This is a genomic window from Streptomyces sp. NPDC046727 (assembly GCF_040645635.1).
GTDB lineage: Bacteria > Actinomycetota > Actinomycetes > Streptomycetales > Streptomycetaceae > Streptomyces.
The window spans coordinates 89711-139989 of sequence record NZ_JBEYYR010000024.1 but is presented as its reverse complement, the minus strand read 5'-3'; the positions used below and the strand labels follow the sequence as shown (position 1 = coordinate 139989).

Below are 50279 nucleotides of genomic sequence, written 5' to 3'. Positions count from 1 at the left end.
GGGAGCTGCCGGACGTGTCGATGCTGTACGTCACCCACGACCAGGTCGAGGCGCTGACGCTGGCCGACCGGATCGCCGTCATGGACAAGGCACCGCCGGCACCGGCATGCCGCTCCCCGCCGCCGTCACGCCGGCCGGCGGCGGGATGCCGATGCCGGCGGCAGCCCAGCCGCCGGCCCCACAGCCGGTGTACACCGCACCGCCCACCCCGGCGCCGGCTCCCGCACCGGTACCCGTGCCGGCCGCCACGCCGGTACCTGTGCCACCCACGCCCGTGCCCGCCCCGGCACCCATGCCCGTCGCCCCCACGCCGGTACCGGCCGCTCCCGCCGCCGCCCTCACCCCGCCCGGAGTCCCGGCCCGTGGCGGGCTCACCGCCGCTCAGGTGCGCGGGATGACGGCCCCGGCCCCCGCGCCCGGTCTGACCCCGGCGCCCGCTCCCGGTCTGACCCCGGCACCCGCGACGGGCTGGCCCAACGCCCAGAGCTGGCCGAACGCGGCGGGAACGGGCCAAGCCGCCGGTTGACGGCGGTACAGGCGCACGCCGGGCCCTTCCCCTCGTGGGGCCCGGTGCGCTTGGCAGAGAAGCCGACCCGGTGACCGAGGTCGCCCGGCCGGCCTTCACCTTGTACGTCGAGCTGGCGCCCTGGCTACTGCCGCCGTGGTACGAGACGCCCGGATCCATGTTCGACATGTCGAACTGCGGTCGTTACATCGAACGGACCGTGGAGTCGAATGGTCCGCGAGTCAACCGTCCTCCCACACGTGACGACTCGTCACCGGCTTCGCCTGGTTGAGGCGTGAACTGTCCGCTGCCGACAGGGATCCGGGATGCAGGACGGCCGAAGCAGGAGCAACATCGAGGGTAGGGAAATCGGTTCGACCGGGATCCGCCGACCGCGATCACCCGTCGAACGTTCCGATCACACGCCATGTCAGGACTGGCCTTTCAACGGTCAATCACTCCAGTCCCGGGCGTGCCCCGGGAATGCGGACTCAGCAGAAAGCGACGGGGTGTCTCGCTATGGCCAACAATCAACCGACCGGAACCCCGGCACCGCTCCAGAATTTCGAGCCGGGCATCGAGCTGATCCAGGAAGCCCCGGAGGAGCAGGCCCGGGACGGGCTCGACTCGACGGTCCACGAGGACGAGCGCACGGCGACCGGTGACGACTCGGCGGTGCCGCGGCCTCCCGTGGTGTCGGTGGACGACGTACCGCAGACCACGCTCGCGGAGCGGTGGCGCCAGCACGTAGAGGCGGCTCGGCAGCAGGGAGCATGACCATGCCGTACTTCCGCAACAACCACACCTCGACGATCCAGGTGACCGGAATGTACTGGGACCCGCAGGCATGCGGGCAGTACGGGAACTACCGGACCATGGGCTGGTGGCGCATCAAGCCCTATGACCGGATCCTCCTCGCGCCCAACAACCAGCAGTACTTCTACTGGTACGCCGAATCCGACGACGGACGCACGTGGTCCGGCCGCTACGGGCCCGTCTACACCTACCTCTACCCGTTCGACTCCTGCCTGGGCATCGGCTCGACCGGCGCATGGAAAACAGTGACGATGCGCGCGCACGACCAGTACACCTTCCCCGGCGGCGTGACCGTGTACGTGGAAAACCCCTAGCGCGAGCAGCGAGTCAGGAGCATCACCATGGCTGCTCAAGGGGAGAAGGACGCCCTGCGCTACTGCGCCCAGCCTCCGCGGAGAATTCCCGCGCTTGCCCCGGACCTCAGCCTTCCCCGCACCCGGGCGATACTGCTCAACGGGGCGAAGTGGATGAACGGCACACAGGTGCGGTACAGCTTCCTCGACGGCGCCGACGACGGCGTGTCGAAGGCATGGCTGACCGAGGTCCACAACGGTTTCGAGGAGTGGGAAGGCGTCGGGATAGGACTGACATTCCGGGCCGAGGACAATCCCGCGGAAGCGGAGATCCGGATCGCCTTCGCCGATGACGGATCCTGGTCGTACGTCGGCACGGACTGTCTCCACATCGGTGCCGGCCAGGCCACGATGAACTTCGGCTGGGACCCGACCTCACCGTACGGAAAGGCCACGGTCCGGCACGAGATCGGGCATTCGATCGGTTTCTGCCATGAGCACCAGAACCCGTTCGCCGGCATCGTGTGGGACGAGGCGGCGCTGTACGCGTACATGGGCGGCCCGCCCAACAACTGGCCACGGGAGACCACGTTCCAAAACATCGTCCGCAAACTCTCCACGGACGAGGTGACCGGTTCGACGTGGGACCCCACGTCCATCATGGAGTACGGATTCGGCCCGGGGCTGATCATCCGTCCGGAGGAATACCGGAACGGAATCGATTCCCCGCTCCAGCTGTCCGACACCGACAAGAAACTGGTGCGCGAGTGGTATCCGCCGCTGACGCCCCACATGGACACGCTGCAACCGTTCCAGTCGGCACCCCTCGACCTCGGCTCCGGCCAGCAGACCGACTACGAGGTCGTCCCGGAGAAAAGCCAGAAGTTCCAGTTCGGCACCTTCGGAGACGCCGACGCGCTGATGGTCCTCTTCGAGGAGGACGGGGAGAACCTGCGCTACCTCGCCGGCGAGGACGACAGCGGCCAGAACCGCAACGGCCACTTCGAGGTCAAGCTCCTCCAGGGCCGCCGGTACGTCCTGCGCGTCCGGATGTACTCCACGTGGGGTTCGGGGAACGCGTCGGTCATGTACTGGTGACCGGGAAGGAAGCCCCCGCCATGGCACCCAGGGGCCACGGCGGGGGCGAGCACTCAGAAGTTCACGCACTCAGGAGTTCGGGCACTCCTTCCACGCCAGGTGGTACACCGTGCTGATGTCCCCGTCCGTCGAGTCCATCGTCATGAAGCTGACCTTGTCCGGGGACGTGGTGCCCGCGTTCACGCGCAGCTCGGTGTTGATGTTGAAGTTGCGCAGGACTCCGCAGGGCGCCCACACCAGCTGGGCCCAGTCGGTGGAGTCGGTGGCCTGCCAGCCGTCGTTGTAGGGGCCGTTGAAGGGATGGTTCCTGGGCACGGTGTTCGGTGAGCCCTGGAAGTAGTACGACGCCTTCTGGGTGCCGGTGGCACCCTTCTGCAGCGAGGCGAAGCCGCGGTAGTCGGCGCTCGCTATCGCGTAGGTGAAGCCCTGGGGCACATGGACCACCAGGTTGAGCTGACAGTTCTTCCGGAAGGCCGTCGGGTCGGAGCTGCCGCCGGCCTGGGCGAGGTATTGGCTGTAGGTGACGGTGAAGGCCGTGTTGTCCGGGGACACGGCCACGGCCGCCGTGCCAGCGGGGCAGCCGGAGCCGTTCACCGTCGCCACATCGATGACGATCTTGTCCGGGGGCGGGTTGTCGAACACGGAGGAGGGGCTCTGGGCGGGTAGCGCGGTGGTGAGGAGAGCGGCTGCGGCGCCGCTCAGGAGGAGTCCACCAACCATGGTTTCTCCCGGTTGTCGAGTGGGGGGTGCGCCTCCCGCCAAGCCGTTCAAAGGTGAAGAAGTTGTGCGTCACCTGTGAACCGGGGATGGAGGCGTGGGCATCGTAGGAAGCCCGGACCCGGGCCGGGAGGGTGAACTCCGGCCATTCACACCCGGGGCTTTTCACGCCCTCCGGAAGCGCCGCTTCAGGGGTTCTCCCAGGCCGCCGGTTCCGCCGCCAGGGCGCGGACCGGTTCGGGGAGGGTGTCCGCGGCGAGGTCGGCGATCGTGACGCCCTCCAGGATGCGCCGGACGTTCGCCCGCAGGGCGATCCAGAGGGGCAGCAGGGGCCGGGCCGTGCCGGTGTAGGCGAGGCCCGTCGGGCGCTCGCCGCGTACCGACACGATCGGACCGTCCACCGCGCGGATGACGTCCGCCACGGTGATCGCGGACGCCTCCCGCGCCAGGCGGTAACCTCCGCCCCCGCCACGCCGGCTGTCGACGATCCCGGCCCGCCGCAGGTCGCCGAGGATCCCTTCCAGGAACTTGTGCGGGATGTCCTGCACGGCGGCGATTTCCTCTGCCTTCACCGGGCCGTTACCCTGCCGTACGGCCAGCTCCAGTACCGCCCGTACCGCGTAATCCGCCCGCGCCGAGATCCTCATGCGTCCATTGTGGGGCGTATCTCCGTGGAGAATGGCCGCACCCGCGCCCCGTAAGACCGCCGGGAGGATCCACCTTGGCGCTCAGCAGACGTACCTTCAGTGCCCTGGCCGGCTCGGCCGCGCTCGGGCTCGCCCTGGGCGGCAGCGGCGGCCCCGGGGCGCCCTCGGCGTACGCGGGCGGCAGCGCGCCGACCGGTCCGGCGCCGGTCCCGCCGAGCGCCGACGGCGCGCGGCACACGATCGGGTACGACCGTTACTCGCTGCTCGTGGACGGGCGGCGGCTGGTGGTGTGGTCCGGCGAGCTGCATCCGTTCCGGCTGCCGAGCCCGTCCCTGTGGCGGGACGTCCTGCAGAAGATGCGGGCGCACGGCTACAACGCCGTCAGCGTCTACGTGGCCTGGAACTACCACTCCCCCGCGCCGGGGCGGTACGACTTCAGCGGCGTGCGGGATCTCGACCTGTTCCTGCGGACGGCCGCCGAGACCGGGCTGTACGTCATCCTGCGGCCCGGCCCGTACATCAACGCAGAGGTCGACGGGGGCGGCTTCCCCGGCTGGCTGACGGCGACGAAGGGCACCGCCCGGACCGACGACCCGACCTATCTGTCGTACGTCGACGAGTGGCTCACCCAGGTGAACCGGATCGCCCGCCGGCATCTGTTCACACGGGGCACCGGCACGGTCCTGCTCTACCAGATCGAGAACGAGTACGACGCCCACGCGCAGGAGGCCGCCGGGCGGAACTACATGTCCCATCTGTACCAGAAGGTCCGGAGTGATGGGATCGACGTTCCGTTGTTCCACAACGACAAGGGCCGCAACGGGTACTGGATCCCCGGCTCCTTCGACACCGCCGGGGAGAAGGGCGGCTGGCTGTACGGGTTCGACGGGTACCCCTCGCCCTCGAAGACCCCGCCCGACTGGGGGCACTACGGCCCCGGCGGACCGAAGGGCGGGGCCACCGCCTCGCCGAGCACGCCCGGGTTCGTGCCCGAGTTCGGGGGCGGCTGGTTCGATCCGTGGGGCGGGGCCGAGTTCGACGGCAAGGGGTACGCCGAGTCGCGGCGCACCCGGGACGCCGCGTACGAGCGCCGGTTCTATCTGACCAACCTCGCCAACGGCCTCACCCTGCACAACGTGTACATGACGTTCGGGGGCACGTCGTGGGGCTGGCTGCCCGCACCCGTCGTCTACACGTCGTACGACTACGGGGCCGCCATCGACGAGGCGCGGAACGTCACGGACAAGATCGCCCCGATGCACCAGCTCGGGCATCTGCTCCAGCGCGTGCCCGACTTCGCCAAGCTGGACCGGGCACCGGACGTGACGGCCGAGGGGCTGAAGGTCTACCACCTGACCAACCAGGACACCGGCACGCATGTGTACGTCGCCCGCAACGACGGCACGGAGGCGGTCACCACCGACCTGCCGACCGACGCCGGCGAGCTGCGGATCACCGTGCCCGGCAAGGACGCCACGCTGCTGACCACCGGACTGCCGCTGGGCAAGCGGACCCTGAAGTACTCCACCGCCGCGCCCATGCTGTGCCTGACCGTGGGCCGGCAGGACATCGCCCTGTTCACGGGCCGCCGCGACGAGATGGCCGAGCTGGTGCTGGAGTGCCCGTCCGAGCCGTGGGTGCAGCGGCTGGACCCGGAGGCCGGCTGGGTCTACGACCGGGGCGAGCTGCATGTGAACGCGCCCCTCGGGCAGGGCGGGCTGACCCGGGTGCTGGTGCAGAAGGGCGAGACCGACACCCCGCTGCTGCTGCTCTTCGCCGACGACGCCACCTCCGTCCGCCTGTTCCCGTACGACACCCCGTCCGGCACCCTCCTGGTCTACGGCCCGGCGCTGCTGCGGCACGTCGAGCTGCACGGCTCGGAGGTCCACCTGACCGGTGACGTCACCGAGCGGACGACCCTGGAGGTGTGGGGCCCGCGCGGGATCGACACCCTGGTGTGGAACGGGCGGAAGGTGCCCACCCGGGTCACCCTCTCCGGCAGTCTGCAGACGACCGGGGAGCTGCCGGGCGCGCCCGAGGTGCGGCTGCCCGAGCTGGGCGGCTGGCGCATGCGGACGGAGAACCCGGAGGCGGGCCCGAGCTTCGACGACTCGTCGTGGAAGCGGGCCGACAAGGCCACGTCGTTCAGCACCACGGCGGTCCCCGCCGGGCAGCCGGTGCTGTTCGCGGACGACTACGGCTTCCACTACGGGGACGTCTGGTACCGGGGCACCCTCACGGACACGACCGGCGTCGAGGAGGTCTCGCTCGCCTACAGCACCGGCACGCAGGGCCTGCTGATGGCCTGGCTGGACGGCGAACCGCTGGGCACGCACCGGATGCCCGTGCCGGACAAGGACACGGTCAGGAAGGGCAGCTGGGCGGGGACGGCCGTCCTCCCGGTGCGCGAGTCGCTCCGCTCGCCCGGCCGGCATGTGCTGTCGGTGCTGGTCCGGCGCATGCAGCACGACCAGGACGGCAAGGGGCTGGACACCCACAAGGCGGCCCGCGGCCTGACGGCGGTCACCTTCCGGGGGGCGTCCCCGGAGGTGAGCTGGCGCATCCAGGGCGAGGGCCCCGCCGACCCGGTGCGCGGGCCGGTGAACAACGGCGGCCTGTACGGCGAACGGGAAGGCTGGCATCTGCCCGGCTTCCGGGACCGGGACTGGGAGGAGGTGACCTTCCCGCGCGCCGAGCGGCGGCAGGGCGTGACCTGGTACCGGACGACGTTCCGGCTGTCGGTGCCGGACGACGTCGACGCGTCGGTCGGCCTGACCCTGGACGACGACCCGTACCGGGCCTACCGCGCCCAGATCTTCCTCAACGGCTGGAACCTGGGCCAGTACATCAACAACGTCGGACCCCAGCACACCTTCGTCCTGCCGAACGGCATCCTGCGCACCCGGGGCACCAACACCCTCGCGCTGGCGGTCCTCTCGGAGTTCACCACGCTGTCGGGCCCCGGGTCGGTACGCCTGACCCTGCTCGGGAAGGCGGCGGGCGGGGTGCCGGTCAGGCCAGTCTGATCACGTTCCAGGACAGCGGCTCCAGTACGGCGGTGAGGGTGCCGTCCCGCAGGGCGGTGCCCTCCACCGGGTGCAGGGTGACGCGTTCCGGGTCGGCGAGGGTGTTGCGGGCGTCGGGGTCGGCGTCCGCGAGGGCGGTGTGCTCGGTGACGGACGTCAGCTCCAGACCGTTCAGGGTGACTTCGAGGGGCAGGGCGTCGGTCCGGCCGCGGTTGACCGCGAACACGGTGACCGTGCCGTCGTCCGCGCGCACGGCGGTGGCGTGCAGCAGGTCCGTCTCGCCGTACTTCTCCGTCCCGTACGTCGGCGAGTCCACGCGGACGTCCAGCACCTGGCCCCGGCCGTGGCGGGAGGCCTGCGCGAACGGGAAGAACGTCGTCTGCCGCCAGGCCGGGCCGCCCGGCTCGGTCATGATCGGGGCGATCACGTTGACGAGCTGGGCGAGGCAGGCGACGGTGACGCGGTCGGCGTGCCGGAGCAGGGCGATGAGCAGCGAGCCGAAGACGACCGCGTCGGTGACGCTGTAGTTGTCCTCCAGCAGCCGGGGAGCCTGAGGCCAGTCGGACTGGTCGAAGGTCTTGGCGTGCTCCACCCACTTCGAGAGGTACCAGACGTTCCACTCGTCGAAGGAGAGGTTGATCTTCTTCTTCGACTTGAGGCGGGCGCCCACGTGGTCGGCGGTGGCCACCACGTTCTCGATGAAGGACTCCATGTCGACGGCCGAGGCGAGGAAGGAGTCCAGGTCGCCGTCGACGGGCTCGTAGTAGGCGTGCAGCGAGATGTAGTCGACGAGTTCGTACGCCTCCTGGAGGACGGTCGCCTCCCATTCGGCGAAGGTGGGCATGGCCTGGCTGGAGGAGCCGCAGGCGACCAGCTCCACGGAGGGGTCCTGCTGGCGCATGGCCCGGGCGGTCTCGGCGGCGATCCGGCCGTACTCCTCGGCGGTCTTGTGGCCGGTCTGCCAGGGGCCGTCCATCTCGTTGCCCAGGCACCAGAGCCTGATGCCGAAGGGGTCCTTGTCGCCGTGGGCGGCACGGAGGTCGGAGAGGGCGGTGCCGGAGGGATGGTTGGCGTACTCCTGGAGTTCGAGGGCCTCGGCCACGCCTCTCGTCCCGAGGTTCACCGCCATCATGGGTTCGGCCTGGGGGCCGAGCTTCTTCAGGAAGGCGATGTACTCGGAGAGGCCGAAGCGGTTCGACTCCGTCGAGTGCCAGGCGAGGTCCAGCCTGCGGGGCCGGTCGTCCACCGGGCCGACGGAGTCCTCCCACCTGTAGCCGGAGACGAAGTTTCCGCCGGGGTAGCGGACGGCGGTGACGCCGAGTTCCCTCACCAGTTCGAGTACGTCCGTGCGGAGGCCCTCGGCGTCGGCCGCGGGGTGGTCCGGTTCGTAGATGCCGGTGTAGACGCAGCGGCCGAGGTGTTCCACGAAGGAGCCGAAGAGGCGGGGGCTCACTCGGCCGATGGTGAAAGCGGGGTCGAGGGTGAAGCGGGCGGGGTGCATGTTCGCCTTCCGGGGTGGGGTGCTTGCGTTTCGTCGGCGGGTGCGGGTGCGGGTGCGTCGTGGCCGGTCGCGCCCACGCGGCGGAGCCGCACATGGACACAGCCCCGCGCCCCTGGCGACCCCCATCGTTCGATATATCGGATAGCGCTCGCAACTTCGAACGGGACCGTAGATTCGAAGCGCTTCCGCGTCAATGGGTTGCACACAAGCTCATAGGTGGTTACCCGTTGAACAATGGTCGTCGGATCGCATGACGCGGACACACCGGGGCGCGTACGCTCGGACGAGCCGCAAACCGGCGGTGGGATGGGAGACAGATGGACTTCGGGGGCGCGCGGGAGCGGGCGGCACGCGTGGCCGCACGCCTGCGCCGCCCTCACTCGGGCTCGGCGATGCGCTCCCTGGCCGGCGACCTCGCCGCCGCCGTCCGCAGCCGTCCCGAACCGCCCGACGGGGTACGGGAGTTGTGCCGAGCGCTGTGCGAGGAGATGAGCGCGCTGCGCGACGGGCGGCCGGTGGAGCTGCGGTTCGAGCGGTTCCCGGACGAGATCGAAGTCACCGGCCTGTGGGTCGAGTTCGCCGACTTCGACCTGGTCATCGTGGAGGAGCGGGCCGAGGCCGTGCAGCAGCTGGTCATCCTCGGGCACGAGCTGTGGCATCTGCACGCCGGCCACCGGCACCACCAGCTGGCCGGGGCCGCCGCGGCCCGCGCCCTCGCCGCCGACGCGCCCGGCTGGCGGGACATGGCGCTCACGGTGGCCGCCCGCAACGGCTCGCGCGAGACCGACGAGGCCGAGGCCGACGACTTCGGGCACCGCCTGGCCACGCTGTTCCGCGGGCACCTCTCCGGAACCGGCCCCGCCCCGCCGGACCCGCTGCAACGCGCCCTCGGCTATCGCGGACGTGGAGAAACCGTGCGGTGAGCCGACCGGCGTCGGATCCGTCGGGGTTCCTCAGCGGGTTCTACATCTCCTTCTGGATCCCCACGGCCGTGCTCACCGCCGCCCTGGTGATCAAGCTGCCCAGCATCATCCGGTGGTGGCGGGACCCGCTGCTGCGCGCGGTCGGCGGACTGCTGCTGCTCGCCTGCGCGGTGTTCGTGTTCTGCACGCCGTCCACCATCGCCCGGGTCAACCGGCTGACCGGCGTGCCCAACATCTCGGCGCCCTGGTGCTATGCGCTCATCACCGCGTTCAGCGGCTCCTGCCTGCTGCTCGTCATCACCTGGCGCAACGGCCCCTCCGACCGCTCCGCCGCCACCCGCCGCGCGATGCGCCGGGTGATCTCGGCGTACTCGGGGGTGATCGTCGCCCTGTGGGTGCTGTTCCTGCTCGCCGGCCCCCACGAGGAGCGGCTGCGGGACCTGGACACCTACTACGCCACCACGCCGTTCCTGCGCGAGGAGATCCTGCTCTACGTCGTCGCGCACGGCGTGGCCTGCCTGATCACCTCCCGGCTCATCCGGGACTGGGTGCGCACCGAGGGCCTGGACGCCTGGCTGCGCCGCGGCCTGAAGCTGCTCGGCGCCGGCTACGCGCTGAACCTGGTCTTCGACGCGGTCAAGCTGACCGCCGTCGTCGCGCGCTGGTGCGGCCGGGACCTGGACTGGCTGAGCACCCATCTGGCCCCGCCCGTGGCGGCCCTCTCCGCCATCCTCATCGCCGCCGGCTTCATCCTTCCGCACGCCGGCCAGTATCTGCACGACCGCCGGCGGGTCCGGCTCGCCCACCGCGAACTGCGGCCCCTGTACCGGCTGCTGCGCGGCGCGAACGGCGAGGGCGTGCCGTTCGCGCTGCGCGCCACGCCCGAACTCCGGCTCACCCGGCGCGAGACGTTCATCCGGGACGGGCTGCTGCCGCTGGCCCGGCACATCGACCCCGGCCTCGGCACCCGCTCGTACGACGCCGCCCTCGGGCTCGGCCACCCGCCCGAGCGGGCCCGGGCGCTGGCCGCCGCGGTGAGCATTCTCGACGCGATCGAGAACAGGGCGGGTACGGCGGAGCCGGCCTCGTTGGCCGGCCCGCCCGACATCACGAGCCTCCTCCGGGAGATCGGCGCCGTCTCCCGCGCCCTGCGCCGGCCCGGGGACATCGCGGCGGTACGGGCGGGGGCGGCTGATCCCGTCGGCCGGCCGCGGGTGCGCGCCGGCTGGTCGCGCAGTTCCCCGCGCCCCTAGGGAACCGCAGCACCGTCGGCACCCCGCCAGCGCCGGTGAGCGACAGTCCTCCGGACCCCGGTCAGCCCTTGAACGCCGGTTGGGGCAGGCCCCTGCCCGCGCCCGGTACCACCAGCAGCGAGCCCGACAGGGGATCCGGCGCCGGCAGTCCGGTCCTGGCCGTCGTGATGTACAGGTCGGTCAGGTCGGGGCCGCCGAAGGCGCAGGCTGTTGTGCGGGGGGTGGGCAGGGTGAGGACGCGGTCCAGGTCGCCGGCGGGCGTGTAGCGGCGTACCGCTCCCCCGTCCCACAGCGCCACCCACACACAGCCCTCCGCGTCGACCGCCAGGCCGTCCGGGAAGCCCGCGCCCTCCTCGATCTCCAGCAGCGGGCGGCGGTTGTGGACGCCGCCGGAGCCGGAGTCGTAGTCGAAGACGTCCACGCGGCGGGTCGGGGTGTCGATGTAGTACATGAGGTGGCCGTCGGGGCTCCAGCCCGTGCCGTTGCTGACCGTGACGTCGGGCAGGACCGTCCGTACGGTGCCGTCCCCGGCCACACGGGACAGCGTGCCGCCGGCCGTCGCCTCGTCGTAGCGCATGGTGCCGGCCCAGAGGGAGCCGTCGGGGGCGACCGCCGCGTCGTTCGCGCGGCGGCCCGCCACCGGCTCGTGGTGCAGCCAGCGGAACGTGTCGTCGCCGTCCAGCAGGCCGACGCCGTCCCGCAGGTTCAGTACCAGGCCCCCGTCGGCGCGGGGCTTGGCCGCGCCGATGTGCTGCGGCGTCGTACGGACCGTGCGGCGGCCGGAGGAGGGGTCGTAGGTGTGCAGCCGCATGCCCAGGATGTCCAGCCAGATCAGGCGGCCCGTCGCCGGGTCCCAGGTGGGGCCCTCGCCGAGGGCCGCCTCCGCCCGGACCGCGACCTCGTACGCCGTCATGCCGCGCTCCGGTGGCCCAGCCGCTCCGACAGCTCCGCCGCGCCCTTCGCGGCCAGCTGCTCCAGCTCGGCCCGGCGCTCGTCGCTCCACCGGATCATCGGGACGGAGATGGACAGCGCGGCGACGACCTGGCCGGTGCGGTCGCGGACCGGCGCGGCCACGCAGGAGACGTCCGGGTTGGACTCGCGGTTCTCGACGGCGATCCCACGCTGCCGGATCTCCGCCAGGGCCTCGCGCAGGGCGGCGGGATCGGTGATGCTGTTGGGCGTCATCGCGGTCAGCTCGGTGCCGTCCGGGACCCGCGCGGCCAGTTCCTGCTCGGGCAGGGAGGCCAGCAGCATCTTGCCGACGGAGGTGCAGTGGGCGGGCAGCCGGCGGCCGGCCGCGGAGACCATGCGGACGGCGTGCGTGGAGTCGACCTTGGCGATGTAGATGACATCGGTGCCCTCCAGGATCGCCACGTGGACCGTCTCGTCGCAGGTCTCGGCGACCGAGCGGGCCACCTGCTGGCCCTCGGCGGCGAGGTCGAGCTGCTCGGCGTACCGGCTGCCGAGCTGGTACGGCCGTACGCCGAGCCGGTACCGTCCGGGCTGTCCGGGCACCTGCACGATGTACGACCGTGCGGCGAGCGTGGTGACCAGCTCGTGCACGGTGGTGCGCGGCAGCTGGAGCTTGCGCACGATGTCGGGGGCGGACAGCGTTCCGTCCCCGTCGAGGAACAGCTCAAGAATGTCGAGAGCCCGGGTCACGGCAGGCACGAGGCGTCCCACGTCCGGCCCCCTCCCTTGGGGTTCAGCGTCTGTGTTCGATATTTCAACAGACGATCGGCATGACGAACACAGGCTAGTCATGGAGGGTTGCGCGGGCAATGGCCGGGAACGAGCCGGGCACGATGGGTGCCATGCGACTCGACTTCCAGCTGGTGCTGCTGCGCCGCATGGCCGACCACAACCCGGACCTCGTCGAGGACGCCCGGCGGCGGCTCGGCGCGTCCGTCGCGGACATGCGGGAGGCCAACAGGCGGTGGCAGGCGATGGTCCGCTCGCCGCGGGCCCGCGGCGCTGCCGCCCGGTACCGGTCGGTTCTGGGCGAACCCGAGTCCGTCCTGCCCCGCCGTCTCGGCGACGTCGACTGCGAGGCCCGGCAATGGGCCCTGCCGCTCTGGCCCGATCTGCGTTTCGAGGTGCTCGTCGGGCCCGACGGCGGGGTCTGGAACGAGTGGCTGGTGCGGGCGCCGGACGCCCCGGCGCCCGCCCTGCGCACCCTGGAGGATCTCACCCCCTGGTCCTGCACGGTCGACGAGGCCGCCCGCGCCTTCGCCCCCGCCCGCCCCCTGGAGGGCACGGCACCGACCCGATGGGGCCTGACGTTCACGCTGCCGGACGGCCGGCAGGTGGTCGCCGAGTTCACCTGGGGGCTGCTGCAGCGGACGGCGGTCGTCGGCTGAACCCTGGCAGGCGCCCTCGGAGGCGTCCGGGCCCTAGGAGGCGTCGAACCCGGTCGCCCGGGTCCGCTTCTCCCACTCGGTGACCTCCTGGCGGACCTGGTCCAGGTGCGCCAGGACCGCGCTCACCCCGTCGTCGCCGAGCGGCAGCCGCAGCGGGGTCGGCTCCGCCTCCAGCGCGGCCAGGATCAGGGCCGCCGCCTTGGCCGGGTCGCCGGGCTGGGTGCCGTCGCCGCCGGACACGGCGGCCCGGGTCCCGCTCACCTTGGCGTACACCCCGCTGTCGGGGCTGGACCCGGCCCGGCCGGCGCCGAACAGGGAGGTCCGGAACGCGCCCGGCTCCACGATCAGCACCTTGATGCCGAACTCGGCCACCTCGTCCGCGAGCGCCTCGGAGATGCCCTCCAGCGCGAACTTCGTACCGCTGTACGCGCCGAAGCCGGCGAAGGACAGCTGCCCGCCCATGCTGCTCATCTGCACGATCGCGCCCGAGCGCCGCTCCCGCATGTGCGGCAGCACGGCCCGCACGAGCGCCATCGGCCCGAAGAAGTGCAGGTCGAACAGGTCGCGCAGGTCGGCGTCGGTGGTCTCCTCGACCGCGCCGACGTAGGTGCGGCCCGCGTTGTTCACCAGGACGTCGATCCGGCCGTGCCGGGCCACGACCTCGCGGACCGCCGAGTCGACCGCGGCCAGGTCGGTCACGTCCAGGCGCAGCGCCTCCACCCGGCCGGGGTGTGCGGCCACCAGGTCGTCCAGGGCCTCGGGGCGGCGGGCCGCGCCGACCACCACGTCACCGGCGGCGACGGCCGCCTCGGCGATCTCCCGCCCGAAGCCGCTGCTCGCCCCGGTCACCAGCCAAACCTTGTTCACAACGTCCCCCTGTCGTAATGGGCATGACGAACCGTCACGCGATCTTTACACAGATGCCTCGGCCGCCGTCAGGATCGCCTCCGTGACGCGCGGCAGCGAGTCCGGGTGCAGTCCCAGGAACAGGTTCGGCTCGACCAGTTCCAGCTCCATCAGGCGGGGCTCGCCGTCGTCGCCGTCCACCAGGTCCACGCGCGCGTACAGCAGCCCGTGGGGGCCGGGCACGGCCGCCAGCGCCTTCTCGGCGACGGCGAGTTCGGCGTCCGTGGGCTGCCAGCGCTCCAGGTCCGGATGGGGCACCTTGTCGGCGTCGTACGGCGTGCCGGGCGACAGGACGGCGCCCTTCCGGCTGGCGTGCAGCAGCCGGCCGCCGAAGAACTGCAGCGCCCGCTCCCCGCGCACGTCTATGCCCGGCATGTACGGCTGCACCATCGCGGTGAGGCCCTCCGCGTGCATGCGCGCGAGGTGCCGTACCGCCGTGTCGTGCTCGGCGGGCGTGTAGCGGGCGGCGAACCGGGCGCCCGCGCCCGAGGTCGGCTTGATCACGAAGTCGTGGCCGGCGGGCAGATCGGCCGGCTCACCGGGCGCCGTGTAGCGGGTGGGGACGGTGGGCACGCCGGCCGCCGCCAGCTCTCCGAGGTAGCGCTTGTCGGTGTTCCAGCGGACCACAAGGGCCGGGTTGGCCAGCCGGGTCAGCGTGCCGGTCCGCTCCGCCCAGGCGGTGAACTCGGCGGCGCGCCAGCTGTAGTCCCAGGTCGAGCGGATGACCACCAGGTCGTACCCGGCCCAGTCCACCGCCGGGTCGTCCCAGTGCCGGGCCTCCGCCGCGGCACCGGCCTCGGTGAGCGCCCGCACCAGCACGGGCAGGTCGGTGTCCTTGCTCGGCCCGGCTCCGGGGTCATAGGTGGCGAGGGCTATCCGGGGCACGGTGGGCTCCCTGTCGTACGACGGTTCGACGGTCGGTGCGGCTGCGAGGCTAACAAGCGCGGGGGAACCGGGACATCGCAATTGACGGCACCGCGCCTGTACGACGAGGCCGGCGCGGCGGATGGACCGGACAATGTGAGCTGTGTCCTGGCCGACGTCGTTCTGCCCACCGGCCCGCCCACCGTGGCCGGATAATCGGGCTGTCGTCCCCGACAGCCTTTCCGACAGCTTTTCCGACAGCCAAGGAGTGCGCCGCGTGTCCTCTCTCTTCCCCGCCCTGGCGGACGGCCCTGGCGACCGGGTCGCCCTGCGGTTCGGCGAACGGTCGTTGACGTACGGCGCGCTCGCGGGCGCCGCGGGTGCCCTCGCCGCCCGGCTCCGGGGCGCGGCCCGGGTCGCCGTGTGGGCGACGCCCGAGCTGGAGACCGCCGTCGCGGTGACCGGCACGCTGCTCGCCGGGGCCGCCGCGGTGCCGCTCAACCCGAAGTCGGGCGAGAAGGAGCTGGCGCACATCCTCTCCGACAGCGCGCCCTCCCTGGTCCTCGCCGCGCCCGGCACGGAACTGCCGCCCGTCCTCGGCGAACTGCCCCGGATCGACGTCGACGCGTCCGCCGCCGGGCCGTTCCCCGAGGAGCGGGCGGCGGACGGCGACCCGGCGCTGATCGTCTACACGTCCGGCACCACCGGCCCGCCCAAGGGCGCGGTCCTCCCCCGCCGCGCCCTCGCCACCACCCTGGACGCGCTCGCCGACGCCTGGCAGTGGACCGGGGACGACGTCCTGGTGCACGGGCTGCCCCTGTTCCATGTACACGGGCTGGTGCTCGGCGTCCTCGGACCGCTGCGCCGCGGCGGCTCGGTGCGGCACCTGGGACGGTTCTCCCCCGAGGGCGTGGCCCGCGAGCTGACCGACGGCGCGACCATGCTGTTCGGCGTGCCGACGATGTACCACCGCATCGCCGAGGCCCTGCCGGACGACCCGGAGCTGGCCAAGGCGCTCGGCCGGGCCCGGCTGCTGGTCTCCGGCTCGGCCGCGCTGCCGGTCCACGACCACGAGCGGATCGCGGCGGCGACCGGCCGGCGCGTGATCGAGCGGTACGGCATGACGGAGACGCTGATGAACACCAGCGTCCGCGCCGACGGGGAGGCCCGGGCGGGCACGGTCGGGGTGCCGCTGCCGGGCGTGGAGCTGCGGCTGGTGGAGGAGGACGGCACGGAGATCGGCGCGTACGACGGGGAGACCGTCGGCGAGATCCAGGTGCGCGGTCCGAACCTGTTCACCGAGTACCTGAACCGGCCCGACGCGACCGCCGCCGCGTTCACCGACGACGGCTGGTTCCGCACCGGCGACATGGCCGTGCGGGAGCCCGACGGCTATGTCCGCATCGTCGGCCGCAAGGCCACCGACCTGATCAAGAGCGGCGGTTACAAGATCGGGGCCGGGGAGATCGAGAACGCGCTGCTGGAGCACCCGGGGGTGCGGGAGGCGGCGGTCACCGGGGAGCCGGACGCCGACCTGGGCGAGCGGATCGTGGCCTGGATCGTCCCGGCGGACCCGCAGGCCCCGCCCGGCGCCGCCGAGCTGGCCGACCACGTGGCCCGGCGGCTCGCCCCGCACAAGCGCCCGCGGGTCGTCCGCTACCTGGAGGCGCTCCCCCGCAACGACATGGGGAAGATCATGAAGCGGGCCCTGGCCGATGCCTGAGCGGCTCTCGGCGCGGGACATACTGGCGCTGGTCACAGACCCGGGCAGCTTCCGTGAACTCCCCGCACCGGCACGGCAGTCGCCGCCGGACGGCCCGCTCGGCTGGCAGGGCTACGACGCCTCCCACGCCCGTGCCGCCGCCCGCACCGGCGAGCAGGAGTCGGTCGTCTGCGGCACCGCGGGCGTCGAGGGAACCCGAGCCGTGCTGATCGCCTTCGAGTTCGGTTTCCTGGGCGGCTCGCTGGGCGAACGCACCGGGGACCGGCTGGAGGCGGCGTACGCCCACGCCCGCGCACACCGCCTCCCGGTCGTGCCGTTGATCGCGACCGGCGGCAGCCGCATGCAGGAGGGCATGCTCGCGCTGACCCAGCTCCAGCGGGTGGCCCGGCAGTCCGCGCTCACCAGGGAGGCCGGCCTGCCCCAGATCGCGGTCCTGCGGGACCCGACGACCGGCGGCGGCTGGGCCACGCTCGGCGCGGGCGCGGACGTCGTCCTGGCCCTGCCCGGCGCCCAGGTGGGCTTCGCCGGCTCCCGGGTCCGCCCACCCGACGCCGACCCGGCCGCGTACACGGCCGAGGCCCAGGTGAGGGCGGGTTCGGCGGACGCGGTGGTGCACGCGGCGGAGCTGAAGGGGGTGCTGGGGACCTGGCTGCGGCTGCTGACGGCACCGGCCGCCGAGGCGGCCCCGCCACCGGCCCTGGGCGGGGCCGGGCTGCCCGGCACCGGATGGGACGCCGTGGTCCGGGCCCGGGATCCCGAACGGCCGCGGGCGCGGGCGTACCTGGACGCCTGCTTCGGCGAACGGGTGCTGATCAGCGGTGACCGGTGCGGCGGCAGCGATCCCGACGGAGTGCTCTGCGGGTTCGGTGAGCGGGACGGCCGTACGGTGGCCTACGCGGCGCAGACCGGGGCGGCGACCCGGCCCGCCGGGTACCGCACCGCCGCCCGGCTGATCCGGCTCGCGGACCGGCTCGGCATCCCCGTGCTGACGCTGGTGGACACGCCGGGTGCCGCGAACGACGCGGAGGCGGAGCGGCAGGGCGCCGGCGCGGCGATCGCCGAGGTGTTCGGCGCGGTGGCCGCCGCCCGGGTGCCGATCACCACGCTCGTCATCGGCGAGGGCGGCTCCGGCGGCGCCCTCGCGCTGGCCGCGCCCGGCAACACCTGGGCCACCCCGGACAGCTACTTCTCGGTGATCGCCCCGGAGCTTGCGGCGGCCATCCTGAAACGCCCGCCGCAGGAGGTGGAGGCGACCGCGGACCAGCTGCGCATCCGGCCGCAGGACCTGGTGGAGCTGGGGGTGGTCCGGGGCATCGTGGACCACCCCCGGGAGGTCACCTGACCGCCAGGGCCCGGATGATCTCCTGAGTCACCGAGCCGCCCTTGTCGTCGTGGGCCGAGGCCCGCAGGGAGACATGGGCGGCATCGCGGGGCACGTCCAGCGTGCCGTGGCCGGCCGTCAGGGGGACCGTTCGCCAGGTGGTGCCGTCGTCGTACGACACCTCCAGTTTCGCGCCGCCGAGGGTGCCGGTGCCGGACGCCTTCGCCACGTACTGCGCGCCGAGCCCGACCGGTACGCGCCGGCCGCCGCGGACCCGGCCGGCGAGGTCGGTGTCGACGTCGAACGCGAGGTTGATCAGCGGCAGGCAGGTCCAGTGGTCCTCCGGCGTCGCCGCCGAGCGGAACGTCCACTCGGCGTGGCCGGACGTGCCGAGCGGCCACCGGGTGGGGTCCAGGACGGTGTCGGTGACGACCTTGTAGGTGTGCTCGTCGGCGGGCGCGTCCCAGACGTAGGCGGCGGAGCCGGTCCGCCGGTCGACCGGCGTGCCGTCCAGGTGGACGGCGGTGGTCTGGCGCATGCCGCTGCCCTCGCTCCACACGTCGCCGAAGCCGGTGTGGTCGGGCCCGGAGTCGCCCCAGCCGGGGGTGTTCACCTGGATCTGGTTCCCGGCGCGTTGCTGGCCCCAGCCGAGCCCGGTGCCCAGCCACGGGTGCCACACCGGCCGGAACCAGTTCAGCACCGGCCGGGTGCCGCCGGCGTAGCGGACGAGCCCGCCGCGCTCCTCCAGCGCGCCGTCGGCGGCGGTGACGGACTCGTGCCACAGCCGCCCGGGACCGGTGGAGACGTAGTCGGTGCGCTCGGCGGGCAGCGCGACGCGCTCCTGGAAGCCGAGGCCGATCGGGAAGGTGTCGGTGATCGAGTAGCGGAACTCGCCGCCGCTCGCCGGCCGCGCCGCGTGGAACCTGACGTGCAGGGCGGCGAGATCACGGCCGCGGGGCGCGTACGTCAGGTCGCGGTCCGGGATCGCGCCCCGGTGACCCTCGGAAAGGTCGTACACGTACGGCGGGTTCACGGTGCCGGTCATGTCGGCCCGGCCCGCGGCGCGCAGGCGTGCCGCGTCCGCCCTGTCCACCGTGGCGATCGTCAGCGGCCGGTCGGTGTTGTCGTCGGTGCCCCACCAGGCCATCAGCCGGCCGGGCGCGTCGTCGGTGACGAACAGGGCCTTGGCGCCCGCGTCCTCGGCGGCCCGGGCGAGCGCGGCCGGGTCGGCGCCGTCGGCGAGGCGGGCGAGCACCGCCTTGCCGGACACCCCGGTGACGGGCCCGTCGCCGACGTCCACCAGCGGCAGCCTCACGCGGCCCGCGGCGAGCGTGCCGCCCGGCTGGACGGTGGCCTCGCGGACGCCCTTGACCTCCAGCATCGGCTTGGCCAGCCGCCACACGGTCCGGTACTCGAAGCTGCCCCGGGCGACCTTCGGGGTGGGTGCGGCGAAGACGCTGTCGTAGGTGAGGGGGACCTGGACCGCGCCGAACAGTTCGGCGCCGTTCGCCTTCCGGTCGTACTCCATGAGGAGCTGGTGGGTCTCGGTGCGCCGGTCCACGGCCGCGCTGATCTCCCGGAGCCTGCGGGCGTCCAGGGTGACCTCGTGGTCGCGGTCGAGGCTGATCTCCGGGGCCGCGAGGAAGCCGAGGCCGAGGGAGTCGGCGCCGTGGCTGCCGGGGACGTCGAGGAAGGAGGTCAGGCTGTACGTGCCGGGCCTCAGGCGGAGTTTCAGGGTGCCCGAGGCGCCGACCTGCGCGGGCTGGGCGTCCTCGTCGGCGGCGAGCCGCTGGACGGTGAGGCCGGCGGCCGTGGGCGCGCCCGTCCGGTCCTTGACGTGGACGGTGAGCGTGTACCGCTCCTCCTCCTTGACCAGCCCGAACGCGGTGTGCGCGACCGTGGCGCCGGCCGGGTCGGCGGCCACGATCTGCCCGCTGGTCCGGCCCACCGGTGCCTTCGAGCCGTCGCCGGTGACGGTGGTGGCGGCGGTGCCGTGGGCGGGGACGGTGAGGGTGTCCCGGCCGAGGGTGGCGACGCCGTCCGGCGCGCCCCGCACCGACAGCTTCAACTCGACCGGTTCGGCGGCGGAGTTGGTGTAGGTGACGGTCCGGGTGACCGGCTGGTTCGCGTCGTACGGCCAGCGGTGGAAGCCGAGGTCGGCGCTGCCGGTGGCGGTGACCGTGGCGTGGACCGCGTCCGGCACGCTGACCCGGCCCGCGCCCAGCGTGTAGGCGGAGGCGTCGAGTTGCGCGGAGCTGGACATCAGCGCGTCCTTCAGCCGCGCGCCGGTCCAGTCGGGGTGCTGCTCCGCGAGCAGCGCGGCGGTGCCCGCGACCTGTGGGGTCGCCATGGACGTGCCGCTCATGGAGGTGTAGGGGCCGGTGCCGGTGACGAGCCGGGAGCGGGCGGCGAGGATGTCGACGCCGGGGGCGGCGAGGTCCGGCTTGAGGGCGTTGTCGCCGTAGCGGGGTCCGGCGGAGGTGAAGTAGGCCGCCTGGTCGGCGGAGTCGACCGCGCCGACGGTGAGGGCGGCGTCGGCGGCGCCGGGCGAGCCGATGGAGGAGGGGGCGCCGGTGTTGCCGGCGGCGACGACGAACAGCGCGCCGGTCTCCTTCGAGAGGGTGTTCAGGGCCTCGGCCATCGGGTCGGTGCCGTCGCTCGGCTCCGTCGACCCGAGGCTCATCGAGACGATCCTGGCGTGCACGTCCCGTGCCGCCCACTCCATCCCGGCGATGATCTGGGACTCGCTGCCCGAGCCCTGGTCGCTGAGCACCTTGCCGACGGCGAGTGCCGCGCCGGGCGCCACCCCCTTCTCCCTGCCGTCGGAGGCGGCGCCGCTGCCGCCGACGGTGGAGGTGACGTGGGTGCCGTGTCCGTTGCGGTCGGCGACCTCCTGCCCGTCGACGAAGCTCCGGGTGGCGCTCACCCGGTCCGCGAGGTCGGGGTGGCCGAGGTCGGCGCCGGTGTCCAGGACGGCGACGGTGACGCCCTTGCCGGTGAGGCCCGCGTCCCAGGCCGCCGGTGTGCCGATCTGGGCGTTGCTCTCGGCCAGGTCCGCCGTGACCCGCCCGTCCAGCCAGACCTTGTCGATGCCGGACGCCCGGGTGAACGACCGCCAGAAGGTGCGGCCCCTGCCGGCCTCAACCGCGGCGCCGCGCAGGCTGGGCAGGGCGCGGGTCCGCTCGGCGCCGGCCGGGGTGGCGGTCCGCGCGCTCTTCCCGTAGGTCACGATCAGCGGCAGCGCGCCGGACTTCGCGTCGGTGAACCCCTGCCGGATCAGCCCGGTGACGTCGAACAGCCGCCGGTCCAGCGTCCCGGCGCGCAGATACGGCAGCGCCTCGTCGGGTACGACGGTGAGGTGACCGTCGCTGCGCTGCGTCCGTACGGCACCGGTGGCCCCGCGGGGCCGCTGCACGGTGACGGTCTGCTTCCCGTGCCCGAGGTCGGTGACGGTGACCTGGTCGCCGGTGACGAGGGTGACGGTCGTGCGGGGGGTGGCGGGGTCCGGGGGATACGCGGCGGGGGTGTCCCGGGCGGCTGCCGGGCCGGCCGGGAGCAGGGCGCTCACCAGCGCCGCCACCAGCAGTGCCGGCCCATGTCTGACTGGTTCTGTGCTCATCTCACGCCTCTTCTCGTGTGTGTTCGAGCGGGTCGCGTGCTGGGACGAGTGTGATGTGCCGCTTCTTCAGCGGAAGTTGATCGTTCCTGACGGAAAGTCGCCCTGGCGGGTTCTCGCCAACCTCGGTGACGCCGCTGCCACGCGCGTTCGACGATGTGACACCCGAAGCACCGTCCGTAACATGGGAGTTGTCAAGAGCCCAGGACGAGGGGGAGCAGCGACGCCATGGACGGGTTGGTGGACTTCAGGACCGAGGACGGCGCACTCGTCGTGGTCGAGGGCGTCGGCTCCCGGTCGGGCGCCCGGCTCGTCTCGCGCGGCGACGGAGCGGCGCAGGCCACGCGCACCTTCGAGGGGGCGCTGGAGGGGGTCCGCGCGGCGGCGGCCGCCGCGCTGCGGGTCTTCCGGGACGGCACCCCGCGCCCCGACACGATCGAGATCGAGTTCGGCGTGCGCATGTCCGCGGAGGCCGGTGCCGTCATCGCGAAGGGAACGGCGGAAGGGCATCTGGTCGTCAAGCTGAGCTGGTCCCCGGCACAGCAGGCGGCGCAGGCCGCGCAGGAACCCGCCGCCGTACCGGAGCTCACCGCGCCGGCGCCGGACGTGCCGAATCTGCCCCTGCCAGGCCAGACCGTGCCCGGCCCGGAGTCCGCCGACCGGTGATGCACAGCGCCGCCTGGCACGCCCGGATCGCCTGCGGCGGCGACGTGGGGGCCGGCTTCCTGGTCACCGGCCGCCGGGTGCTCACCTGCGCCCATGTCGTCCGGTGGAGCGACCGGGCAGCGGTGACCGTCTCCTTCCCGCACGCCAGGGAGCTGGGCGAGCTGTCCGCCTCGGTCGTCGCCCACGGCGGCTGGGCGGGTGAGGCCACCGACCCCGGCGATGTCGCCGTACTCGAACTGGAGCGGGACGTCCCGCTCGCCCCGGCCGGTTTCGCGCCGCCCGACACCGCGTACACCGAGCCGTACCCCAAGCTGATCGCCTACGGCTTCCCCGAGGGCTACGACGAGGGCACGCTCGCCGAGTACCAGGCCGTCTCCGGTCAGTTGATCGCCGGTGAGTGGCTGGAACTGGTGGCGTGGAACGGGCACGGACAGCCGCTCGTGGCCGGGTTCAGCGGGTCGGCGGTGACCCTGCCGGACGGCAGGGTGGCCGGCATGGTCACCGCGGCCTCGGGCTCTCCGGACGTCCGCAAGGGCCGGATGCTGCCGCTGGACGTGCTGGCCCGGTACTGGCCGGAGCTGGGCGAGCTGGTGCCCACCCCGGGCCACCGGGACGACGCCCGCCGCCGGCTGTACGCCCTGCTGCGCCGGGCCACCGCCGGCACCGACGGCGTGCCCGATCCGAACCGGACGGATCCGAACCGGATGGATCCGAACCGGATGTTCGTGGACGCGGTGGGCGCCTTCGGGCCGCCCCTGCCGCCGGGCGGCTTCACCTCCCTGTGGGCCGCTGCCGCCTATGTGCAGTGGGAGGTCCCGGACCCGGAGGCGGTGCGCCGGTTCGCCGACCGGCTCACCGAACTGCTGGACGGAGAGCCGGCGTTACCGGCTGCGGAGCCCGCTGCCGAGCCGGTGTCCGCCGCGCCGGCCTGGTCCCCGGTCGTCGTCGAGATCGATCACAGCGGCGCCGGTCCCGACCAGGTGACCGTGGAGGTGTCCGCGTACCGCGACGGACGGCGCCGGCCGGTGGGCGCCCGCCGGCTGCCCCGGACCGGTGTCCGCTCCTACGTCCAGAACCGCATCGACGAGGCCGTGGCGCACCTCGCCCCGGACGCCGACGAGCTGGTGACGTTCGTCCTGCCGCGCGAGTGGCTGAACGAGGCGGTGGCGCAGTGGGAGTGCGGCACGGACGACAGCACTCCCCTCGGCTGCGCTTACCCCCTCGTGGTCACCGACCGCGCCCGCCACCACAGCGGCCGGCTGCGCCACCAGTTGCGCAAGAAGTGGCAGAAGCTGGACTCCGGCGGCGGGGTCGAGGTGCACCGCGTCGAGTGCGGCACCCAGGAGCGCCCGCCGAGCCTGCGCAAGCGGCTGTGGGACGGCGAGGCCGGGCTGGCCGGCTTCGCGGCCCCGCCCACGGCGGCCCGCCGGCACTTCGAGGTCGGGCTCACCGTGCCCGTCCCGGTCCTGCTGTGGCCCCGCACCGGCTCCCCGTGCACCGTCCACCGGGACACGTCCTGCCCCCGCCCCGCGGAGGAGGCCTACGGAGCCGACGGGGCGTCCGGGGATCCGCCCTGCCCCGGTACCGCCTTCCTCGACCAGCTCGCCGCCTCGATCGCCGCGGTGCCGCCCGCCGAACTCCCCCGGCACATCCTGTCGCTGCGGCTGACGGCGGACGCCGCCGACGAGCCGGATCTGCACTGGGCGAGAGACCTGCAGCTGCTCTGGGACGACCCACGCTGCTTCCCCGAGACCACCGCGAGCCTGCACTCGCCCGTCGCCTGACCGACCGCACGACCGAACCGCCCCCACGGAGAAGAAGAGCCCATGCCCCTGTGGCCCGTCTACACCGGTACGAACGCGCCGCACGACGGCATCACGAAACTGCCCGCGCCGCCGCCCTGGCGCGCCTTCGACGGCGGGCCGGTGCTCCCGGCGCCGGACGCGGCTGCCGACGCCTCCGCCGTCTCCCCCGACCGCACGCACCGCGCCGAGACGTACCAGGCCACGCAGGAGACCGTCCAGCTGGTCAACGCGGCCCTGTACCTGCGCCGCCCGCTGCTGGTCACCGGACCGCCCGGCACCGGCAAGTCCTCGCTGGTGTACGCGGTCGCCCGGGAGCTGGGGCTCGGCCCGGTGCTGCGCTGGAACATCACCAGCCGCAGCACGCTGCACGACGGCCTCTACCAGTACGACCCGCTCTCCCGGCTGTACGCGGCCCGGCAGGAGGCCGCCCGGCAGGACCGGACCGGAGAGAACGCCGAGGGCACGGACGACCCTTCCGGCATCGAGCACCATCTCCGGCTGGGCCCGCTCGGCACCGCCCTGCTGCCGTACGCCCGGCCCCGCGCGCTGCTCATCGACGAGATCGACAAGAGCGACCTCGACCTGCCCAACGACCTGCTGAACGTGCTGGAGGAGGGCCAGTACGAGATCCCCGAGCTGGTGCGGGCGGCCCGGCTCGCGCCGGACGGCGTCGCCGAGGTGCTGGCCGACGGCACCGACGAGCGGGTCCCGGTGGCCCGCGGCCGGGTCCGCTGCCGGGCCTTCCCGTTCGTCGTCCTCACCAGCAACGGCGAGCGCGAGTTCCCGCCCGCCTTCCTGCGCCGCTGTGTCACGCTGCACCTGCGGCAGCCGGACGACCGGCACCTCGCCGAGATCGTCCGCGCCCACCTGGGCGAACCCGACGCCCACGCGCGGACCCTGATCGAGCGCTTCCTGTCCCGGGCCGGCGTCGGAGACCTGGCCACCGACCAGCTCCTGAACGCGATCTACCTGGCCCGCTCCGCCGACCTGGACGCCGACTCCCTCGACCGGCTGGCCGAGCAGCTGATGCCGTACCTGGGGCAGACCGCGCAGCCCGATGCCTTCTGATGTCCCCTGAACCGGCCGGGCGCCCCGGCTCCCCGGATCCCCTGGCCCGCCTGGCCGACGTCCTGGCCGGGGCGGCCCACGGGACGCGCCCGACCGCGCTCGAACTGGCCGAACTGCTGTGGCTGGCCCGGCACATGGGATCCGACGCCGACGGCCGTGAACCGAGCGCGCCCGAGGCCCCGGCGCAGGAAGCACCGTCCTCGCCGCCCCGGGAGGAGACACGGCGGCCGGAGCCCGCCCCGGCGCCCGAACCGCCCGGTGTCCCCGAGCCGCCCGCCCGCGTCCCCCTCCACCTCCCGTCCCGGCGGCCCGCCCCGGCGCCGGACCGGCCCCACACCACCCTCCTGGCCCCGGCGCCGCCGATGCTGCGCCACCCGCTCGCGCTGCAACGCTCGCTGCGCCCGCTGGGCCGCCGGATCGACGCGCCCCTGGGCCATGAGCTGGACGAGCGGGCGACCGCCGACCGCATCGCCCGCCTGGGTGCCGACCCCGCGTGGTGGCTGCCGGTGCTGCGCCCGGCCCGGGAGCGCTGGCTGCGCCTGAACCTGGTGTACGACACCGGCCCCACCATGCCGGTCTGGCGCCCCCTGATCCGCGAACTGCACACAGCCCTGGCCCAGTCGGGCGCCTTCCGCACGGTCGCCCTGTACCGGGCCGCCGCCGACGGCACGGTGCGCGGGCCGGACGCGCACGCCTCGGCCGACGGCCGTACCGTCACCCTTCTGATCAGCGACTGCATGGGCCCGCAGTGGCGGGAGGGCCCCGCCGGGACCCGCTGGTACTCCACCCTGCACCGCTGGGCGCGCCGGATGCCCCTCGCCGTCGTACAGCCGCTCCCGGAGCACCTGTGGCGGGACACGGCCCTGCCCAGCACCCCGGGCACCCTGTCGGCCCCGCACCCCGCGGCCCCGACGGCGGCCCTCACCTTCACCCCGTACGAGCGGCCCGAGGCGCACGGGTCCACCGTCCCCCTGCCCGTGCTGGAGCCCGAGCCGCGGTGGCTGGCGCACTGGGCGGCGCTGCTGACGGCACCGGGGGGCGCGGAGGTCCCCGGCGCGGTCGCCTCGCTGGGCCGTCCGCTGCCGGTGGACGCCGAGGACCGTACGGACGTCGGTCTGCTGTCCGCGGAGGAGCTGGTGCTGCGGTTCCGGGCGACCGCCTCGCCCGAGGCGTTCCGGCTGGCCGGCCATCTCGCGGTGGGGCGCCCCGACCTGCCGGTCATGCGCCTGGTCCAGGCGGCGGTCGCACCGGATCCGCGCCCGCAGCACCTGGCCGAGGTCATCCTCAGCGGCATGCTCACCACCGTCCCGGGCGGCCCGCCCGGCTCCTACGCCTTCCGGGACGGCGTACGCGAACTGCTCCTGCTCGGCCTGCCGCGCACCGACCGCAACCGCACCACCGAACTCCTCCGCCGCGTGGGCGAGTTCATCGACCGCCGGGCGGGCCGGGCACCGGGCGAGTTCCGGGCGACGGTCCCGGCGGCGCGGGGGGCGGGGACGGCCGTGGAAGGCGATCCGTTCGCGACGGTCCGCGAGGAGAGTGTGCGGCGGCTTTCGGGGGAGGCCGGCGGGGAGCTGTTCGCGGGGCGGTACCGGCTGGTGCGGCAGATCGAGGGCACGGGGTGGTTCGCCCGGGACGCGCGGGAGGGCGACGCCCTTGTCGTGCTGCACCAGTATCCGCCGGGACCGTCCGACTCCCTCTTCACGGAGCTCTGCCGGCGGCTCGCCGAGGTACGGCACCCCGGGATCGCACGGGTCCGCGACTACGGCGTCGCCGACGGAGTCGCTTACCTCGTACGTGAGTTCGTGGAGGGTCGGACACTGCGACAGCGCCTCGAAGAGGCTCCGGGCGGCCTGCCCGCCGGGGAAGTCGTCGCCCTGCTCCCGAAGCTGGCCGAGGCGGTCCTCGCCCTGCACGCGCAGGAGGGGCCGCGCGGCGTGCTGAACACGCGCTCCGTCGTCCTCGGCCCGAACGGCCCGGTCCTGACCTGCCTGGACTCCGCGCCGCTGGTCCACGGGGACCGCGACGAGGCTCTCCAGGCGCTCGGCGGGATCACGCGGGCCCTGTACCCGGACCGATCCGACGCGCTCGGGGCGGAGCTGGACGGGGCCTCCGTCTATCTCCTCTCCGCCACCCCGGAGGTCCAGGAGATGGGTGCCCGGCGACTCCTCGACCTGGGCGCACGCCAGGGCCGCCTCCGGTTCTCCCTCTTCGGCCCGCTCCAGGTCACGCGCGACGGCCGCCCGCTCGTCATCGAGAACCTGTACGACCAGGCGGTCCTGTGCGTGCTGCTGCTGCGGGAAGGCCGGGCCGCCACCGGAGCGGAACTGGCCGCCGGGCTCCTGCCCGGCCTCGGTTCCCCGGACACGAGCCTCACCCGCCTGCGCCACCTCCTCGGCCCGGACGTCCTGACCCTGCACGGCGACAGGTACGCCCTGCACGTCGACCACCGGCACATCGACGTCTCCCGCTTCCGCCGGCTGGCCGCCGGGGCCGAGCAGGCCCGGGCCGCCGGGGACCTGGCCCGCGGGCGGGAACTGGCGGGCAGCGCGATGGAGTTGTGGCGCGGTGTGCCCCTGGACGGTGTTCCGGGTCCGGCCGCCGAGGACGCCCGGGCCGCACTCGGCGCCCTCCGCCGTACGCTCGACGCGATCCTGGCCGCGTCCGGGACCCCCGTCGCCCGCCCCGAGATCCACTTCACCGCCGACGACCTCACCGGCCGCCCCGAGGCCCGCATCACGCTCGAGGCCGCGGTGCACGAGATCCTGTCGCGGGGCTCCCTCAGCCCCCGCCAGTACCAGGTGGACGTCCGCCCGGACGGCTACCTGGTGCGCACCGAGCCCGGCGCCTACCTCCTGCCCGTCCTCGTCGCCGTGCTGCGCGAACTCCCCCACGCGCTCACCCGGCTGACCGACCCGCCGAGGCTCCGGGTGACGTTCGGGCAGCCGCCCGCCCGGCCGCCGGAGCCGGCTGGGGACCTCCTGGTCGTCGTACCGCCCGCGCTGTACGACGACTTCGCCGCCAGCTCCGCCGCCCGGCGCTCGCAGCGCTTCCGGCCGCTCTTCCCCGACAGCGCCCCGGACAGCCCGCCGGCCGCCTGGTACTGCCTGCTCGGGCCGGATTCCCCCGAGCCCGGCGAACGCGACCTGGTGCAGGGCCCCTTCATCACGCACGACCTGCACGAGCTGGGCGTCCCCACCCCGGGCCGCACGGCCGTCGTGCACACCCGGCCCGACGGCCCGCTCACCCTGCTCGACCCAATCCAGCCGTACGGCACGCGTGCGCCGCGTCCGGAGACGTACTACTCGGTGGACCTGACCCCGCACGAGACCCGTCAGATCGTGTCGCTGCCGAGTTCCGGCAAGGGCGCGTTCACCGCCGCGGTGAAGCTGACCTGGCGCGTCGACGACCCGGTGGCGTTCGTCCGCGCCGAGGCCACCGGTGTCTCCGGGCGCCTGCTGGAGCATCTGCGCGGCGCGGCGGCCCCCGTCACGGTCCGCTATCCGCTGCGCCGGGCGGGTGCGGCCCAGCGGGCGGTGAACACGGGCGTGGCCGACTGGCCGGTGCCGGGGCTCGCGGTGTCGTACACCGTGCAGTTGGTCCCCGAGTGGGCGCCCGTGCCCGCGGCGGAGCCGCCGGTCCCGTCGCGCCGGCGGCTGTCGGCCCTCCTCACCGACGCCGAGACGGTGCTGATCGGCTTCGACGGGCCCCTCGCCCGGCTGTTCCCGGCGCAGACGGCACGGGAGGCCGTGCTCGACCTGCTGTCGATCGTCGCCGATCACCGCGATCCGCAGGACGCGCTGGCGGGCCGTCCGCTGCCCGTGGCGAACACGCCGGGCCGGGAGGCGTTCACGCATCCGCTGGACCTGCTGCGCGCCTTCACCCACGACCGGCTCGGCCCGCTGCTGCGGGCGCGGCTCGACGACCTCGAACTGCGTGCCGTACCCGACGCGCCCACGACGCACCGCTCCCTCGCGCTCGTCCGCGCCCTGCACCGGTCCGGCCGGCGCGTGAGCGTGGTGACGGACGTGTGCACCCAGGCCGTCCACCGCTACCTGGAGCCCTACCGGCTGCCCCTCGCGGGCATCCACGGCCGCCGCGACGACCTCAGCCTGCTGACGCCCCACCCCGACTGTCTGCTGCGCGCCCTCGGCGTCCGCCGCACCCCGGCCCGTTCCGGCGTCCTGATCAGCTCCTCGGTCGCCGAGCTCACCGCCGCCCAGCAGCTCGGCCTCCGCTTCATCGGGTACGCGCCCACCCCCGCCGGGCGCCGGAGCCTGCGCGAGGGCGGCAGCGAGGTCACCGTGTCGTCCCTGGAGCCGCTGCTGGAGGCCGCCCGCTCGCTCTGACGCGACCGACACACCGGGAGGGCCCGGAAAATACGCCCGTTCAGCGGCGCCCCGCCCGGCCCCGCACAGCGGGCGTCCGCTGCCGGGCCCGCGCAGGATGCCAGTGAGCCCGCCCACCCGGCGGGAACCACCGTCCCTGCGCACTCGGGAGGATCGCCGTGACCGTCAGCCTGGAGCAGTTGCGCCGCTGCCACTTCGCCGTCGACCTGGGTGCGGCCCGCACCCGGATCTATGTGAAGGGCACCGGTCTGGTCGTGGACCAGCCCTCGGTCGCCGCCGTGAACACCCGCACCGGCGCGCTCATCGCCGTGGGCGAGTTCGCGGAGAAGATGACGGGGCGCACCCCGGACTACATCAAGGTCGTACGGCCCATCGCCGGTGGCACGGTGGTCGACATCGAGATGGCGCAGCGCATGCTGCGGCATCTGCTCGGCGACAAGGTGCGCCGGGCGCTGCGCCGCAAGCCGCGGCTGCGCGCGGCGGCCTGCGCCCCGCACGACGCCGATCCGCTGGCCCGGCGGGCGACGATCGAGACGCTGGTCGGGCTGGGGGCGCGGCGGGTCGAGCTGGTGGACACGCTGATCGCCGCCGCGGTCGGCTGCGGGATGCCGGTGGAGCGGCCCGAGGCCACCATGATCATGGTGTGCGGGGCCGCGGCCACCCAGGTGGCGGTGCTCTCGCTGGGCTCCATCGTCACCGCCGAGCGGATCCCGGTGGGCGGTGAGGCCGTGGACCACGCGATCGTGCAGCATCTGCGGCACCAGCACGAGCTGATGCTGCCCACCCAGTCGGTACGGCCGCTCCAGCTGGCCCTGTCCGGCAACGGCCTCACCCCGCACGGCCCGGCGCGCACCGAGATCCACGGCCGGGACGTGGTGACGGGGCTCGCGCGCAGTGTGCATGTGGACACCGCCGCGGTGCGCGACGCGATCCAGACGCCGCTGACGGCGGTCCTGGACGGCATCGGCAAGGTGCTGCGCGACTGCCCGCCGGACCTGGTGGCCGACCTCGCCGACCGCGGGATCATGATGGTCGGCGGTTCGGCGCTGCTGCCCGGCTTCGACCAGATGCTGCGGCAGGCCACACGGATGCCGGTGCACATCGCGGAGCGGCCCGACGTGTGCGCGGCGCAGGGCCTGGGCGCCATGCTGGAGGGCCGGATCGAGCCGCTGGTCCTGGACCCGCTGGCCGCCTGAGCTTCCGGTCAGTACGGCAGGATGCGCCCCGAGGGGGTCCTGCGGTCGATCTCCTGCCCGCGCGGGGCGGAGGGCCGCCGGCTGACACGTACCCGGATCCGACGGTCCATGACGCCCTCCTGCTGCCGACATCTGCCGGCGGGACGCCGGTAGGAGGTCCGTGCCCAGGACATGACCGGTTCAAGCCTGGAAGGGGCAAGTCGTCGTGCCCGTACGAGCGTTGGCTACCGGGTCAGGTACCGGGCGAGTACCGGGTCGAGCTGGGCCACCCAGGCGCGGAGCCGGGCCTGGCGGCGGGCGTTCAGCTCGCAGGAGTACACGCCTCCGTCCCACAGCCGCACGATGACGGTCAGGCGGTTGCCGCGCCAGGTGCGTTCCACGCGCGCGATCTCGTTCCACCCGAAGTCCGCGGTGGCGCCGCTCACTTCGAGCAGCACCCCGGTGGCGTTGACGACCACGCCGGACGCGGCGTCGGCGAGCACGGCCTCCGGGGTGCCGTACGGGATCGGCGGCCCGAAGCCGTAGGGGGCCGGCGGCGGGGTGGCGGCCGGCTGCGCGGGCAGATGGGGCGGGGTGGCGGGCTGGGCCGGTGCGTGCGCGGGCATCTGCGGGGGCGTCGCGGGCGGTGGGGGCGCCGTGAACGCCTGCGGGGGTGTGGCGAGCGCCTGCGGGGGCGTCGCGGGTGTCTGCGGGGGTGCGGCCGGTGTCTGCGGAGTCGTGGCGAGTGTCGGCTGGTACCGCGGTGCCGTCGGTCCGGTGGGCTCCGCCGCCGGACCCGTCAGCCGGTCCAGCAGGGCGGTGGGCGTGGGCCGGGCCGAGGGCTCCTTCGCCAGGCACTCCTCGACCACCTCCCGCAGCCCCTCGGGCACGGCGGACAGGTCCGGCGGCTCGTGCACCGAGCGGTACATCAGCCCCATCGGCGTGCCCTCGCCCCAGGCGCTGCCGCCCGCCGCCGCGACCAGCACCGCGCCGAGGGCGAACACGTCGGCGGCACCGCTCACATCGTGGCCGAGGGCCTGCTCGGGCGCGAGGAAGCCGGGCGTGCCGAAGGCGGTGCCGGTGGCGGTGAGACGCGTGGACTCGACGGCCCGGGAGATGCCGAAGTCGAGGACGCGCGGCCCGTCGGCGGCCATGATGATGTTGCCCGGCTTGAGATCGCGGTGGACCAGCCCGCAGGAGTGGATGGACTCCAGTGCCTCGGCGAGCGCGGCGGCCAGCGACCGCAGCCGCGGCTCGTCCATCGCGCCCTCGGCGGCGAGCCGCTCGGCGAGGGTCGGTCCGGGGATGTAGGCGGTGGCCAGCCACAGCTGGTCGCCGTCGACGTCGGCGTCCACCACCGGCGCCGTGTGGAAGCCGCCCACCGCCCGGGCCGCCTCGACCTCGGAACGGAACCGCTCCCGGAAGACCGGGTCGGCGGCCAGCTCGGCCTTGGCCACCTTCAGCGCGACGGCGCGCCCGCCGCGCGTCCGTGCGAGATAGACCGTCCCCATGCCGCCCTCGCCGAGCCGGCGCTCGACGAGGTACCCCCCGATGCGTTCCATGCGGACAAGTATGGCCGTCGGGCATGACCCGTCCATGCCCAGCCCATGCCCGCCGGCTCGCGTCAGGGCGGGGGCGCCGGCGAGCGCGCTCCCGGTGCGGCGCTCACGCCGGCGGTACGCGGTGGCCCGCGCGCCGGCGCCGGTCCCGGGACGGCTCAGAGCACGACGTCCACGTCGTACGCGCGCAGCCATGCGTCGAGCTGGAGGGTCGTCTCCAGCGCGGCCCGGCTCATGCCCTCCTCCAGCGCGGCGGCTCCGTCCTGCCGTACCCGCGTCCTGAGGCCGGGCGAGAAGAAGGGGTCGAGCGGGCCGGAGCCGGTGCGGACGAGGTCGGCGAGGCGCTCGCGCAGGGTCCGGTTGTAGGCCTCGGCCCGGATGGACGGGTACGGCGTCTTGATGCGCTGGGCGACCTCCGTGGGCAGCAGGTCCTTCATGGCCGCGCGCAGCAGGCTCTTCTCGCGGCCGTCGAAACTCTTCATCGCCCAGGGGACGTTGAAGGTGTACTCGACCAGCCGGTGGTCGGCGAAGGGCACCCGGACCTCGAGACCGCAGGCCATGCTCATGCGGTCCTTGCGGTCGAAGAGGACCTGGGCGTGCCGGGTGAGGGCGAGGTAGGTGACCTCGCGGTAGCGGGCCTCGGCGGGGTCGTCCAGGTGCGCGCGGGCGTCGATCTCGGCGACGGCGGCGCTGTGGCAGTCCCGTTCGTAGGTGGCGAGGTCGAGCTTGGCGAGCAGGTCGGGGGTGAGGACGACCTCGTTGCCCCGGTAGTTGTGGCGGCCCTCGTGGACCCAGGGGAAGGTGGTGGAGAAGACCGCGTCGGGGTCGCGCTGCCAGCGGTAGCCGCCGAACACCTCGTCGCCGCACTCGCCGGACAGGGCGACCGTGGAGTGCTGCCGGACGATGCTGAACAACAGGTGCAGGGAGGCGTGTTCGTCGCCCTTGGCGATGGGCAGGTCGTAGGCGCGCAGCACGGAGGCGCGCAGTGCCGGGTCGAGCAGGTCGGGGGCCTTGAGCGGGAGTTCGCTGTGGTCGGAGCCGACGTGTGCGGCGAGGATGCGGGCGTAGACGTGGTCCTCGTTGGCGTCGGGGCCCGCGGTGCCGTCGAGGTCGGGGTCGCTGACCGAGCAGGAGCGGATGCGGTCGTGTCCCCTGGCGCGGGCGGTGTGCGCGGCGAGCGCGGTCAGGGAGCTGGAGTCGAGGCCGCCGGAGAGCAGGGTGCACAGCGGTACGTCGGAGACCATCTGCCGTTCCACGGCGGATGCGAGGAGTTCGCGTACCGTGCCGATGGTGTCGTCCAGGGAGTCGGTGTGCTCGGCGACCCGGAGCTGCCAGTAGCGCTGCTCGGTGAGGCCCGAGCGGTTCACCCGGACCAGGCAGCCCGGCGGGACCTCGCGCATGCCGCGGAAGATCGCGTGCCCGGGGACCTTGGCCACCGACAGGATGTCCCGCAGCCCGTCGGCGTCGATGACGGGCCGGAAGGACGGCTGGGCGAGGATCGCCTTGGGCTCGGAGCCGAAGAGGACGCCCGAGGGGGTCTCGGCGTAGTAGAGGGGCTTGACGCCCATGCGGTCGCGGACGAGCAGGAGTTCGTCGCGGTCGCGGTCCCAGATCGCGAAGGCGTAGATGCCTTCGAGCCGGTCCACGAAGCCGGCGCCCCACTCCAGGTAGGCGCGCAGGACGACCTCGGTGTCGCTGCGGGTGGTGAAGCGGTGGCCGAGGCCGGTCAGCCGGCTGCGCAGTTCCTGGAAGTTGTACGTCTCGCCGCTGTAGGTGAGCGCGGCGCGGGCGCCGGGGCCCTCGTCCGCGGCCATGGGCTGGCAGCCGCCTTCGAGGTCGATGACGGACAGCCGCCGGTGGCCGAGGGCGACATGGGCGTCGGTCCACACTCCGTCCGCGTCGGGGCCGCGACGGGCCATGGTGGCCGTCATGGCGTGGGCGATGTCGTGGTCGACGGGGCGGGCGAAGTCGACCCACCCGGCGATACCGCACATGGAAAGCACTCCTGGGGTGTGCGGGGCGTCATGCCCCGAGCAGCGGGATGAGAAGGAGGGGCAGGACCGGCGTCAGAGGCGTTCGACGTGCGGCTGCGGGCGGGCGTGGCCGCGGGTGTCGAGCAGCAGCGGGGCGCGCCGCTGGATCTCTTCGAGGTCGAACGCCGAGTGCCGCTGGAGGAGGATGACCAGGTCGGCCGTCTCCAGGGCGGTGGGCAGGTCGGCGGCCGACGCGACGGAGGTGCCGTCGACGGACCACTCGGGCACGTACGGGTCGTGGTAGGAGATGTCGGCGCCGCGGGCCCGCAGCCGTTTGACGACGTCACGGGCGGAGGTCTCCCGCTGGTCGGCGATGTCCGCCTTGTAGGTGACGCCGAGGAGCAGGACGCGGGCGCCGCCGAGGGTCTTGCCGGCCCGGTCCAGCAGGTGCTGGGCGCGTTCCACGACGTAGCGCGGCATGCGGGTGTTGATCTCCTGGGCCAGTTCGACCATGCGGAACGGGTAGCCGAGCGTGCGGACCTTGTGGGCGAGGTAGTTGGGGTCGATCGGGATGCAGTGGCCGCCGACGCCGGGGCCGGGCCGGAACGCCTGGTAGCCGAAGGGTTTGGTGGCGGCGCAGGAGATCGCGTCCCACAGGTCGATGCCGAGTTCGTTGCAGAAGACGGCCATCTCGTTGACCAGCGCGATGTTGACGTGCCGGTAGGTGTTCTCGATGAGCTTGGCCATCTCGGCCTCGCGGGTGCCGGTGGCCTGTACGACGGTGTCGACGAGCTTGCCGTAGAAGGCCGCGGCGGCGGTGGCGCAGGCGGGGGTGTGGCCGCCGACGACCTTGGGGGTGTTGCGGATGCCGTAGACCTTGTTGCCGGGGTCGACGCGTTCCGGGGAGAAGGCCAGGTGGAAGTCGCGTCCCGCGGTGAGACCGGAGCGTTCGAGGAGGGGGCGGACCACCTCGTCGGTGGTGCCCGGGTAGGTGGTCGACTCCAGGACGACCAGGGTGCCGGGCCGCAGGTGGCGGCCGATCGCCTCGCAGGCGCTCTCGACCATGGCCAGGTCGGGTCCGCCGTGCGGGGAGAGCGGGGTGGGGACGCAGATCACGACGGTGTCCGTCTCGGCGACGGCGCTCTCGTCGGTGGTGGCGGTGAAGCCCTGGGCGCGGACGCCGCTGACGGTGGCGTCGTCGATGTCGTCGACGTGCGAGACACCGTCGTTGAGGCGGGCGACGATCTCGGGGTTCTTGTCGAGTCCGACGACCGTCAGTCCGGAGCGGGTGGCTTCCACCGCGAGGGGCAGGCCTACGTAGCCGAGGCCTATGACGACAAGGTCACTGCGCACAACGGTCCCTTTCGAGTGGGAGGGTGCGGGGCGGATGGACGAGTGGGGGTCAGTCGCCGCGGGCGCGGACGGCGAGCACGGCGACCAGCAGGGTCGGCAGGAGCAGCAGCGCGAAGGCCAGCCGGTAGCCGCCGAGCGGGGTCGCGCCGGCGGCGAGGCAGGCGTTGAGGACCCCGGAGGCCAGCGCCAGCACGACGACCTGACCGAGATTCATGTTGGTCTGCATGGCGCTGGTGGTGTGGCCCTGCCGGTGCGGGGGGCTGTGCTTGAGGGAGAGCACGGTGACGCAGGGGTCGAGCAGGCCCATGCCGATGGCGGACAGCGGCATGGCCGCGGCGGCCGTGACCGGGGGGAGGCCGCCGGAGCAGCCGGCCGCCGCGAGGGCGACGGACGCGGTCATGATGAGGGCGCCCACCGTGACGAGGCGGTGCCGGGCCACGTGCTGGAGCGCCTTGCCCTGCACCCAGGAGGCGCCGGCCCACAGCACCGCGGAGGCGGTGAACGCCACGCCGACCACGAGCGCGGCGACCCGCCGTTCGGTGATCAGCATCAGCGGCACCAGGGCCTCGATGGTGAAGTACGTGCCGGAGGTCAGGCCGCGCAGCAGCACCGCGGTCGGCAGTCCGCGGGCGCTGCGCCAGGTCCCGCGCGGCAGCAGCCTCGGGGCGAAGACGGCGAGCAGTACGACGCCGGCGGCGACGAACGCCAGGTGGCGCGGGTCCCAGTCGGAGACGCCGTACTGGCCGAGCGCCGCGCCCAGGCTGAGCATGGCCGCGACCAGCAGCGGGGGCCGGGCGGCCCGTTCACCGGCGGGCGGTACGGCGGCTGAGGCGCCGTCCGCGGGTCTGCGCAGGACGACGACGAGGGCGACGGCGGGCAGCGCCGTCAGCACGGCCAGGCCGTAGAAGACGGCGCGCCAGGACCACCACTGGACGACCACGCCGGCGAGCGGCGGGCCGAGCAGCGACGGGATGACCCAGCTGGCGCTCATCATCGCCAGCATCCGGGGCCGCAGGTGCTCGGGGTAGGCCTGGCCGATGGCGGTGGTCACGGACACCGCGACCATCCCCGCGGCCAGTCCGTCCACGAACCGGCCGGCGGCGAGCTGCCACACCGAGACGCTCGACGCGGACACCAGCAGGGTGAGGACCGACAGGACCATGCCGAGCGCCAGGGGCCGGCGGGCGCCCGCCCGGTCCGCCCAGTGCCCGCCCAACACCCCGCCGAACAGGCTGGCGGCGACGAAGCAGCCGGCCACGACGGGGAACAGGGAGACGCCGTCCAGTTCCCGGGCGGCCGTGGGCAGGGTGGGCACCACGGCCAGGGCGGCGAACCCGGTCAGGAACATCACCACGGCGAACGTCAGGGTGGCGGCGAGGTGGGCCGGCGAGAAGATCCCGCTCTCCGTGGCCGCGGCCGGCTCGGGTGCCGCCTGTTTCTCCGCCATCGTCAGGCCCACAGTCCGCCGAGGTCGTCATGGGTGTCGCAGGCCAGCCACTGGGCCTGGGCCCGGGCGCCGCCCGGCACGGACGCCGACGGCCGCCAGCCCGTCTCGGCGGTGATCAGGGCGGTGGACATGACCGGGGTGTGCGGTGCGGCGGCCGGTGCCTGCTCCCACGGGGTGCGGCGGGCCGTCTCGGTGACCAGCTCGGCGAACGCGGTCTCGTCGTAGCCGGCGGACGCGACGTTGTAGACCCCGGCGCCGGCCGGACGGGCGAGGAGCGCGGCGAGGGCGTCGGCCATGTCGCGGTAGTCCACGATCTGGTGCCGGCGGCCCTCGGTCAGGGGCATGGGGCGCCGGGTCCAGGCCCGCAGCATCCAGTCGGCGAGGACCCCGCTCAGCGGGGCGTGCGGGCCCACCGGCTCGGCGCACCGCACGATCTGCACGGGTGTCCCCGTCTGCCGGCCCCAGGTCCGGCACTGCTCCTCCGCGTCCCACCACAGCCGGGCCTCCGCGTCCGTCGGGCGCTCGCGCACGGAGTCCTCGGTGCGGTCCTCGGCGGCGCCGCCCCGGTAGACGGCGGCCGAACTCACGTGGAGCAGCCGCCGCGCGCCGAGCTTCTCGGCGTCGGCGAGCAGGTCCGGCAGCGGGTAGCCGGTGTCGTGCGGGGTGCCGAGGTGGACCACGGTGTCCGGTGACCGCTGCGGGTCCAGCCGTTCGGTGTGCGCGGCGGCGCAGCCCGCGTCGGTCAGCAGCCGCGCCAGCTGCGCGGCGAAGGCCGGGTCGCCGCCGGTGACGACGACGCCGGGTGCGGGGGCGGGGCGGGAGGTGCCGACGGTGGCGCGGTGGGCGGCCCGGCCGGCGTCGAGGGCGGTCAGGGCGAGTTCGCGGACGAGCGGGATCATCGGGACGAGTTCGGCGCCGGTGTACTCCTCGCACAGGCCGCCGGGGCCGAGGGAGTCCATCACCGCCGCCGCCACGGCGGGGTCGGGGTCCCGCTCGGTCAGGCCGGCCAGCGCGACTCCGGTCGCGAAGGCGGTGAGCCACACCTGCCGGCACACGGTGCCGGGCAGCTCGGGCAGGTCCGCCGCCGCGAGGCCCGTCTCGCAGCGGTCGAGCAGGCCGATGCGCCGCAGATACCGGTCGGTGTCCAGGACCTCCCGGCCTTCCGCCTGCCGTACCGCGCATTTGGACTCGCCGTACTGGTAGAAGGGCACCACGGAGAATGCGGGGCAGATGTCGTCCGGTTCGGGGGAAAAGGACGCGCGGTCGGTGAAGAAAGTGGCGCGGCGCCATCCGTGGGTGCTGTTTCCGGCGATGCTCGGTACGTCGTCGTGGTCGACCGTACTGGGGACGGCGATGCGCACCGGAATACCGAGCGCCTTGAGATACCGCTGGATCACCACGTCGTAGGGCCAGCCGTCGCCGTGTTCCGCCGCGAATCGCTCGTATCCGCGGGCGGCTTCGCCGGGCAGCATCAGGGCGAGGGAGGGTACGTGTTCGTCGATGGCGTACGCCCAATGCGCGCCGGTGAGCGCGCCGAGGCGTACGACACCGCTGTTTCTGCCTTCCCAGCCCTCGTAGAAGGCGACCGCCTCACCGGGGACGGCGGCGGCGACCTTTTCCAGGTAGGGGAAGAAGTCCTCGGCGATGAGGACGTCGTCCTGGAAGACCACGTGGTGGGTGGCGTCCGTCCCGACGCTGCTCCAGGACGGGTTCGCGGTGCGCAGCGCGGTGGGCGGGCCGGAGGGGTCCGGGTCGGTGACGACGCGGACGCGCCCCCGTGGGTCCTTGGCCGCGATGGCCTCGGCCGCGGCGCGGCGTCGCGGGTGGGTCATCACGGCACCGGTCAGAACGACAGCGTTCACAGCTTTCCCATCTGGCTGTTGGGGGCCGGGCCGGTGGTGGGGCCGGCCCGGCGGTGGGGGTGTCGGCGACCTGGGTGGTCAGTCCTCGGCGAAGCCCGCGTTGCGGACCTGGCGCACGTTCTCGCCCAGGCCGTGGTCCGCGCCCCGCGCGCGTTCGTGCCGGATCATGGCGGCGGGGCGGTAGTTGAGGATGTAGGCGCGGCGCGTGCCGTCCGTGGTGTTGCCCCGGGAGTAGTGCAGCGTGAAGCCGGAGTGGGCCACTGCTTCCCCCGCCCGCAGTGGCACCGGGGTGGCGCCCGGCTCGTCCTCGGAGCAGTCGCACTCGATGTTCTTGCCGTCGCCGGTCGGCCGGTGCGGGCGCAGCGGCTTCTCGTGCGAGCCGCGCACGTACCACATGCAGCCGTTGTCGACGTCGGCGTCGTCCAGCGCCACCCAGAGGGAGACGGCCCGGTGGTCGGGCATGTCGATCCAGTAGGCCGCGTCCTGGTGCCAGGGCGTGGGGACGGCGGTGTGCGGATCCTTGTGGATCATCATGTCGAAGTCGAGTTCCGCGTCGGCGCCGATGAGTTCGCGGGCGACGGAGAGCGCCTTGCGGTGCAGGGGGAGTTCCCGCAGTGGCGGGTGGAGGGCCGACGGCCACATGATCTGGGTGATGTTCTCCCGGATGCCGTCCTTGCGCGGCACGTGGGAACCGAGATCGGAGCGCTTGTCGCCCGCCTCGATGTCACCGCTCAGGAAACGGTCGTAGATGTCCCGGTAAACCGCGAGTTCACCGGGTGATACGAGTTCTCCGACGGCGGCGAATCCGTCGGCCGTGAACTTCTGCGCAAGGTCGGAAAGCACCTGCGTCGTCAAGACAAACATCCCCTTCGCCCCTTCTCCCAGCGGACTGAGAGCACAGCGCACCCCGAGAAGGGGGATCGTCGAATGGAAAGTCCAGCGAGCCTTCGAAGAGCTGGTCTGGACCATTGATCATGACGGGACGGGAATCTACGGGGGCCGCCGCCCCAAGGTCAACAGTGATCAGAAAAATGGTCCAGACCTATAGCGTGCAGTTGATCAAGCGGCTACGGTTCACCGGGCAACGGGCAGCGCAGCAAGGAGGAGACAGGCGTGACGAGCACGGCCGGCACACTCCGCGTCGAGGCGGCGGTGCGCCGCAATCCCTACGCGTACATGCTCACGGACGAGGAACTGACCGAACTGCTGGCGGAGCTGGGCCGGCGCCGGGCCGAGAGCGTCCGGCGCAATCACGAGGCGCCGGAGGGCGAGGCTCCGCGCGGCCCCTACCCGCGCCCCGCGATGGGCTTCGTCGTCCTCGACCCGACGGCGGATGCGGGCACCGCCCCCGCCGACGCCGTACTCGGCGCCCTCACGATCGGGGACGACGCGCGCCGCTTCCTCCCCAAGGCCGCGGCCAAGGCCGTCGCGCACCGGCGCCTCGGCGGCGACAACGGCACGTCCGTGCACACCGATCCGCACCTGCTCGGCACCGGCGCCTTCCGCTACGGCCACTCGGCCGAGGTGCGCGGCCTGATCGTCGCCGCCAGCTCCCAGACCACCGACCAGGACCTGTACGAGGCCTCCCGGCTGGCCGCCGAGCTCGTCGAGGAACTCGGCGCCCGCCACCGCGCCCACGAGTGGGAGCGGGGCGAGGCCGACTGGCTGACCGGCACGGGCGAGACCCCGAAGGAGTACCAGGAGATGGTGTCCTGGTTCCCTGAACCGGCCGCGTGAGACCGCCGGTTCAGCCGTCGCCCTCGCGCGGTACGGGTGTGAAGGTGCGGCTCGCCAGATAGGCGGGGCGGGGGCGCGGGGCCGCGTACGGCGTTCCGATGGCGTTCTCCACGCTGTTGTAGACGACGAAGAGGTTGGTCCGCGGGAACGGCGAGACGTTCGGGGCGGAGGCGTGCAGGCTGTTGGAGTCGAAGGCCACCGCCGACCCCGCCGGTCCGGTGAACTGGCGGATGCCCAGGTCCCGGGCGAGCGCGGCGACCGCGGTACGGTCCGCCGGTCCCGCGGGCAGGTTCTTCCCCCGCAGCGATGTGCGGTGGTAGTCGGGCGGTGTCTCGCCGGCGGACGGCACGAAGGTGCGGTGCGCCCCCGGGATGATCATGAGGGGGCCGTTGTGCGGGGCGTTGTCGGTCAGGGCGATCGACAGGCTCAGGGCGCGCGGCGCGGGCATGCCGTCCTCCGAGTGCCAGGTCTCGAAGTCCGAGTGCCAGCCGAAACCGGAGCCGTCGAACGCGGACTTCAGGTTCACCCGGGTCTGGTGGACGTACACGTCCGAGCCCAGGATCTGGCGGGCGATGCCGGCGAGCCGCGCGGAGTGCACGACCGCGCGGAACGTGTCGCTCAGCGCGTGCACCTCGAACACCGAGCGGACACCGTCGCCGTCGGGCTCCGGCACCACCCGCCCCGACCCGCGCAGCGAGCCGTCGGCCGCCAGCCGCGCGGTCTCCGCCAGGCAGGCCGCCGTCTGCGCACCGGAGAGCAGCGCGTGGAGGTGCAGGCAGCCGTCACGGTCGTAGGCGTCGAGTTCGGCGGCGGACAGCGGGCCGTCCGCCCCGGGCCGCCAGACCACCGGGTGCCGCCGCGGGAACGGGGCCACGGCCTCGGGAGTGCGCGTCGGGTACGGGTCCCCGGCGCCGACCGAACGCGCCGTACTGGTCATCGCCGGCTCTCCTCCCGTTCGGGGGGCGGTGCGGTGGCCGGGCGCTGGAACAGGGCGCCGGAGTTGCGGTGCGGGAGGTCCACGATCCGCAGGAGTGCGAAGCCCTGCTCCAGGTAGTAGCGGTGCAGCGGGCCGTTCGTCTTCCACGCGTCCAGCCGCAGCCAGCGCTTGCCCCGCCGGGCCGCCAGCGCGCTCGCCCAGTCCAGCAGCCGGGCGCCGAGCGCCTGCCCGGCGACCGCCCGGCTCACCGCGAGGTCGTGGACGTAGAGGGCGGACGAGGGGTCGTCGGCGGACCACCACTCCGGGTCGGCCCGCTCGTCGACGGTGATCGTGGCGACGGGCCGGCCGGCGCGGAGGACGAGGTGACAGTCACCCGCCTCGATGGCCTCCACCCACCGCCACCGACGCGGCGGATACTGCCACTGATCCAGCCCCCGCCCGGCGAGCCACCGCCTCGCCTCCATCCACAGCGCCTCCACCTGCTCCAGGTCACCGGGACGGGCGGCCTGTATGCCGAAGGGGGCAAGCGGCACGGCGGGGGCGGGCACCGCCTTGCCGGGGGCGGGCACCGGTACGCCGGCCTCGTTGGCCGGCATGCCGGAGGCGGACGTCGGCACGTCTTCACCTGGGCGGGCGGCCCGTACGTCGGAAGGGAGAAGCGGCACGACGCGGGCGGGCACCGGCTTGTCGAGAGCCACCACCGGCCTGTCGGGGGCGGGCATCGCACCGGACTCGGCAACAGGCACACCGGAGGCGAGAGGCGGCACGCCGTGAACGGGCACCGGCTCGGCGAGAGCCGCCACCGACTTGTCAGGAGCGGGCACCGGCACACCGGAGGAGGGCGCCGGCACGCCGGAGGCCGGCGTCGGCGCACCAGAGGCAGTCACCGGGACGTCATCACCCGAGCGCGCGGCCCGTACGCCGGAGGCGAGAGGCGGCACGCCGGACTCGGCAACCGGCGCACCCGAGGCAGTCACCGGTGCGTCCTCGCCCGGGCGCGCGGCCCCTGTCCCGGACGGAGGTGCCGGTGGGTCGGTGGTGGTCATCGGGGCCGCTCCGGTTCGTCGCCGGTGAGGAAGGCCAGGGCCACTGCGGCCTCGCAGGCGATGCCCGTGGCGATCACGTCCTCGTCGATGTCCATGCGCGCCGAGTGCAGCGAGGGGGCCTCGTGCGGGGCCACGCCCGGCGGGCACGCGCCGAGGAAGGCCAGGGCGCCGGGCACGGCCCGCAGCACGTACGAGAAGTCCTCCGCCGTCAGCGGCGCGGCCGGCATGACGTCCACCGCCTCCGCGCCGAGCGTGCCGGCGGCGGTGCGCAGGACGAGGTCGGTGAACCCGGGGTCGTTGACGGTGACCGGGTAGCCGGTGGTGACGGTCGCCTCCGCGGTCGCCCCGTGCGCGGCGGCCACCCCGTGGGCGACCCGGACGATCGCCTCGTGCAGCCGCTGCCGGGTCGGCTCGGCCAGCGTCCGCACGGTGCCGGCCAGTTCGGCGGTGTCCGGGATGACGGCGTGGGCGGTGCTCGCGGCCAGCCGGGTCACGCTGAGCACGGCGCTGTCGTCGGCGGCCAGCGTGCGGCTGACCATCGTCTGCAGGGCGAGCACGATCTCGCAGGCCACCGGCACCGGGTCGATGGTGGTGTGCGGCGCCGAGGCGTGCCCGCCGCGTCCCCGGACGACGACCCGGAACCGGTCGGAGGCCGCCATCTGCGGCCCCGGCCGCAGCCGTAGCGCGCCGGCCGGCAGGCGGGGCTGCACATGCAGGGCGAAGGCGGCGTCGGCGCGCTCGCCGGACGCCTCCAGCACCCCCTCCTCGATCATGTGCCGGGCGCCGTGCTCGCCCTCCTCGCCGGGCTGGAACATGAACACCACGCGCCCCGGGAGCGCGTCCCGCCGCCCGGCGAGCAGCCGGGCCGCGCCCACCAGCATCGCCGTGTGGGCGTCGTGCCCGCAGGCGTGCATCAGCCCCGGGTTCCGCGAGGCGAACGGCAGCCCGGTGTCCTCGGTGACCGGCAGCGCGTCCATGTCGGCGCGCAGCAGGATCACCGGGCCGTCGGCCGCCCCGGTGAGGGTCGCGGTCACGGAGGACAGGGCGCGGCCGGTACGGATCTCCAGGCCGAGTCCGTCGAGCGCGTCGAGGACCAGGCGCTGGGTGGCCGGCAGGTCCAGGCCCAGTTCCGGGCCGCGGTGCAGGGCGCGGCGCAGGGCGACCGCTTCGGGGGCCAGCCGGCGCGCCTCGTCCAGCAGGGCCGGACCGGCGGTGGTGACGGCAGTGGCGTCCGGCGTGCCGTGAGCGGCCCGGGGAGCGGGTGTCATGCGGCCGTTCTCCTTCCCGGGCCCGGCCCATGGCGGCGCGGCCCGCAGCGGCGGCACACGAGGAGGCGGTGCTCCCCCACCGTAGGGACGGCGGGGCGGGCCGGACAGTCCCCGACGGACCCGTGGCACCGGATCCGGACAGCGCCTGCTGCTGACAGCATGGCGGATTCCGCCCGCTGACCAGGGGCCGACGCGCTGACATGCTCGACTGAGGACACCCGCAGGCCCGAGTGAGGGTGAGGACCGTTCGATGGCCAAGTCTGCGTCCGCGGGAGCAGCCCGGCAGCCCTGGGAATGGGAGGAGACGGAGTGGCGGCGGCACGTCGGCCGGGTGCGCGCCGGACGCGGCCTCAAACCGGCGTCCTGGCCGGGCGGGGCGCGCTGTGCGGTGGCGCTCTCCTTCGACCCCGACCACGAGACGATCCCGCTCCGGGACGGCGAGGTCCTGCCCGGCAAGCTGTCGCAGGGCGAGTACGGCGCCCGCGTCGGCGTGCCCCGCGTCCTGCGTCTGCTGGAGCGGCACGGCGTACCCGCGACGTTCTTCATGCCGGCCGTGTCCGCCCTGCTGCGTCCGCAGGAGGCCCGCGGCTATGTCGAGGCCGGGCACGAGGTCGCCCTGCACGGCTGGATCCACGAACGGAACATGGAGCTGGAGCACAAACACGAGCGGGACCTCGCCTTCCGGAGCGCGGACGCCCTGGAGCGGATCACGGGCCGACGCCCGGTGGGCATCCGCACGCCCTCCTGGGACTTCAGCGAGCACACCCTGGACATCACCCGCGAGCTGGGCCTCGTCTACGACTCGTCCCTCATGGCGGACGACGAGCCGTACGAGCTGCTCGCCCGGGGCGAGCCCACCGGCGTGGTGGAGATCCCCCCGGAGTGGATCCGGGACGACGCGGCCTACCTGAACATGGACCGCTACTCCGCCGTGCGCCCCTACACCCCGCCCCGGCAGCTGATCCCGCTGTGGCGGGACGAGTTCGACGCGGCCCGCGCGGAGGGCGGCCTGTTCCAGCTGACGATGCATCCGCACGTGATCGGGCACCGCTCCCGGATCGTGGTCCTGGCCGAGCTGCTGGACCACATGGGCGCCCTCGGTGACGTCTGGTTCGCGACCCATGCCCAGGTCGCGCGGTACGTGTGGCAGGAGGCGTCCGGAAACGGCGCGCCCTGATGACGTGGGTGCCGGGGCCGCGGGACGGCCTGGCGCCGACGCCGGTGGTCCGCCTCGGGGTGGAGGTCGCCGGCATCCCGCGGGAGCTGTGGCTGAAGCTGGAGGGCTACAACCCGTACGGGTCCGTCAAGGGGCGTACGGCGCTGGCCCTGTGGCGGGACGTGGCGGGCCGGGTGGATCCGGGCGCGGGGCTGGTGGAGTCCACGTCCGGCAATCTCGGTCTGGCGCCGGCCGCGCTGGCCGCCGCCCACCGGGTGCCGTTCACCGCGGTGGTCGACCCGCGCACCAGTGCCGCGCTGCTGTACGACATCCGCGCGCTCGGCGCCCGGGTCGTCACCGTGGACACCCCGGACGGCGCCGGCGGCTACCTCCTGGGCCGGCTGGCCCGGGTGCGGGCCCTGCTCGACGAGCGGCCGGCCCTGGTGTGGACCGACCAGTACCGCAACCCGGCCAACCCGGCCGCCCACGCGAGCGGCACCGCGCCCGAGCTGCACCGGCAGACGCGCGGGGCGCCGATGAGCGTCCTGGTGGCCGTGTCCACCGGGGGCACGCTCGCCGGGTTCCGGCGGTACGTCGCCGAGTCCGGCCCCGACTGGGAGCTGGTCGGGGTGGACGCGGCCGGTTCGGTGGCCCTGGGCGGCCCGGCGGGCCCCCGTCCGCTGTCCGGGTTCGGCTCCAGCCGCCCGTCGGCCTTTCTCCCCGACGGCCACCGGCCCACGGTGTACGTTGAGCCGGAGGAGGCGGTGACGGTGTGCCTGTGGCTGCGCGACACCACCGGGATCGGCGTCGGCGCCAGTGCGGGCGCCCTGGTCGCGGCGGCGCTGCGGCTGTTCCGGGCCGACGCCCGGCGCACCCGCGCCGCCTGTCTGTGCCCCGACGGCGCCGACCGGTACCTGGACACCGTCTACTCCCCGGTCTGGCGCCGCGCGCACGGCATGACCGGGGCCGCCCCGCTGCCCGGCGTACGGGTGCTCGCCGTCGACGGCTCGGGGCCGCTGACCGAGGGAGCCCGGTGAACGCGGACAGCGAGGAGCGGGACTGGTACACGAGGGCGGGCGTCCGCCGGGACCCCCGCCGGCTGCTGCGGGACGAACTGCGCGGCGGTCAGCTGTACTTCCCGCCGGCCCTCGTCCCGTACGGCGACCACCCCCTGGTGCGGGCCCTGCCCGCCGGCGCGCGGGACGCGCTGGCCGCCCGGCACCTGTTCCAGTACCTCGGCTTCACCACCCACTTCGAGACCGAGGTGGTCAACCGGGCCACCCAGCGCATCGCGACGGGCCGCGCCGGCGTCGACAGCACCGCGGCGACCCGGCTCGACGCCTTCCGGATCTACTGCGACGAGGGCTACCACGCGCTGTACAGCTTCGACGTCATCCGGCAGATCGCGGACGCCTCCGGGATCGAGCCGGTGCCGTACGACTTCACGCCGTTCCGGGAGCGGCTCGACGCGGTCGGCCGGGCGGCGCTGCCCGGAGAGCCGGTGCTGGCGCAGCTGCTCCAGGTCGTCGTGTTCGAGACGCTGGTCACCGCGATCCTCAACGACGTGCCCAAGGACGACCGCGTACTGACCGTGGTCCGGCAGATCGTGCGGGACCACGCCCGGGACGAGGGCTGGCACCACGTGTTCTTCGCCCGCTTCTTCCGGGAGCTGTGGGCCCGGCAGTCGCCCCCGGAGCGGGTCCGCACCGCCCGCTGCCTGCCGGGGCTGATCCGCAACAGCCTGCTGCCCGACCTGCGCCCGGTGCGGGCCGCGCTGACCGCGGCGGGGCTCGGCGCGGCGCGAGTGGAGGAGGTCGTACGGGACTCCTATCCGCGCGCCGCGACGGAGCGGGGGATGCGCGAGGCGGCGCGGCACGCGCTGCGGCTCTTCGAGGAGACGGGCGTGCTCGCGGTCGACGGTGCCCGGGACGCCTTCCACGCGGCGGGACTGCTGACCGAGGCGGAAGGGGACGGCCCATGACGGAACGCTTCCCGGCGGAGGAACTGCTCTTCCCCGACCGGGCGGACGTACTGGAGTGCGCGGCCGGGATCGATGTGTGCCAGGTCGTCACCGACGCGCTGGTCCGGCACGCCCGCGGCGCCGGCGAGGGCTACCTGACCGCGGCCTGGCTGCGGCCGGGCACCTTCGTCGCCCATGTCTCGCTGTCGGACCTGCTGCCCGACGCCCTGCTCGGCGCTCAGGCCCTGTACGTCGACGACGTGGACCTGGTCGCGGACAACCCGCGCCGGGTGCTGGGCACGCTGATGCGGGACGGCCGGGTCACGGCCCGGGAGCCGGGGCCGGTGGGCGGGCGGGGCATCAACGGCACCCTCGGCCAGGTCCTCGCCGGCGTGGTCCCGGCGGTGCGGCCCGGCCCCGGGCATGTCGTCAGCAACCCGTTCGGCATGGCCGTCCTGGACGTGGCGCTCCTCGGTGCCGTCCACGAGGTCGCCCTGCGCCACAAGTCGGGCCGGCGCCTGCGTCTGTGCTGAGCCGCGCCCTTCCCGTCACACGAAGAGGTGGACTGCCCATGCGTGACACAGCCGGTGAACTCCCCTCCCTCCTCGGTGTCCCGGCCCCCGCACCGGAGCGAGGACTGTTCACGCTGGCCGAGTTGCCGCCCGAGCGGCTGCTCCGGCTCGTCGCCCGGTCCGTCGAGCTGTTCCGGGACCGGGGCGCGCACGACCGGCCGCTGCGGGACCGGCTCGTCGGCGTGCTGTTCACCCGTACCTCCACCCGCACCCGGACCGCCTTCCAGAGCGGCGCCGTACGGCTCGGCGGCACGCCCGTCGTGTACGGCCCCGCCGATCTCCAGCTGAACACCGGCGAGTCGGTGCCGGACACCGGCCGGGTCCTCGGCGCCATGCTCGACCTGCTGGTCGCGCGCACCGCGGGACCGCTCGCGGAGCTGCGGGAGCTGTCCCGGGCGGGCCGGCTGCCCGTGGTCAACGCGATGGCGACCGAGGAGCACCCCACCCAGGGCGTGTCCGACCTCGCCGTGCTGGCCCTGGCCTTCGGCGACCTGACCGGCATCCGGGTGCTGTACGCCGGGGAGGGCAACAACACGGCCACGGCCCTCGCCCACGGGCTGGCGGCGGTACCCGGCGCCCGGGTCACCTTCGCCACCCCGCCCGGCTACGGCCTGCCCGGGGACGCGCTGGCCGCGGCCCGCAAGAGCGCCGAGGCCACCGGGGCCCGGCTCGACGAGATCCACGACCTCGCGGACGCGCCCGCGGCGGCGGACGTCGTGTACACCACGCGCTGGCAGACCACCGGCACCAGCAAGCCGGACGCCTCCTGGCGGCAGGCGTTCCGCCCCTTCCACGTGGACGGCGCGCTGCTGGCGCGGTGGCCGCGCGCCGTCTTCCTGCACGACCTGCCGGCCCACCGGGGCGACGAGGTCGCGGGAGAGGTTCTGGACGGGCCCCGGTCCCTGGCCTGGACCCAGTCCGCGATGAAACTGCCCAGCGCCATGGCCGTCCTGGAGCACGTGGCCGGGGCGCCGCCCGGCTGACCCCCCGCGCAACGCCGCCCTCACATCAACCCGTACGGAAGGAGCGCGCCATGCCGCCTGTCTCACGCGTGGGCGAGTACACCCACCTCACCGCGCGGGATCTGACCCCGCCCGGGGAACCCGAGGTCTTCTTCGAACCGGCCGACACCGAGATCGGGGTGTGGGTCGCCGCCGATCTGCTGCCGCCCGGTGGCGGGGGCACCGTACTGGACCTCGGTTCGGGCAGCGGTGCGGCGGCCGCCGCCATGGCGCGGGCCGGAGCGGCCCGCGTGCACGGCGTCGACTCGGGCCGCCAGACCCTGCGCTGGGCCGAGCGGCACCACGCCTCGCCCGACGGGCGGGTCACCTTCGCGCTCGGCGACTACTCCGTGCTGAGCCCCCGGGAGCTGCTGGCGACCGCGCCCGGGGAGCTGCCCGGCCCGATCGTCGTCACCAGCAACCCCGCCTATGTGCCGCTGCCCCCGGAGGCGGCCCGGGAGCGGCCCTCGATCAGCGGCGGCGCGGACGGCCTCAAGTGGGCCGGGGCCATCATCGGGCACGCCCGCGCCCTCGGCGCGGACCTCGGCCTCACCATCGGCAGCTACTCGACCCCGCGCCGCGCGGTGGCCCTGCTCGCCGAGGCGGGCTACCGGATCGCCACCGTGACCCTGTGCCCCCTGCCGTTCGGCGCGTTCACCCTGCGCCACCCCGAGCGGGTCCTCGCCCTGGAGGAGCGCGGCGAGGCCGTGCTGTGGCGGTCCGGCCCGGACCCGCTCGCGTACTTCGTCGTCGGTCTGGCCTGCCGCCGCGCCACCGACACCGACACCGACACCGAACAGGCCGGCAGCGCCAAGGAACTCATGGATCTGCTGCACACGGCGGCCCGGTCCACCGGCACCCGGCTGGAGAGCCTGGACGCGCCGGGCGGGGCCCCGCCGCCGTGGCCCGTGCGCGTCCTGGACCTGCCGCCCGCAGTCGCCCGCCACCACTGGTAGTCCGCCCGCCCAGGGAGCCTCCCCCATGTCCTCGCCCGTCCCGCACGACCCCGAGCCGCCCATACCCGCCGCGCTGGTCTCGCCCGTCAACGTCACCGCCGGCGCCGTCGAGCACAGCGTCGACGTCGTCCGCCCCCGGCTGCGCGCCCGCCCGTCCCGGCGGGTGGCCCTGTACGCGGGGGTGCAGATCAACGGGGCGCCGCACCTCGGCACCGATGTCATGCAGACGGCGGCCTTCCTGCTGGCCCGGTCCGCCCGGGACCGGCTCGGGGTGCGGCCCGCGCTCCGTTTCGGCGCGCTGGACAACGCCCCGCACGACACCCGCGTCTGCCCGCGCACCGGCACCACGTACACGCGGTCGTACCACCACGCGCTGGGTCCGGCCCGGATCGAGGAGCTGGTGAAACGGTTCTACGGCGGCCTGTTCGACGCGCTCACCGCGCTGACCGGGGTGCCGTACACCGTCGAGACGTACACCCGGCAGCAGCGGACGCCCGCCTTCCGTGAGGAGTTCCTGGCCTCTCTCGGCCAGTGGGAGCGGCTGCGCTGGACGCTGGCGCCGTCCAGCGGGCAGGTGCCGGTCAGCGTGCCCTGCCCGGAGTGCGGCTGGCTGCAGAAGTCCGGCGAGCACACCGAACTCCTCGACGCCGACGGCCGGCGGGCCCGGTTCGCCGCGCTCTGCCTCGACCACGGGCGGTACGAGACCGACGTACGGCCCGACGGTCAGGGGTGGCTCGGGCTGAGCACGCTACACCGCAACCTCGTCAAGGAGCGGCTGGCCGACCGGGACGAGGCCCTGCCCGTCGTCGTCAAGGGCGCG

40 protein-coding genes (1 of these 40 cut by a window edge) are annotated in these 50279 nt (G+C 74.0%); 23 read left to right on the top strand and 17 right to left on the bottom strand.

All coding sequences use genetic code 11. The features are described from left to right. Positions 1-259: 259 nt before the first annotated feature. The 4 genes from ABZ937_RS27125 (at position 260) to ABZ937_RS27110 (ending at position 2712) form a co-directional block, all read left to right on the top strand. Positions 260-526: a hypothetical protein gene (locus ABZ937_RS27125; RefSeq protein WP_361695936.1), complete on the top strand. Its 267-nt coding sequence runs from the start codon at positions 260-262 to the stop codon at positions 524-526. 498 nt (positions 527-1024) lie between these two features. Next, positions 1025-1282 carry a hypothetical protein gene (locus ABZ937_RS27120; RefSeq protein ID WP_361695929.1) on the top strand — a complete coding sequence of 86 codons (258 nt, stop codon included), beginning with the start codon at positions 1025-1027 and terminating at the stop codon, positions 1280-1282. 2 nt (positions 1283-1284) lie between these two features. Beyond that, the gene (locus ABZ937_RS27115) at positions 1285-1635 is read left to right on the top strand and encodes a hypothetical protein (RefSeq protein WP_361695928.1); all 351 of its coding nucleotides are present in this window, start codon (positions 1285-1287) and stop codon (positions 1633-1635) included. Positions 1636-1662: 27 nt separating this feature from the next. Further along, positions 1663-2712: a M12 family metallopeptidase gene (locus ABZ937_RS27110; RefSeq protein ID WP_361695927.1), complete on the top strand. Its 1050-nt coding sequence runs from the start codon at positions 1663-1665 to the stop codon at positions 2710-2712. A 69-nt stretch (positions 2713-2781) separates the two neighbouring features. On the opposite strand, the gene ABZ937_RS27105 is transcribed toward ABZ937_RS27110, so the two are convergent. Beyond that, positions 2782-3432, bottom strand: coding sequence for a DUF4360 domain-containing protein (locus tag ABZ937_RS27105; protein ID WP_361695926.1), 651 nt, complete (start codon positions 3430-3432; stop codon positions 2782-2784). Between the two features lie 185 nt (positions 3433-3617). Then, the gene (locus tag ABZ937_RS27100) at positions 3618-4076 is read right to left on the bottom strand and encodes an Rrf2 family transcriptional regulator (protein WP_361695925.1); all 459 of its coding nucleotides are present in this window, start codon (positions 4074-4076) and stop codon (positions 3618-3620) included. Between the two features lie 74 nt (positions 4077-4150). On the opposite strand from ABZ937_RS27100, the gene ABZ937_RS27095 reads away from it, so the two are divergent. Continuing rightward, the gene (locus tag ABZ937_RS27095) at positions 4151-7102 is read left to right on the top strand and encodes a beta-galactosidase (RefSeq protein ID WP_361695924.1); all 2952 of its coding nucleotides are present in this window, start codon (positions 4151-4153) and stop codon (positions 7100-7102) included. On the opposite strand, the gene ABZ937_RS27090 is transcribed toward ABZ937_RS27095, so the two are convergent. Continuing rightward, positions 7089-8603 (bottom strand): alpha-N-arabinofuranosidase, encoded by a 1515-nt coding sequence (locus tag ABZ937_RS27090; RefSeq protein ID WP_361695923.1) that lies wholly within the window; start codon positions 8601-8603, stop codon positions 7089-7091. The genes ABZ937_RS27095 and ABZ937_RS27090 overlap by 14 nt on opposite strands. 317 nt (positions 8604-8920) lie before the next feature. On the opposite strand from ABZ937_RS27090, the gene ABZ937_RS27085 reads away from it, so the two are divergent. Next, complete coding sequence (locus ABZ937_RS27085) at positions 8921-9526, top strand: toxin-antitoxin system, toxin component family protein (protein WP_361695922.1); 606 nt, start codon at positions 8921-8923, stop codon at positions 9524-9526. Continuing rightward, positions 9523-10779 (top strand): MAB_1171c family putative transporter, encoded by a 1257-nt coding sequence (locus ABZ937_RS27080; RefSeq protein ID WP_361695921.1) that lies wholly within the window; start codon positions 9523-9525, stop codon positions 10777-10779. The genes ABZ937_RS27085 and ABZ937_RS27080 overlap by 4 nt, the downstream gene beginning before the upstream one ends. A 61-nt stretch (positions 10780-10840) precedes the next feature. Here ABZ937_RS27080 and ABZ937_RS27075 read toward each other — a convergent pair whose 3' ends face one another. Both ABZ937_RS27075 and ABZ937_RS27070 read right to left on the bottom strand, forming a co-directional pair. Further along, positions 10841-11692, bottom strand: coding sequence for an SMP-30/gluconolactonase/LRE family protein (locus ABZ937_RS27075; protein ID WP_361695920.1), 852 nt, complete (start codon positions 11690-11692; stop codon positions 10841-10843). Next, positions 11689-12462, bottom strand: coding sequence for an IclR family transcriptional regulator (locus ABZ937_RS27070; protein ID WP_361695919.1), 774 nt, complete (start codon positions 12460-12462; stop codon positions 11689-11691). Before ABZ937_RS27070 ends, ABZ937_RS27075 begins: the two co-directional genes overlap by 4 nt. A 98-nt stretch (positions 12463-12560) precedes the next feature. Here ABZ937_RS27070 and ABZ937_RS27065 point away from each other — a divergent pair, with 98 nt between their 5' ends. After that, on the top strand, positions 12561-13139 hold the full coding sequence (locus ABZ937_RS27065; RefSeq protein ID WP_361695918.1) for a hypothetical protein: 579 nt from the start codon (positions 12561-12563) through the stop codon (positions 13137-13139). A 33-nt stretch (positions 13140-13172) separates the two neighbouring features. On the opposite strand, the gene ABZ937_RS27060 is transcribed toward ABZ937_RS27065, so the two are convergent. Both ABZ937_RS27060 and ABZ937_RS27055 read right to left on the bottom strand, forming a co-directional pair. After that, positions 13173-14006 (bottom strand): oxidoreductase, encoded by an 834-nt coding sequence (locus ABZ937_RS27060; protein WP_361695917.1) that lies wholly within the window; start codon positions 14004-14006, stop codon positions 13173-13175. 45 nt (positions 14007-14051) lie between these two features. Then, positions 14052-14930 carry a hypothetical protein gene (locus ABZ937_RS27055; RefSeq protein ID WP_361695916.1) on the bottom strand — a complete coding sequence of 293 codons (879 nt, stop codon included), beginning with the start codon at positions 14928-14930 and terminating at the stop codon, positions 14052-14054. 256 nt (positions 14931-15186) lie between these two features. Here ABZ937_RS27055 and ABZ937_RS27050 point away from each other — a divergent pair, with 256 nt between their 5' ends. Both ABZ937_RS27050 and ABZ937_RS27045 read left to right on the top strand, forming a co-directional pair. Beyond that, positions 15187-16632: an acyl-CoA synthetase gene (locus tag ABZ937_RS27050; protein ID WP_361695915.1), complete on the top strand. Its 1446-nt coding sequence runs from the start codon at positions 15187-15189 to the stop codon at positions 16630-16632. Continuing rightward, positions 16625-17974 carry a carboxyl transferase domain-containing protein gene (locus ABZ937_RS27045; protein ID WP_361695914.1) on the top strand — a complete coding sequence of 450 codons (1350 nt, stop codon included), beginning with the start codon at positions 16625-16627 and terminating at the stop codon, positions 17972-17974. Before ABZ937_RS27050 ends, ABZ937_RS27045 begins: the two co-directional genes overlap by 8 nt. Here ABZ937_RS27045 and ABZ937_RS27040 read toward each other — a convergent pair. Then, positions 17967-21572 carry a S8 family serine peptidase gene (locus ABZ937_RS27040; RefSeq protein WP_361695913.1) on the bottom strand — a complete coding sequence of 1202 codons (3606 nt, stop codon included), beginning with the start codon at positions 21570-21572 and terminating at the stop codon, positions 17967-17969. The two genes, ABZ937_RS27045 and ABZ937_RS27040, sit on opposite strands and share 8 nt — an antisense overlap. 225 nt (positions 21573-21797) lie before the next feature. Here ABZ937_RS27040 and ABZ937_RS27035 point away from each other — a divergent pair, with 225 nt between their 5' ends. The 5 genes from ABZ937_RS27035 (at position 21798) to ABZ937_RS27015 (ending at position 30653) form a co-directional block, all read left to right on the top strand. Next, positions 21798-22235: a CU044_2847 family protein gene (locus ABZ937_RS27035; RefSeq protein ID WP_361695911.1), complete on the top strand. Its 438-nt coding sequence runs from the start codon at positions 21798-21800 to the stop codon at positions 22233-22235. After that, positions 22235-24019, top strand: coding sequence for a trypsin-like peptidase domain-containing protein (locus tag ABZ937_RS27030; protein WP_361695934.1), 1785 nt, complete (start codon positions 22235-22237; stop codon positions 24017-24019). Before ABZ937_RS27035 ends, ABZ937_RS27030 begins: the two co-directional genes overlap by 1 nt. Before the next feature lie 42 nt (positions 24020-24061). Next, positions 24062-25108: a MoxR family ATPase gene (locus ABZ937_RS27025; protein WP_361695910.1), complete on the top strand. Its 1047-nt coding sequence runs from the start codon at positions 24062-24064 to the stop codon at positions 25106-25108. Beyond that, complete coding sequence (locus ABZ937_RS27020; protein WP_361695909.1) at positions 25108-29457, top strand: SAV_2336 N-terminal domain-related protein; 4350 nt, start codon at positions 25108-25110, stop codon at positions 29455-29457. Before ABZ937_RS27025 ends, ABZ937_RS27020 begins: the two co-directional genes overlap by 1 nt. Positions 29458-29615: 158 nt before the next feature. Continuing rightward, positions 29616-30653, top strand: coding sequence for a rod shape-determining protein (locus ABZ937_RS27015; protein WP_361695908.1), 1038 nt, complete (start codon positions 29616-29618; stop codon positions 30651-30653). A gap of 224 nt (positions 30654-30877) precedes the next feature. Here the strand turns inward: ABZ937_RS27015 and ABZ937_RS27010 are convergent, their stop codons facing one another. The 6 genes from ABZ937_RS27010 to ABZ937_RS26985 all read right to left on the bottom strand — a co-directional run bounded on the left by ABZ937_RS27010 (position 30878) and on the right by ABZ937_RS26985 (position 39690). Next, positions 30878-32194: a serine/threonine-protein kinase gene (locus ABZ937_RS27010; RefSeq protein WP_361695907.1), complete on the bottom strand. Its 1317-nt coding sequence runs from the start codon at positions 32192-32194 to the stop codon at positions 30878-30880. 155 nt (positions 32195-32349) lie between these two features. Further along, complete coding sequence (asnB, locus tag ABZ937_RS27005; RefSeq protein ID WP_361695906.1) at positions 32350-34185, bottom strand: asparagine synthase (glutamine-hydrolyzing); 1836 nt, start codon at positions 34183-34185, stop codon at positions 32350-32352. A 72-nt stretch (positions 34186-34257) separates the two neighbouring features. After that, a complete protein-coding gene (locus tag ABZ937_RS27000) occupies positions 34258-35517 on the bottom strand; it encodes a nucleotide sugar dehydrogenase (protein WP_361695905.1) in 1260 nt (419 codons plus the stop codon). A gap of 49 nt (positions 35518-35566) precedes the next feature. Further along, entirely contained in the window at positions 35567-36964 is a 1398-nt protein-coding gene (locus tag ABZ937_RS26995) for an MFS transporter (RefSeq protein WP_361695904.1), read from the bottom strand. 2 nt (positions 36965-36966) lie between these two features. Then, complete coding sequence (locus ABZ937_RS26990) at positions 36967-38826, bottom strand: NAD(P)-dependent oxidoreductase (protein ID WP_361695903.1); 1860 nt, start codon at positions 38824-38826, stop codon at positions 36967-36969. A gap of 78 nt (positions 38827-38904) precedes the next feature. Next, a complete protein-coding gene (locus tag ABZ937_RS26985; RefSeq protein ID WP_361695902.1) occupies positions 38905-39690 on the bottom strand; it encodes a phytanoyl-CoA dioxygenase family protein in 786 nt (261 codons plus the stop codon). A gap of 249 nt (positions 39691-39939) precedes the next feature. Here ABZ937_RS26985 and ABZ937_RS26980 point away from each other — a divergent pair, with 249 nt between their 5' ends. Further along, positions 39940-40563: a hypothetical protein gene (locus ABZ937_RS26980; RefSeq protein WP_361695901.1), complete on the top strand. Its 624-nt coding sequence runs from the start codon at positions 39940-39942 to the stop codon at positions 40561-40563. A 10-nt stretch (positions 40564-40573) separates the two neighbouring features. Here the strand turns inward: ABZ937_RS26980 and thpD are convergent, their stop codons facing one another. From thpD to ABZ937_RS26965, 3 genes are all read right to left on the bottom strand, one after another. Next, the gene (thpD, locus tag ABZ937_RS26975; protein WP_361695900.1) at positions 40574-41500 is read right to left on the bottom strand and encodes an ectoine hydroxylase; all 927 of its coding nucleotides are present in this window, start codon (positions 41498-41500) and stop codon (positions 40574-40576) included. Continuing rightward, entirely contained in the window at positions 41497-42387 is an 891-nt protein-coding gene (locus ABZ937_RS26970) for a GNAT family N-acetyltransferase (protein WP_361695899.1), read from the bottom strand. The genes thpD and ABZ937_RS26970 overlap by 4 nt, the downstream gene beginning before the upstream one ends. Before the next feature lie 155 nt (positions 42388-42542). Next, positions 42543-43814 (bottom strand): M20 family metallopeptidase, encoded by a 1272-nt coding sequence (locus ABZ937_RS26965; RefSeq protein WP_361695898.1) that lies wholly within the window; start codon positions 43812-43814, stop codon positions 42543-42545. A 250-nt stretch (positions 43815-44064) separates the two neighbouring features. Between ABZ937_RS26965 and ABZ937_RS26960 the strand changes: the two genes are divergently transcribed. The 7 genes in view from ABZ937_RS26960 to ABZ937_RS26930 are tightly spaced (at most 50 nt apart) and all read left to right on the top strand, a layout consistent with a single transcriptional unit that may run on beyond the window. Further along, on the top strand, positions 44065-44991 hold the full coding sequence (locus tag ABZ937_RS26960; RefSeq protein ID WP_361695897.1) for a polysaccharide deacetylase: 927 nt from the start codon (positions 44065-44067) through the stop codon (positions 44989-44991). After that, the gene (locus tag ABZ937_RS26955; protein ID WP_361695896.1) at positions 44991-46007 is read left to right on the top strand and encodes a pyridoxal-phosphate dependent enzyme; all 1017 of its coding nucleotides are present in this window, start codon (positions 44991-44993) and stop codon (positions 46005-46007) included. Before ABZ937_RS26960 ends, ABZ937_RS26955 begins: the two co-directional genes overlap by 1 nt. Then, complete coding sequence (locus tag ABZ937_RS26950; RefSeq protein WP_361695895.1) at positions 46004-46951, top strand: diiron oxygenase; 948 nt, start codon at positions 46004-46006, stop codon at positions 46949-46951. The genes ABZ937_RS26955 and ABZ937_RS26950 overlap by 4 nt, the downstream gene beginning before the upstream one ends. Continuing rightward, entirely contained in the window at positions 46948-47463 is a 516-nt protein-coding gene (locus tag ABZ937_RS26945; RefSeq protein ID WP_361695894.1) for a hypothetical protein, read from the top strand. Before ABZ937_RS26950 ends, ABZ937_RS26945 begins: the two co-directional genes overlap by 4 nt. Before the next feature lie 38 nt (positions 47464-47501). Next, entirely contained in the window at positions 47502-48485 is a 984-nt protein-coding gene (locus ABZ937_RS26940) for an ornithine carbamoyltransferase (protein WP_361695893.1), read from the top strand. Between the two features lie 50 nt (positions 48486-48535). Continuing rightward, the gene (locus tag ABZ937_RS26935; protein ID WP_361695892.1) at positions 48536-49459 is read left to right on the top strand and encodes a methyltransferase domain-containing protein; all 924 of its coding nucleotides are present in this window, start codon (positions 48536-48538) and stop codon (positions 49457-49459) included. 25 nt (positions 49460-49484) lie between these two features. After that, on the top strand, positions 49485-50279 hold the 5' portion of the coding sequence (locus ABZ937_RS26930; RefSeq protein WP_361695891.1) for a hypothetical protein. 321 nt of this gene lie beyond the right edge of the window; the window shows 795 of its 1116 coding nt (coding positions 1-795); the start codon lies at positions 49485-49487; its stop codon lies beyond the right edge, outside the window.

What these genes read in the sequence shown, in the direction of transcription:
- ABZ937_RS26995 (WP_361695904.1), bottom strand. Translation starts at nt 36,964, where the DNA reads ATGGCGGAGAAACAGGCGGCACCCGAGCCGGCCGCGGCCACGGAGAGC.
- ABZ937_RS26935 (WP_361695892.1), top strand. Translation starts at nt 48,536, where the DNA reads ATGCCGCCTGTCTCACGCGTGGGCGAGTACACCCACCTCACCGCGCGG.
- thpD (WP_361695900.1), bottom strand. Translation starts at nt 41,500, where the DNA reads ATGACCAGTACGGCGCGTTCGGTCGGCGCCGGGGACCCGTACCCGACG.
- ABZ937_RS27090 (WP_361695923.1), bottom strand. Translation starts at nt 8,603, where the DNA reads ATGCACCCCGCCCGCTTCACCCTCGACCCCGCTTTCACCATCGGCCGA.
- ABZ937_RS27100 (WP_361695925.1), bottom strand. Translation starts at nt 4,076, where the DNA reads ATGAGGATCTCGGCGCGGGCGGATTACGCGGTACGGGCGGTACTGGAG.
- ABZ937_RS27025 (WP_361695910.1), top strand. Translation starts at nt 24,062, where the DNA reads ATGCCCCTGTGGCCCGTCTACACCGGTACGAACGCGCCGCACGACGGC.
- ABZ937_RS26985 (WP_361695902.1), bottom strand. Translation starts at nt 39,690, where the DNA reads ATGTTTGTCTTGACGACGCAGGTGCTTTCCGACCTTGCGCAGAAGTTC.
- ABZ937_RS27115 (WP_361695928.1), top strand. Translation starts at nt 1,285, where the DNA reads ATGCCGTACTTCCGCAACAACCACACCTCGACGATCCAGGTGACCGGA.
- ABZ937_RS27030 (WP_361695934.1), top strand. Translation starts at nt 22,235, where the DNA reads ATGCACAGCGCCGCCTGGCACGCCCGGATCGCCTGCGGCGGCGACGTG.
- ABZ937_RS26965 (WP_361695898.1), bottom strand. Translation starts at nt 43,814, where the DNA reads ATGACACCCGCTCCCCGGGCCGCTCACGGCACGCCGGACGCCACTGCC.
- ABZ937_RS27085 (WP_361695922.1), top strand. Translation starts at nt 8,921, where the DNA reads ATGGACTTCGGGGGCGCGCGGGAGCGGGCGGCACGCGTGGCCGCACGC.
- ABZ937_RS26940 (WP_361695893.1), top strand. Translation starts at nt 47,502, where the DNA reads ATGCGTGACACAGCCGGTGAACTCCCCTCCCTCCTCGGTGTCCCGGCC.
- ABZ937_RS26960 (WP_361695897.1), top strand. Translation starts at nt 44,065, where the DNA reads ATGGCCAAGTCTGCGTCCGCGGGAGCAGCCCGGCAGCCCTGGGAATGG.
- ABZ937_RS27035 (WP_361695911.1), top strand. Translation starts at nt 21,798, where the DNA reads ATGGACGGGTTGGTGGACTTCAGGACCGAGGACGGCGCACTCGTCGTG.
- ABZ937_RS27045 (WP_361695914.1), top strand. Translation starts at nt 16,625, where the DNA reads ATGCCTGAGCGGCTCTCGGCGCGGGACATACTGGCGCTGGTCACAGAC.
- ABZ937_RS27020 (WP_361695909.1), top strand. Translation starts at nt 25,108, where the DNA reads ATGTCCCCTGAACCGGCCGGGCGCCCCGGCTCCCCGGATCCCCTGGCC.
- ABZ937_RS27010 (WP_361695907.1), bottom strand. Translation starts at nt 32,194, where the DNA reads ATGGAACGCATCGGGGGGTACCTCGTCGAGCGCCGGCTCGGCGAGGGC.
- ABZ937_RS27075 (WP_361695920.1), bottom strand. Translation starts at nt 11,692, where the DNA reads ATGACGGCGTACGAGGTCGCGGTCCGGGCGGAGGCGGCCCTCGGCGAG.
- ABZ937_RS27105 (WP_361695926.1), bottom strand. Translation starts at nt 3,432, where the DNA reads ATGGTTGGTGGACTCCTCCTGAGCGGCGCCGCAGCCGCTCTCCTCACC.
- ABZ937_RS27110 (WP_361695927.1), top strand. Translation starts at nt 1,663, where the DNA reads ATGGCTGCTCAAGGGGAGAAGGACGCCCTGCGCTACTGCGCCCAGCCT.
- ABZ937_RS26945 (WP_361695894.1), top strand. Translation starts at nt 46,948, where the DNA reads ATGACGGAACGCTTCCCGGCGGAGGAACTGCTCTTCCCCGACCGGGCG.
- asnB (WP_361695906.1), bottom strand. Translation starts at nt 34,185, where the DNA reads ATGTGCGGTATCGCCGGGTGGGTCGACTTCGCCCGCCCCGTCGACCAC.
- ABZ937_RS27120 (WP_361695929.1), top strand. Translation starts at nt 1,025, where the DNA reads ATGGCCAACAATCAACCGACCGGAACCCCGGCACCGCTCCAGAATTTC.
- ABZ937_RS27065 (WP_361695918.1), top strand. Translation starts at nt 12,561, where the DNA reads ATGGCCGGGAACGAGCCGGGCACGATGGGTGCCATGCGACTCGACTTC.
- ABZ937_RS26955 (WP_361695896.1), top strand. Translation starts at nt 44,991, where the DNA reads ATGACGTGGGTGCCGGGGCCGCGGGACGGCCTGGCGCCGACGCCGGTG.
- ABZ937_RS27040 (WP_361695913.1), bottom strand. Translation starts at nt 21,572, where the DNA reads ATGAGCACAGAACCAGTCAGACATGGGCCGGCACTGCTGGTGGCGGCG.